The 56937-nt window shown below is 63.1% G+C and carries 53 protein-coding genes, 1 tRNA gene and 7 pseudogenes (2 of these 61 running past the window's edge); 27 read left to right on the forward strand and 34 right to left on the reverse strand.

Going from position 1 to position 56937, the window contains the following annotated elements; all coding sequences use genetic code 11:
- From XH87_RS26500 to XH87_RS26510, 3 genes are all read right to left on the reverse strand, one after another.
- On the reverse strand, positions 1–634 hold the 5' portion of the coding sequence (locus XH87_RS26500; RefSeq protein ID WP_035711611.1) for an ABC transporter permease. Its footprint begins 326 nt before the window's first position; the window shows 634 of its 960 coding nt (coding positions 1–634); it begins with the start codon at positions 632–634; its stop codon lies off the left edge, out of view.
- A 29-nt stretch (positions 635–663) separates the two neighbouring features.
- On the reverse strand, positions 664–2454 hold the full coding sequence (locus tag XH87_RS26505; RefSeq protein WP_271589492.1) for a peptide ABC transporter substrate-binding protein: 1791 nt from the start codon (positions 2452–2454) through the stop codon (positions 664–666).
- A gap of 262 nt (positions 2455–2716) precedes the next feature.
- Positions 2717–4135, reverse strand: a complete 1419-nt coding sequence (locus XH87_RS26510) for a M20 family metallopeptidase (RefSeq protein WP_271589493.1) — start codon at positions 4133–4135, stop codon at positions 2717–2719.
- A 277-nt stretch (positions 4136–4412) separates the two neighbouring features.
- On the opposite strand from XH87_RS26510, the gene XH87_RS26515 reads away from it, so the two are divergent.
- The 3 genes from XH87_RS26515 (at position 4413) to XH87_RS26525 (ending at position 6767) form a co-directional block, all read left to right on the forward strand.
- Complete coding sequence (locus XH87_RS26515; protein WP_271589494.1) at positions 4413–5384, forward strand: S1C family serine protease; 972 nt, start codon at positions 4413–4415, stop codon at positions 5382–5384.
- A gap of 24 nt (positions 5385–5408) precedes the next feature.
- Positions 5409–6479, forward strand: coding sequence for a phospholipase (locus XH87_RS26520; protein WP_271589495.1), 1071 nt, complete (start codon positions 5409–5411; stop codon positions 6477–6479).
- Positions 6480–6560: 81 nt separating this feature from the next.
- Entirely contained in the window at positions 6561–6767 is a 207-nt protein-coding gene (locus XH87_RS26525; RefSeq protein WP_027573305.1) for a hypothetical protein, read from the forward strand.
- An 80-nt stretch (positions 6768–6847) separates the two neighbouring features.
- On the opposite strand, the gene XH87_RS26530 is transcribed toward XH87_RS26525, so the two are convergent.
- The 5 genes from XH87_RS26530 to XH87_RS26550 form a co-directional block, all read right to left on the reverse strand.
- Positions 6848–7510, reverse strand: a complete 663-nt coding sequence (locus XH87_RS26530) for a DsbA family protein (RefSeq protein WP_271589496.1) — start codon at positions 7508–7510, stop codon at positions 6848–6850.
- Positions 7511–7597: 87 nt separating this feature from the next.
- Positions 7598–8320, reverse strand: coding sequence for an LrgB family protein (locus XH87_RS26535; RefSeq protein WP_035711628.1), 723 nt, complete (start codon positions 8318–8320; stop codon positions 7598–7600).
- Complete coding sequence (locus XH87_RS26540) at positions 8317–8700, reverse strand: CidA/LrgA family protein (protein WP_271589497.1); 384 nt, start codon at positions 8698–8700, stop codon at positions 8317–8319. Before XH87_RS26540 ends, XH87_RS26535 begins: the two co-directional genes overlap by 4 nt.
- 44 nt (positions 8701–8744) lie before the next feature.
- Complete coding sequence (locus XH87_RS26545) at positions 8745–9221, reverse strand: PaaI family thioesterase (protein WP_271589498.1); 477 nt, start codon at positions 9219–9221, stop codon at positions 8745–8747.
- 3 nt (positions 9222–9224) lie between these two features.
- Positions 9225–9653, reverse strand: a complete 429-nt coding sequence (locus XH87_RS26550; RefSeq protein WP_271589499.1) for an acyl-CoA thioesterase — start codon at positions 9651–9653, stop codon at positions 9225–9227.
- A 108-nt stretch (positions 9654–9761) separates the two neighbouring features.
- Between XH87_RS26550 and XH87_RS26555 the strand changes: the two genes are divergently transcribed.
- Entirely contained in the window at positions 9762–10310 is a 549-nt protein-coding gene (locus XH87_RS26555; RefSeq protein ID WP_271589500.1) for a TetR/AcrR family transcriptional regulator, read from the forward strand.
- Between the two features lie 124 nt (positions 10311–10434).
- Here the strand turns inward: XH87_RS26555 and XH87_RS26560 are convergent, their stop codons facing one another.
- Positions 10435–10917, reverse strand: a complete 483-nt coding sequence (locus XH87_RS26560) for a hypothetical protein (RefSeq protein ID WP_271589501.1) — start codon at positions 10915–10917, stop codon at positions 10435–10437.
- 201 nt (positions 10918–11118) lie between these two features.
- Between XH87_RS26560 and XH87_RS26565 the strand changes: the two genes are divergently transcribed.
- Positions 11119–11403: a PsiF family protein gene (locus tag XH87_RS26565; protein ID WP_271589502.1), complete on the forward strand. Its 285-nt coding sequence runs from the start codon at positions 11119–11121 to the stop codon at positions 11401–11403.
- An 88-nt stretch (positions 11404–11491) separates the two neighbouring features.
- Complete coding sequence (locus XH87_RS26570; RefSeq protein ID WP_271589503.1) at positions 11492–12577, forward strand: AbrB family transcriptional regulator; 1086 nt, start codon at positions 11492–11494, stop codon at positions 12575–12577.
- 3 nt (positions 12578–12580) lie between these two features.
- Here the strand turns inward: XH87_RS26570 and XH87_RS26575 are convergent, their stop codons facing one another.
- Positions 12581–13120, reverse strand: coding sequence for a disulfide bond formation protein B (locus XH87_RS26575; RefSeq protein WP_271589504.1), 540 nt, complete (start codon positions 13118–13120; stop codon positions 12581–12583).
- 153 nt (positions 13121–13273) lie between these two features.
- On the opposite strand from XH87_RS26575, the gene XH87_RS26580 reads away from it, so the two are divergent.
- A tRNA-Leu gene (locus XH87_RS26580) sits at positions 13274–13358 on the forward strand.
- A gap of 89 nt (positions 13359–13447) precedes the next feature.
- A complete protein-coding gene (locus tag XH87_RS26585; protein ID WP_271589505.1) occupies positions 13448–14950 on the forward strand; it encodes a tyrosine-type recombinase/integrase in 1503 nt (500 codons plus the stop codon).
- A gap of 479 nt (positions 14951–15429) precedes the next feature.
- Here XH87_RS26585 and XH87_RS26590 read toward each other — a convergent pair.
- A pseudogene (locus XH87_RS26590) lies at positions 15430–15792 on the reverse strand (methyl-accepting chemotaxis protein); the annotation flags it as partial.
- Between XH87_RS26590 and XH87_RS26595 the strand changes: the two are divergent.
- Positions 15749–15961 (forward strand): zinc-binding dehydrogenase, encoded by a 213-nt coding sequence (locus tag XH87_RS26595; protein ID WP_271589506.1) that lies wholly within the window; start codon positions 15749–15751, stop codon positions 15959–15961. The pseudogene XH87_RS26590 and the gene XH87_RS26595 sit on opposite strands and share 44 nt — an antisense overlap.
- A 607-nt stretch (positions 15962–16568) precedes the next feature.
- Entirely contained in the window at positions 16569–17081 is a 513-nt protein-coding gene (locus tag XH87_RS26600; protein WP_271589507.1) for a DUF1236 domain-containing protein, read from the forward strand.
- Between the two features lie 113 nt (positions 17082–17194).
- On the opposite strand, the gene XH87_RS26605 is transcribed toward XH87_RS26600, so the two are convergent.
- From XH87_RS26605 to XH87_RS26615, 3 genes are all read right to left on the reverse strand, one after another.
- Complete coding sequence (locus XH87_RS26605) at positions 17195–19330, reverse strand: pyrroloquinoline quinone-dependent dehydrogenase (protein ID WP_271589508.1); 2136 nt, start codon at positions 19328–19330, stop codon at positions 17195–17197.
- Positions 19327–19695: a hypothetical protein gene (locus XH87_RS26610; protein WP_202948121.1), complete on the reverse strand. Its 369-nt coding sequence runs from the start codon at positions 19693–19695 to the stop codon at positions 19327–19329. The genes XH87_RS26605 and XH87_RS26610 overlap by 4 nt, the downstream gene beginning before the upstream one ends.
- A gap of 273 nt (positions 19696–19968) precedes the next feature.
- Positions 19969–20211 (reverse strand): hypothetical protein, encoded by a 243-nt coding sequence (locus tag XH87_RS26615; RefSeq protein ID WP_271589509.1) that lies wholly within the window; start codon positions 20209–20211, stop codon positions 19969–19971.
- A gap of 115 nt (positions 20212–20326) precedes the next feature.
- Between XH87_RS26615 and XH87_RS26620 the strand changes: the two genes are divergently transcribed.
- The 4 genes from XH87_RS26620 to XH87_RS26635 all read left to right on the forward strand — a co-directional run bounded on the left by XH87_RS26620 (position 20327) and on the right by XH87_RS26635 (position 22719).
- A complete protein-coding gene (locus tag XH87_RS26620; RefSeq protein ID WP_035701081.1) occupies positions 20327–20530 on the forward strand; it encodes a CsbD family protein in 204 nt (67 codons plus the stop codon).
- A 153-nt stretch (positions 20531–20683) separates the two neighbouring features.
- Complete coding sequence (locus XH87_RS26625) at positions 20684–20905, forward strand: hypothetical protein (protein ID WP_271589510.1); 222 nt, start codon at positions 20684–20686, stop codon at positions 20903–20905.
- Between the two features lie 64 nt (positions 20906–20969).
- Positions 20970–21356, forward strand: a complete 387-nt coding sequence (locus XH87_RS26630) for a hypothetical protein (protein WP_271589757.1) — start codon at positions 20970–20972, stop codon at positions 21354–21356.
- 118 nt (positions 21357–21474) lie between these two features.
- Positions 21475–22719, forward strand: a complete 1245-nt coding sequence (locus XH87_RS26635) for a DUF4142 domain-containing protein (RefSeq protein ID WP_271589511.1) — start codon at positions 21475–21477, stop codon at positions 22717–22719.
- 166 nt (positions 22720–22885) lie between these two features.
- Here the strand turns inward: XH87_RS26635 and XH87_RS26640 are convergent, their stop codons facing one another.
- Positions 22886–23611: a Crp/Fnr family transcriptional regulator gene (locus XH87_RS26640; protein WP_271589512.1), complete on the reverse strand. Its 726-nt coding sequence runs from the start codon at positions 23609–23611 to the stop codon at positions 22886–22888.
- Between the two features lie 340 nt (positions 23612–23951).
- On the opposite strand from XH87_RS26640, the gene XH87_RS26645 reads away from it, so the two are divergent.
- The 3 genes from XH87_RS26645 (at position 23952) to XH87_RS26655 (ending at position 26147) form a co-directional block, all read left to right on the forward strand.
- A complete protein-coding gene (locus XH87_RS26645) occupies positions 23952–24329 on the forward strand; it encodes a hypothetical protein (protein WP_271589513.1) in 378 nt (125 codons plus the stop codon).
- A gap of 78 nt (positions 24330–24407) precedes the next feature.
- Complete coding sequence (locus tag XH87_RS26650; RefSeq protein ID WP_271589514.1) at positions 24408–25625, forward strand: cation:proton antiporter; 1218 nt, start codon at positions 24408–24410, stop codon at positions 25623–25625.
- A 108-nt stretch (positions 25626–25733) separates the two neighbouring features.
- Positions 25734–26147 (forward strand): hypothetical protein, encoded by a 414-nt coding sequence (locus XH87_RS26655; protein ID WP_271589515.1) that lies wholly within the window; start codon positions 25734–25736, stop codon positions 26145–26147.
- Between the two features lie 111 nt (positions 26148–26258).
- On the opposite strand, the gene XH87_RS26660 is transcribed toward XH87_RS26655, so the two are convergent.
- From XH87_RS26660 to hpnI, 4 genes are all read right to left on the reverse strand, one after another.
- The gene (locus tag XH87_RS26660; protein WP_271589516.1) at positions 26259–26945 is read right to left on the reverse strand and encodes a peptidoglycan-binding domain-containing protein; all 687 of its coding nucleotides are present in this window, start codon (positions 26943–26945) and stop codon (positions 26259–26261) included.
- A gap of 419 nt (positions 26946–27364) precedes the next feature.
- Positions 27365–27655, reverse strand: a complete 291-nt coding sequence (locus XH87_RS26665) for a hypothetical protein (protein ID WP_271589517.1) — start codon at positions 27653–27655, stop codon at positions 27365–27367.
- Positions 27656–27948: 293 nt separating this feature from the next.
- Entirely contained in the window at positions 27949–28092 is a 144-nt protein-coding gene (locus tag XH87_RS26670) for a hypothetical protein (protein WP_157460834.1), read from the reverse strand.
- Positions 28093–28244: 152 nt separating this feature from the next.
- Positions 28245–29516: a bacteriohopanetetrol glucosamine biosynthesis glycosyltransferase HpnI gene (gene hpnI, locus XH87_RS26675; RefSeq protein ID WP_333909197.1), complete on the reverse strand. Its 1272-nt coding sequence runs from the start codon at positions 29514–29516 to the stop codon at positions 28245–28247.
- A gap of 200 nt (positions 29517–29716) precedes the next feature.
- On the opposite strand from hpnI, the gene XH87_RS26680 reads away from it, so the two are divergent.
- Entirely contained in the window at positions 29717–30436 is a 720-nt protein-coding gene (locus XH87_RS26680) for a phosphorylase family protein (protein ID WP_271589519.1), read from the forward strand.
- Complete coding sequence (gene hpnA / locus XH87_RS26685; protein WP_333909198.1) at positions 30364–31473, forward strand: hopanoid-associated sugar epimerase; 1110 nt, start codon at positions 30364–30366, stop codon at positions 31471–31473. Before XH87_RS26680 ends, hpnA begins: the two co-directional genes overlap by 73 nt.
- On the opposite strand, the gene XH87_RS26690 is transcribed toward hpnA, so the two are convergent.
- From XH87_RS26690 to XH87_RS26720, 7 genes are all read right to left on the reverse strand, one after another.
- A complete protein-coding gene (locus XH87_RS26690) occupies positions 31438–32082 on the reverse strand; it encodes a hypothetical protein (protein ID WP_271589520.1) in 645 nt (214 codons plus the stop codon). The genes hpnA and XH87_RS26690 overlap by 36 nt on opposite strands.
- Positions 32082–33404: a class I SAM-dependent methyltransferase gene (locus XH87_RS26695; protein WP_271589521.1), complete on the reverse strand. Its 1323-nt coding sequence runs from the start codon at positions 33402–33404 to the stop codon at positions 32082–32084. Before XH87_RS26695 ends, XH87_RS26690 begins: the two co-directional genes overlap by 1 nt.
- Positions 33401–34513, reverse strand: coding sequence for an AI-2E family transporter (locus XH87_RS26700; RefSeq protein ID WP_271589522.1), 1113 nt, complete (start codon positions 34511–34513; stop codon positions 33401–33403). Before XH87_RS26700 ends, XH87_RS26695 begins: the two co-directional genes overlap by 4 nt.
- Positions 34510–35529 carry a glycosyltransferase gene (locus XH87_RS26705; RefSeq protein ID WP_271589523.1) on the reverse strand — a complete coding sequence of 340 codons (1020 nt, stop codon included), beginning with the start codon at positions 35527–35529 and terminating at the stop codon, positions 34510–34512. The genes XH87_RS26700 and XH87_RS26705 overlap by 4 nt, the downstream gene beginning before the upstream one ends.
- 192 nt (positions 35530–35721) lie before the next feature.
- Entirely contained in the window at positions 35722–36753 is a 1032-nt protein-coding gene (locus tag XH87_RS26710) for an AI-2E family transporter (RefSeq protein WP_271589524.1), read from the reverse strand.
- A gap of 84 nt (positions 36754–36837) precedes the next feature.
- Entirely contained in the window at positions 36838–37644 is an 807-nt protein-coding gene (gene trhA / locus XH87_RS26715; RefSeq protein WP_271589525.1) for a PAQR family membrane homeostasis protein TrhA, read from the reverse strand.
- Positions 37645–37707: 63 nt separating this feature from the next.
- Positions 37708–40320, reverse strand: a complete 2613-nt coding sequence (locus XH87_RS26720; RefSeq protein ID WP_271589526.1) for an MMPL family transporter — start codon at positions 40318–40320, stop codon at positions 37708–37710.
- Positions 40321–40527: 207 nt separating this feature from the next.
- On the opposite strand from XH87_RS26720, the gene hpnK reads away from it, so the two are divergent.
- Positions 40528–41433, forward strand: coding sequence for a hopanoid biosynthesis-associated protein HpnK (hpnK, locus tag XH87_RS26725; protein WP_271589527.1), 906 nt, complete (start codon positions 40528–40530; stop codon positions 41431–41433).
- On the opposite strand, the gene XH87_RS26730 is transcribed toward hpnK, so the two are convergent.
- The gene (locus tag XH87_RS26730) at positions 41426–42103 is read right to left on the reverse strand and encodes a ZIP family metal transporter (RefSeq protein WP_271589528.1); all 678 of its coding nucleotides are present in this window, start codon (positions 42101–42103) and stop codon (positions 41426–41428) included. The two genes, hpnK and XH87_RS26730, sit on opposite strands and share 8 nt — an antisense overlap.
- Before the next feature lie 321 nt (positions 42104–42424).
- Between XH87_RS26730 and XH87_RS26735 the strand changes: the two are divergent.
- Positions 42425–42596 (forward strand): annotated as a pseudogene (locus XH87_RS26735) (DUF1328 domain-containing protein).
- 40 nt (positions 42597–42636) lie between these two features.
- Here the strand turns inward: XH87_RS26735 and cax are convergent.
- The gene (cax, locus tag XH87_RS26740) at positions 42637–43680 is read right to left on the reverse strand and encodes a calcium/proton exchanger (RefSeq protein WP_271589529.1); all 1044 of its coding nucleotides are present in this window, start codon (positions 43678–43680) and stop codon (positions 42637–42639) included.
- 421 nt (positions 43681–44101) lie between these two features.
- On the opposite strand from cax, the gene XH87_RS26745 reads away from it, so the two are divergent.
- A complete protein-coding gene (locus tag XH87_RS26745; RefSeq protein WP_271589530.1) occupies positions 44102–44812 on the forward strand; it encodes a PRC-barrel domain-containing protein in 711 nt (236 codons plus the stop codon).
- A 217-nt stretch (positions 44813–45029) separates the two neighbouring features.
- Here the strand turns inward: XH87_RS26745 and XH87_RS26750 are convergent.
- From XH87_RS26750 to XH87_RS26770, 5 genes and pseudogenes are all read right to left on the reverse strand, one after another.
- Positions 45030–45349 (reverse strand): annotated as a pseudogene (locus XH87_RS26750) (DUF736 domain-containing protein).
- A gap of 727 nt (positions 45350–46076) precedes the next feature.
- Positions 46077–46999, reverse strand: a pseudogene (locus XH87_RS26755) (DUF2493 domain-containing protein).
- Positions 47000–47328: 329 nt separating this feature from the next.
- Positions 47329–47964, reverse strand: a pseudogene (locus tag XH87_RS26760) (DUF7146 domain-containing protein); the annotation flags it as partial.
- Between the two features lie 658 nt (positions 47965–48622).
- Positions 48623–48793, reverse strand: a complete 171-nt coding sequence (locus tag XH87_RS26765) for a hypothetical protein (protein ID WP_271589531.1) — start codon at positions 48791–48793, stop codon at positions 48623–48625.
- Positions 48794–48837: 44 nt separating this feature from the next.
- Positions 48838–49239, reverse strand: coding sequence for a response regulator (locus XH87_RS26770; protein WP_442868305.1), 402 nt, complete (start codon positions 49237–49239; stop codon positions 48838–48840).
- A 97-nt stretch (positions 49240–49336) separates the two neighbouring features.
- Between XH87_RS26770 and XH87_RS26775 the strand changes: the two genes are divergently transcribed.
- From XH87_RS26775 to XH87_RS26790, 4 genes are all read left to right on the forward strand, one after another.
- Positions 49337–50332 carry a chemotaxis protein CheB gene (locus tag XH87_RS26775; protein WP_271589533.1) on the forward strand — a complete coding sequence of 332 codons (996 nt, stop codon included), beginning with the start codon at positions 49337–49339 and terminating at the stop codon, positions 50330–50332.
- Positions 50333–50344: 12 nt separating this feature from the next.
- On the forward strand, positions 50345–50626 hold the full coding sequence (locus XH87_RS26780) for a hypothetical protein (RefSeq protein ID WP_271589534.1): 282 nt from the start codon (positions 50345–50347) through the stop codon (positions 50624–50626).
- Between the two features lie 133 nt (positions 50627–50759).
- Entirely contained in the window at positions 50760–53933 is a 3174-nt protein-coding gene (locus tag XH87_RS26785) for a CheR family methyltransferase (protein WP_271589535.1), read from the forward strand.
- A complete protein-coding gene (locus tag XH87_RS26790; protein ID WP_271589536.1) occupies positions 53933–54679 on the forward strand; it encodes a Crp/Fnr family transcriptional regulator in 747 nt (248 codons plus the stop codon). The genes XH87_RS26785 and XH87_RS26790 overlap by 1 nt, the downstream gene beginning before the upstream one ends.
- 624 nt (positions 54680–55303) lie before the next feature.
- Here XH87_RS26790 and XH87_RS26795 read toward each other — a convergent pair.
- A pseudogene (locus XH87_RS26795) lies at positions 55304–55476 on the reverse strand (DUF3606 domain-containing protein); the annotation flags it as partial.
- Positions 55477–55774: 298 nt separating this feature from the next.
- Between XH87_RS26795 and istA the strand changes: the two are divergent.
- Positions 55775–56937, forward strand: a pseudogene (istA, locus tag XH87_RS26800) (IS21 family transposase); its annotated part runs 328 nt beyond the window's last position; the annotation flags it as partial.

Raw genomic sequence — 56937 nt, forward strand, 5'->3', positions numbered from 1 at the left:
CGTCGAGCATTGCCGAGCGCACGAAGCGCGTCATCGACGCCGCCTGGAACAGGCCGAGCACCGCCACCGGCATGATCGCCTGACGGATCATCTCCAGGACCCAGCGGATGCCCGTTGCATTGATGTCGGTGGTGTAGACGAAGGGCAGCCAGTCCAGCGTGACCGAGAAGATCAGGATGAACAGGATGCCGGTGAAGAAGGTCGGCAGCGAAAAGCCAACGAAGGCGAGCGTGTTGGCGACCTGGTCGAATACAGAATAGGGCTTGGTCGCGGCATAGACGCCGACGGGAATCGCGACCAGCAGCGCCAGGATCTGGGCCGACCCGATCACGTAGAGCGTGGTCGGAAGGCGCTGGAGGATGAGCTTATCGACGTCCATCCGGCTGACGAACGAAAAACCCCAGTCGCCGTGCATCATGGCCGACAGCCAGTGCAGGTAACGAAGATAGATCGGATCATCCAGGCCGAATTTGGCCCGAAGTGCGGCTTGCACTTCGGGCGGCACGTTCGGATTGGTCGCCAGTTCGGAGAATGGGTCGCCGGGAGCCAGCGCCAGCACGAAGAACAGCACTGCCGAGATGCCGAGCAGACTCGGAATCGCGATCAGCAGGCGACGCAGGACATACTGACTCATCAGGGAGAGATCCTCTCAGCGGCAGTCTCTCACGCCTCCCGATACCAATCCTGGATGTTGTCCGTCTCGTTCGCCCAGCCGCTCAGCGCCGGCCGCAACGTGTTGGCTGCGGCTTCCACCTTCAGGCGATGCATCACCGGAATGAACACGGTGTCCTGCCAAAGCAGATCGTTGCACTTGATGTAGAGCGCGGCCCGCTTGACGGGATCGGTCTCGGTCTCGGCCGCTGCAATGGCGGCATCATAGTCCTTGTTGACGTAACGCGGGAAATTCTGGCCCTGCCACTTGTTCTCCTTCGTCGCCACGTTGGCGGAGATGTAGCGGCGCATGTGCAGGGCCGGATCCGGCTGCGTCATCGGGATCTGGAACTCCTCGATGTCGGCATAGAACTTGGGATAGGTGTCCGGGTTGGCAACGTCCGACGAGAAGAACACCGAGGCAACGACCGACTTGAGCTCCACATCGATGCCCGCCTTCTGGCAGGCCTGCTTGACGATCGCCTGGGTCTTCTGGCGCGGACCATTGGTCGAGGTCTGGTACAGAAGCTTGAACTTCTTTCCATCTTTCTCGCGGATGCCGTCCGATCCGACCTTCCATCCGGCCTCGTCGAGCATCTTCGACGCCTTCTCGACGTTGAACTCCCACGAGGTGTTCTTGGAAACGAATTTTTCGGGACCGTTGAGGTAGTTGGCGGTGGTGCGGCCTGCACGACCGTAGATCGCCTTCTTGACGGACTCGCGGTCGACCAGCATGGAAAGCGCCTTGCGCACCTTCGGGTCCGAGAGGATCGGGTGCTTGGTTTTCATCGAGGACCGCTCGCCGTCGACCTCGGTGTTCGGATCGGTGAAGTTGATCGCAATGAACTCGATGTCGCCGCCGGTCGCATAGAGCGTCTTGCCCTTGCCGCCCTTCTCCAGACGCAGCAGCACGTCGTCTTCGACCTGCATGTTCCAGGCGAAATCGAATTCACCGGTCTGGATCACCGCCCGCGCCGCGGAGACGGCATCGCCGCCGCCCTTCATCTCGATCGTGTCGAAATGCGGACGGTTCGGCATATGGTAGTCGGGATTGAGCTGGCCGCGGACGACATCGCCCGGCTTGAACTCCACGAATTTATACGGGCCGGTGCCCACCGGGGCCAGATTGTTCGGCGCCTCGCGGGACTTCGAGCCCTTGTAGTCCGAGAACAGATGCTTCGGGAGAACACAGCCATAGGCGCCGACGAAGGCATTTGCCCAGAACGGCGTGGGGGTCTTGAACAGGATCCGAATCGAAAGATCGTTCACCTTCTCGACCGTGATCTCACCATAGGTGCTGATGCTGACGGCGGCCGTGGCGGGGTCGCTGGCGTATTGCCAGGTGAATACGAAGTCGTCGGCCGTGAGCGGTTTGCCGTCGTGCCATTTGACTCCCGGCTTGATTTTCCAAGTCACCGACTTGGCATCGGCGGCGAGACCGCCGTTTGCAACCGAGGGAATTTCTGCGGCGAGAATCGGATTGAGATTGCCGTCGGCGTCCCAGCTGGCGAGCGGCTCGTAGAACAGCCGCGACCCGTCCTGGTCCTTGGTGCCGGTGGCGAAATGCGGATTGAGCAGCGTCGGCCCCTGCCACCACAACAGCTTGAGAGGGCCGCCGCCTCCGCGCTTGGTTGGCTTATAGACCGCGGGACTCTGCGCCATGGCGACGCCGCCGAGCGCGAGGATCTGGTTGGCCAGGGGAGCGGTGAGACCGACCGCGGCCATGCGTTTGATGAAGGCGCGGCGATCCATTCGCCCGTCCTTCACCTGGCCGATCATCGAACGTAGTTCTTTATCCAGCATGGTTGTCCCCCGTCTGGTTTCCCATCGTGATGAAGACGGCCGACAAAGACGGCCGCCCATTTGGCTGGCAGTAGATGGCACACCGAATGGGGGGCGCGTCAACTGGGACCGTATGTATGCAAACGGTCTTCTGGCTGTCTGTTGGGCAAAATTGCGTTCCGCAGCCCATCCGCTCGGCAATCCAGCATCAAAACATGCCCGATTGCACGCTGCACTGCGGAAAATTTGTTCGCCGCATCAGACGAAGTATCGAGGTGAAATTCTACGCCACGGACATGTCGAGCGGCGGCGCGACGTGATCCGGCAGCGGACAGACGTAAGGCGTCTTGGCCGTCCGCCTTTGAAGGTCCGCCTTGGCAGCCTTGATCAGTTCCGGTTCCGTCAACGCCTTGATGCCGAGACCGGCCATCGCCTTGGCCGCCTGCACCATGGCCTTGTGGGCGTGCGGGCTCTTGCCTTGCGCGACCACCTGCCAGGTGTGGAAGGGCGTGCCGATTGCAACCGTCGGCGCGTGAACCTGCACGGTCGGCACCACCCAGCTCACGTCGCCGACATCGGTCGAGCCGACCAGCGGGTTGCGCTTGGCATCGAGCGGTACCAAGAAGTCGGCCAGCGGCCGATCGGTCGGCTCCATGCCGATCGCATAATAGACCGACGAGATGTCCTTGTCGCTCAGCGTCGCACGGATCTGGCTTGCAAAGCTCTTGTCCGCATCGTCGAAATGCGGCGGTCCGAGCTCTTCCATCACCTGGTGCAGCGCCTGTTCCAGCGGCGCGTTCGGCAGGATGTTGGAGACCGCGGAGATGATCTTCATCTCGACCTTGGTCTCGGTCATCAACGCGGCGCCCTGAGCGATCTTGGACACGCGCTCGACCAGCTCGTTCATGCCGGGAAGATCACGGGCGCGGATCGAATAGCGCACGCGCGCGTGGGCCTGCACCACGTTGGGGGCGATGCCGCCGGTGTCGAGCAGCGCGTAATGCACGCGCGCGTCGCTCGGCATGTGCTCGCGCATGTAGTTCACGCCGACGTTCATCAATTCCACCGCGTCGAGTGCGGAGCGACCGAGATGCGGCGAGGCAGCCGCATGCGAGGTACGGCCGGTGAAGATGAAATCCGCGCGCGTGTTGGCGAGCGACGGCGTCACCGCGACTTCCCAGAAGCTGTGCGGATGCCAGGTGATGGCGATGTCGGCGTCCTCGAACGCGCCGGAGCGCACCATGAAGGCCTTTGCCGCGCCGCCTTCCTCCGCTGGGCAGCCGTAGTAGCGTACGCGGCCGGGCACCTTGGTCTCGGCGAGCCAGTCCTTCACAGCGGTCGCGGCGAGCAGCGCGGCGGAACCGAGCAGATTGTGACCGCAGCCATGGCCATGGCCGCCGGTCTCGATCGGGCGATGCTCGGCGACACCCGCCTCCTGGCTGAGGCCGGGCAGCGCGTCATATTCCCCCATGAAGGCGATGACCGGACTGCCCTCGCCCCATTCCCCCATCACCGCGGTCGGGATGCCGGCAACGTTCTCGGTGATACGGAATCCCTGATGGCGCAGCTCGGCGAGATGCTCGGCCGCGGACCGCGCCTCGGTGTAGCAGACCTCGGGCATGCCCCAGACCCTGTCGCTGAGGTCGATGAAACGTGTCTTGATCGTGTCGACGCCACGCCAGATGTCGCTGCGGTTGTCCATGCTTCGGTCCGTGATCCCTGGTCAAACGAAGCGGGAATGGTTAGCAGCTTCGGCATGCGGCGCCTAGCATCCGGCCGGACAGCAGCCATGCGGCCGGTGCCGGATCGCGCGGGCCCGCCTTCTGTGCACGAGGCGCCTTTCGAAGATTTCACGCGGCGTTCTCAGGAATAGTTGGGAACGAGGCTTTCAAGACGGCCTGCTCCGGCCTAAATTATGTGTGCTTCGCGCTTCGTTCCGCTGGCCATGCCGGAGCGATGCTCTCAGCCAGGAGAACTCCATGCCCGCTCTGACCGAATGGAGAGTGCCGCCGGCGAACCAGCCGCGGGCGAGCGACTACGGCTTCGATCTCGACCGCGCGCTCGGCTCCGTCGTCGGCCTCCACGCCATCGTCCCGCCGGACGCCTTCAGCGCCGAGACGCTTGGCACCGAGCGCGCCGGTAATGGCGTCGTGATCGACGACGGGCTGGTGCTCACGATAGGTTATCTCATCACTGAGGCAGAGTCGGTCTGGCTGCACCGGGCCGACGGACGCGTCGTGGAGGGTCATGCACTCGGCTTCGATTCCGAAACCGGGTTCGGGCTGGTGCAGGCGCTCGGGCAGCTCGACGTCCCGCCGCTGTCGCTCGGCTCGTCGGCGGCGACCCGGATCGGCGACCGCGTCGTGGTCGGCGGCGCCGGCGGGCGTACGCGATCGGTCGCGAGCCAGATCGTGGCCAAGCAGGAATTCGCCGGCTACTGGGAATATCTGCTGGATGAGGCCGTGTTCACCTGTCCCGCTCATCCGAACTGGGGCGGCACGGCGCTGCTCAACGAGCGCGGAGAGTTGATCGGCATCGGCTCGCTCCAGCTCGAGCGCGAACGTGACGGCAAGGCCGAGCACGTCAACATGATCGTGCCCATCGACCTCTTGAAGCCGATCCTTGAGGACTTGCGCAAGTTCGGCCGCGTCAACAAGCCGGCACGGCCCTGGCTCGGGCTCTACTCCACCGAGATCGATAACCGCGTGGTGGTGATCGGAATCTCCGCCAACGGCCCGGCCGCCCGCGCCGAGCTCAAGACCGGCGATGTCATCCTCGCCGTGGACGGCGACAAGGTCACGAGCCAAACCGCCTTCTACAGGAAGATGTGGGCGCTCGGCGCCGCCGGCGTCGATGTGCCGCTCACCGTGCATCACGAAGGCGTCACCTTCGACGTCACGGTGACCTCGACCGATCGCTTCAAGCTCCTGAAGGCGCCGAAGCTGCACTGATCCCAAGGCTTGAGGACGCGGGCGATGACCGAGGCCGTGGTGGACGACATCGTGGCCGTGCTGCCGCCGCTGCTCAATGCGCTGGAAGCGCTCGGCTTCTTCCAGCGGCATCTGCACCCGCCGGCCTTCGCCTCGGTCATGAACGCGATCGGCGTGCCTGACGAGGCGCTGCAAGCGGCACGAGCCGCGATCGGCGATTGGCCAGAACAGTTCACCGGCCTGCGCGAGCGGCTCGATCGCGCCTGCGACGAGACCCTCGCCGCCTTTGCCGGCATCCGCGAGGTCGAGCGCGGCAATGGCGATCTCGTCGCCGTCTTCCGGGCCATGCGCCATGTCCCGCGCGCGCAGGAGGCGCTCTATCCGCTGGCGGTGCAGTTTCCACCCGTGAGCAGCTTCTTTCTCAACGCCGCCAATCGCGAGAATCACGATCTGCTGTCGCGACTGGACGTCGGCGCGAGCGAGCACGCCGGCATCTTCCACGATCACAATGAGCCCGGCAGCCGCGGCGGCTTCTCGGTCTATGTACCGGAATATTACATGCCCGACCGGGCAATGCCGCTGGTGATGGCGCTGCATGGCGGCAGCGGCAACGGACGCGGTTTTCTGTGGAGCTGGCTGCGTGACGCGCGCAGTCTCGGCGCGATCCTTGTGGCGCCGACCGCGACCGGCCCGACCTGGGCGCTGATGGGCAACGACACCGACACGCCGAACCTCTTGCGTATCCTCGATACGGTGCGCGACCGCTGGAGCATCGATGCCTCGCGCATGCTGCTGACCGGCATGAGCGACGGCGGCACCTTCTGCTACGTCACCGGGCTCGACGGCGCCTCGCCCTTCACCCACCTCGCGCCCGTTGCTGCGACCTTCCATCCGCTGATGGCGGAAATGGCGGACCCGAGGCGCCTGCAAGGCCTGCCGTTCTTCATGACTCACGGCAAGCTCGACTGGATGTTTCCGGTGCAGACCGCACGGCAGACGCAGGCGGCGCTCGCCGCCGCCGGCGCCAAAGTCACCTATCGCGAGATCGACGACCTCAGCCACACCTATCCGCGCGAGATCAATGCGGAATTGCTGCAATGGCTGAATGGAGAATGAGCGACCTCTCCTTAGATGCGCCGCATGGCCGCGGAACCATCACTTCGGGCCGACGTTGTTGCCGGTCACCGGAGGTTCGCCATGCAGACTTTTTTCGGAATGATCCTGGGCGCATTGCTGCTTGCGGGCGGCGTTTACGTCTATGATTCCATGCAGACGTCGTCGGTCGCCAATGGCGAGGTCGCGATCACCAATCGCACCATCGTGAACTGGGACGTCGCTAAGGCCGACTGGGATGCGCTGCGCGATCGCGCGCACAAGGACTGGGTCCGGATCTCGTCCAAGTAATATCGCCCGACCACATGAAAAATGCGCCGTCGCGGGTCCGCGGCGGCGCATTTTGTTGCGCGCAATGGAGGCCGCCCGCGTCAGTTCATCTTGGCCTTGCGGGCGTCGGCGATGACCTGCTCGAACTCGGTCATGCTGAGCACGCCAGGCACACGGTACTTGCCGACGATGAAGGCCGGAGTGCCACGGAAACCGAAAGCTTCAGCCTGCTCGTTGTTGCGCTTGAGGATGGCGTCGATGTCCCTGGCGCGGCCCGTCAGATCGCGCTTAAGCCGCTCCATGTCGACTCCGGCACCCGCGAGCAGCTCGTTGATGCGCGGATCGGTCAGGCGCGAGCTGACGCCCATCATGGCGTCATGAGCCTGATGGTACTTGCCCTGGAATTTCGCCGCCAGCGCGGTCCGCGCCGCCGTGACCGAAACCGGCCCGAGGATCGGCCAGTCCTTCATCACCAGCCGCACCTTGCCGTCGTCCTGGACGACCTGGCGCAGCTCAGGCTCGAGCTTGCGGCAATAGGGGCAATTGTAGTCGGACCATTCGACGATCGTGATATTGCCGTCGGGATTGCCTGCGACGGGCGTGTCGGGGTCACGCAGCACCTTGGCTTCGGTCAACACCTCGTCGTCGGTCGCCGCACACGCCGAGGCGCCCCCGCCCACCGCGAGAGCGCCCGCTCCGATCAGCGTCAGCGCCGCACGTCGCGTCGGCACAAGGCCTTTGTTCCTGAATCCAGATCCAGCCATATCTCGTCCCGCTTCGGTCCCATCTCCATCGATACGGTTCGAGACCAGGAATTGTTACAACTCATATAGAGTGTCGCGGCGGCGATGTCATCGCACCAGCAGCGTGACCGCCAAGGGGACCAGGAACGAGGTCACCAAGGCGTTCAGACTCATGGCGATGCCGGAGAAGACGCCGGCAATCTCGTCGACCTGGAACGCGCGCGCGGTGCCGATGCCGTGCGCGGCAAGGCCGGCGGCAAAGCCGCGGGCGCGGTAATCGGTGACGCCGGTGCGGTTCATCAGCGGCGTCACGATGATGGCGCCCATGATACCGGTGAGGATCACCGCGACCGCCGTCAGCGAGGGGTCGGCGTGCAGGGATTCGGCGATACCCATGGCAACGCCGGCCGTGACCGATTTCGGGGCCAGCGACAGCACCACGTCCCGCGGCAGCCCGGCGAGCTCGGCCAGCACCACCACCGACACCACGGCCGTGACCGAGCCCGCGACCAGCGCCACCAGCATCGGCACGATCGATGAAACGACGCGCTTGCGGTTCTCATAGAGCGGCACGGCGAGCGCGACGGTCGCCGGCCCCAGCAGGAAGTGCACGAACTGCGCGCCGGCGAAGTAGGTCGTGTAGGACGTTCCGGTCAACAGCAGGAAGGCGCCGATGATCCACATCGCATGCAGCACGGGATTGGCCAGCGGATGGCGCCGCATCGCCAGGGAGACCGCATCCGTGGTTGCATAGACCAGCAGCGTCACGGTCAGCCAGAGCAGCGGTGACTGCGAGAGATAGACCCAGAGCGAGAACGGATTGTCCTTCATCGCGCGTCCTGTTGCTTCAACAGGCGGCTGACGAGGCGAAAGGTCAGCACGGTCGCGAGCAGCGTGACGACCACCGACAGCGCGAGCACGAGGATGATGGCGATGCCGTGAGATGCGAGCAGATCGAGCTTCTGCACGACGCCAACGCCGGCCGGTACGAATAGCAATGAGAGATGGGCCAGCAGGCCCTTGCTCGCCGTCTCGACACCATCATTGCGCAGCGGCCCGCGCGCGATCGGCGCAAAGCGGTCGCGCATCATCAGCAGGACCAAGAGCAGCAGGAGGCCCAGCACCGGTCCCGGCAACGGCAGGCCGAGACCGCGCACGACGGCTTCGCCGATCAATTGGCAGAGCAGGATGAGGCCGACACTCGCAGGCATGACCATCGCATCAAGAGATGCACCGGCACGCTTGTCAATCGCCGCTATGCGTCGGACGCGCGGGGCACGTGCGCGGCCGCAATGCGTGGCAGCATCGCCATCAAGGTCCCGGTCATGGTCGCGATCAGCGAGGTCTTGCCGTCGTGCTCGGCAAACGCCTTGGCCTCGCAAAAGGTCAACGTGCGGCCGGGCTTGACGACTTCGGCCCTGAAGACGAAGCGCTCGCCCCTGGCCGGCGCAAGCAGCGTGGTCTTGAACTCGACGGTGAGGATGTCGGCCTCACGCGGCATCAAGGTAAAGGCGGCGACGCCGCAGGCATTGTCCAGGCCTGCGGTCACGATGCCGGCGTGGACGAAGCCGTTCTGCTGCGTGAAGGCGGCCGCATACGGCATCGCCAGTTCGACCTGGCCCGGCGCCAGATCGACGATCGACAGGCCCAGCGTGCGCATCGCCGGTTGGGCGGCGAACATCGCGGTCGCGGCCGTGCGGTACTCGGGGTTTTTCGGCTCGAACGGGGCCATCGCTCATGCCTCCGCCGGCTCGAAAAGGTGCTTCACGACGATCTCTCTGATTGCATCGGCGAACGGTGCGGACTTCCGCAATTGGCGGTCCATGTGCACGCCGGTGATCTCGCAGGTCGCTGCGAGTTCGCCGGTCTCGGCATTCGTCATGTCGTGGCGGAAGCGAATCGACATGTCGCCGATCTCGAGCAGATGGCTGCGGATCTCGACGATGTCGCCGGCCAGCAGCTCGCGCCTGTAGGTAATGTTCTGCTGCACGGCGGCCATGCCGCGACCCGAGCTGCGCAGGTAACTCGGCGTCAGGCCGAGGCGGGCGAACAGATTCCAGTTGGCCTCGTCGAACTTGCCGACATACCACATGATGTTCATGTGCCCGACATGGTCGCATTGCCACGGATAGACCGTGCCGCGATAGGTCACCTCCTGCGCCACCGCCTTTCCTCCCGCATTTTTCGTCTTTGATGCTCGATACGGTAGCGTATCAAACCCGTGTCGCGTTAGCAATACGGTACCGTATCAAGAACGGGTGAGGCTTCCTTCATGAACAACGGCAAGCGCGATGTCTGGGTCGAGGCGGGATTTGCCGAGCTCGCCCGCGCGGGGGTGGAGGGGGTGCGGGTCGAGGTGCTCGCCAAGAACCTCGGCGTCACCAAGGGCGGCTTCTACCGCCGCTTTGCCGACCGAGCCGCACTGCTCGTTGCTATGCTGGAAGGCTGGCGCGAGGGACGCGTCGCCGCAATCGTGCAGCAGACAAGTCTCGACGGACGAGAGCCCCGCGAGCGGCTGAGAGCGGTGATCCAGCTCTATTCCGAACGCCTCAATCCGGAAGGCATGGCAATCGAACTCGCGATCCGGCAATGGGCCCGCTCGGACGGGAACGCCGCGGCGGCGGTGGCGAGCGTGGACGCGGCGCGGCTCAAGCACGTCGCCGAGCTCTATCGCGCGACCGGCCTTGCGGCCGAGCAGGCCGAGGCGCAGGCCTTCCTGTTCTACTGCTTCATCTTCGGCCAGAGCCTGTTGTTCGTCGAGAGCGGTCCGCGCAAGCGGGCGCAACTCGTGGCGAAATCGGCCGAGAAGCTGCTCGACTGAGCATGATCCGGACCCGAAGGGCCGCGTGAGCGCAAAGTATGCAGCGGATTTCCGGAAGATCATGCTCGAACAATTCAAGCGAAATGGCCGGAGCGCTGCTCCGGCCATCGCATCGATTCGAAGCTCAGGCCGCGCCCTTCAGCTTCTTGGTGCATTCGCTGTAATAGCCGCCGCCCTTCTGAATCCACTTCAAGCCGCCATTGCCGTTGGTGGCCTTATTGGCATTGTACTGGTCGACGCAGGTGTGGAGGCGCGCCTTGCCGGGGGTCTCCTTGGCGTATTTCGGATCGACCGCGTTCGGATAAATCGCGGGTCCGGTCGGCAGCGTCGGCGCCGCAGCGGGGGCAGCCTCCTTTTTCGCCTGCTTCGGCTCGGCAGGAGCGGCGGGCGCAGCCGGAGCAGCTGCGGCGGCGGGCGTCGCATCGGCACCGCACTGGGCCTTGCGGAAGTCGTTCCACTTCATGGTCCCGAGCGAGCCGTCCTTCTTGGCGGCCTGATATTTCGCGCTGCACTCCTGCGCGGTCAGTGCCTGCGCCGGCGCGCTCGCCAGCAATGCCGCGACACCGGACGCTGCAATCGCGCACAACAATCTTGTCTGAATGGTCATCCCTTGGTCTCCTCCTTGGTCTTCCCGGACGGAAGTGAAACGAGGATTGCTATCGTAGCGTGTCGGCCGCCTGCGACAAGGATGCGATGACTATCGGCGCGAAAATATAGTGATCCCACGGCTCAACTCATTCATGTCGCGTTCAGCAACGCGAGCCGACCTTCCCAGCCCTTCGCCATTCTCCCAAGCAGAGTGCAACACATGACCTTCACGTCTCGCCTCGCTGTCGTCGCCCTCGCCTCCCTGCTCGCTACCGGCACCGCCTTCGCGCAGACCGCCGCGCCGGCGACCAAGGGCGATACCAAGGCCGATGCGGCTGCCACCACCGACAGGAAAGCACCGAAGGAGCGTTCGGCCGAGTCGCTCGAATGCTCCAAGCAGGCCGACGCCAAGGGCTTGCATGGCAAGGAGCGCAAGAAATTCCGCTCCGAATGCATCAAGACGGCGAAGGCCGGCAGCGCCGCTCCCGCCGCCGATAAGAAGTAAGTCCGTCACGATCTGCCTGAGAGGCGCGCGCATTGCGGCATGACCAGCCTGCAATTGTGCGCCTCCCGCCGATTTGCGATAAGGTGGTGTGAAGCAAATCACCGCCTCCCTGCCGTTCGAATGGCCGAGCCGTGCCAAGATCTTGAGCACGGTGGAGACGCTCGTCATCGGCACCGCCGGCGGCCTCGTGTTTCTCGTCGCCGGCCTTCCCGGCGGACTGATCTCGGGCTCGATGATCGCGGTCGGGATCGCCGCAATCGCCGGCCGGCAGCTGTCGCTGCCGCCGGTCCTGACCCAGACCGTGCTGGTGCTGCTCGGCATTTCGCTGGGCTCGGTCGTCTCGCGCCATTTGCTCCAGCAGGTCGGCGCCTATCCGCTCACCATCGGGCTGCTCGCGCTCGCCACCTTCTGCTCGACGTTCGGCTCGAGCTACTACCTCCAGCGCATTCATGGCTGGGACCGCACTTCGGCTTTCCTCGCCGGCAGCCCCGGCGCGCTGTCGCAGATCACTATCCTGGCGGTCGAGCGCGGCGCCGACCTGCCGGGCATCGCGGTGGTGCAGACCATGCGCGTCATCATCCTGACCGCCGCGCTGCCGATGGTGCTGGCCATCGCGGGCGTCGCCCCCTCTGCCGCGCCGTCGCTGACGACGACAATTGCCTCGCCGCTCGACCTCGTGGAGTTGGTCGCGGCCTCGCTGGCCACGGCGCTGTTCCTGCGACTGATCAAGTTTCCGGCGAGCTGGATGTTCGGTGCCATGATCGCATCCAGCGTGCTGCATGGCGCCGGCTGGGTCGAGGGCGGCCTGCCGGACTGGGGGCGCGGCGTGGCGCTTGTCGGTATCGGCGCCCTGATCGGCAGCCGTTTCGCGCGAATGCGAATCAAGACGCTCGCCGGCCACCTCAGCGCGGCCCTGGGCTCGTTTGCCGTGGCCATCGCCGTCTCCGCCATCTTCGTCGGCATCGTGGCGCTGACCACGCAGGTGAAGTTCTCCGACGTCGTCGTCGCCTTTGCGCCGGGCGCGATGGATGCGATGCTGGCGCTGGCCTTGACGCTGCACATCGACCCGATCTTCGTCGGCGCCCATCACCTGTCGCGTTTCGTCTTCGTGACGATCGCGACGCCGGGCATCGTGCATCTGTTCGGACGGACGCAGGACGATGTGGATGATTGAGCTTCAGCGCTTCGCCGTCCGCCCAAATCCCCACGCGGCGATCGCGGCCATCAGCAGCGAGATCAGCAAATTGTAGCCGGCAAGCGACAGGCCGAGGAAGCGCCACTGCACCTCGTCGCAGCGCACCACCTTCACGGTGTCGAGCTTCGACAGCAGATCAGCGGCGCTGCCGAGATTGACGACGGGACCGGAGCAATCGGTCGGCCCTTTCCAGAAACCCCATTCGACGCCGGAATGGTAGGCGCCGAGTCCGGCATTGGCGAGCGTCGCCAGCGCCAGGATCGCGAGCCCCGCCAGCAGCAGCGGCCGCGGTGCGCCGCTTCGAGCCGCAATCGCCGTCAGCGCACCGAGCGGAATCGCGAGGTAATAGGCATAGCGCTGCTCCAGGCAGAGCGGACAGGGCAGGATCTCCAGCACGAGCTGGAAGAACCAGGCGCCAGCGATCGTGACCGCGGCGATCAGCGTGACCAGCAGCGAGGCAGTCAGCGCGGGGCTCGCACTGGCCTGCTTGAACGCAGGTATCGCGGCACTCTGGGTGGTCACGGCAGCCTCTTTCCGGTGGGTCGTAGCCTTAGCCCTAGCCCCGGCCCATGCGGCTGTCGAGAACGGCCGGGATCACTTTGGCGCGGGTTGACCCCGTCCTGTCCATGGCTATAGTCCGCCGGCTTCGCGACGCCGCCTCAAGGCCGACCGAGGGCCCCTGTGGCGGAACTGGTAGACGCGCTCGACTCAAAATCGAGTTCCGCAAGGAGTGCTGGTTCGATTCCGGCCAGGGGCACCAACTAGGCTGTTCAAGCCCGTTCTAAAGCGTCGCAACGGTCCGCGCAATGCTCGGAAATCCTTGAAAAATAGGCCCTTCTGCGTACATTCTTGTTCGTCACCGTTTGTTCTCCTCCGATCTCAGCCGGCCGATTTGCTGGTATTTTTGCTGGTATCGTGCTGGCATCGGGAGAACAAACGTTCACGGCGACTTTCGCTATTCCGAATGAAGGAATTGAGCAGATGGCCGGCAAGAACGATGGCGTGTTCGCCAATCCCAAGCAGATCAGGACCGACGTCGACTGTCGCGCCGCCCGACCGAAATTCGACAATGGCGCGTGGAGTCCCGCCAAGATTTCCGACGTGACCGGCGGCTGGCCCTATCTCTTCGTCACGCCGGACGTGAGCAGGCCCGGCAACGCTGCCTCCAAGCTCTGGCGGATGGACTACCGTTTCCACGGCCGCCAGAAAACTTACTCCATCGGACCTTACGGCAACGGCAAGGATGGCACGTTCTCGCTCGCCGACGCGCGGCGCGAGCGCGACAAGGCCAAAGACCTGCTGAAGGACGGCAAGGACCCGAGCACCGAGAAGCAGCTCGATAAGCACAGGCAGGCGGCTGCCCGGCCTTTCGGGCAATGGGCCGACGAGTGGCTTGCGAAGAAGAAGGTGGAGAAGGTCAAACGCGGCAGGATCGTCGCGGTGCGCGATCCCAAGACCATCGAGGTGCTTGAGCTGCGCGTCGGCTACGTCAAGGCTCGCTTCGGCAAGCTATGCAGGCAGGACATCAAGCGTCCGGACGTGCTCGCTTTCATGCGTTCATACGAAGCCGAGGGAAAGCTGGAAACTCGCGACCGCGTGCGCAGTATCGGCGAGCAAATCTGCGACTATGCCGACGTCGAAGGCGACGGCTACAATCCATTCCGCAACTTGAATGGGCAGATGATTGCCAACATTTCGACTTCCCGTCCCGGCGTCACCGAACCACGTGATGTGACGCGCGTCTTCAAGCTCATTAGCGCACCGTGGACGAGAGCGAGATTTGGTGACGTTGTTGGCCTTGCCTTGCGCTTCGATGCACTGACCATTCCCCGCCCCGGCATGGTCAATGAAATGGAATGGAGCGAGGTCGATTGGGATACAGAACGTTGGACTGTTCCGGCCGCCAAGATGAAGACCGGTTGGGACCATGTCGTGCCATTGTCACGGCAAGCACTTGCAATCCTGCGCAGCGTTCAGAAGCTGACCGGCCATCGCCGGTACGCGTTTTCTTGCTCGAAGGACGCGCCGCTTTCAAACAACACGCTCAACAAGCGCTTGCGGCTGCTTGGCATTGACACCAAGACTGATCATTGTGCGCATGGATTCCGGACCACCTTCTCGACCTTGTCTCACCACGAAGAGATCAAGGCCGCCAAGGCATGGGATGGCGATGTCGTCGAGCTGCAGCTTGCGCACCTCGATAACTCTACTGTGGAAGGCCTCTACAAGAGGCACGGACCGCTTGCGCTGATCGGTTCGCGCACGAAGCTGATGCAGCATTGGGCTGATCGGATCGACTACTGGCTCGATCCCAAGAAGGTAACGCCGATCAGGGGAGGCGCGCTTGCCTAAAGGCGACCATTCCGGGTCGCCTGCATCGATATTGCAAGAACCGGTGGTTGCGGGGAGGCGCAACCACCGATACCGACATTCGGTTCAAGTTGCGATCTGACCGAGCCTCCCGCCTCTCGAACGCAGTGGCCATCATCTAAGCTATTGATCTCACCAATAGAAATGGGCGTTTCCGTCACGCTTTGTTCACGGTCGTTTCGCCAATTCGTTGCGACGTTCTTGAGACCGCGACCCGTTGGGGCGGGATGGCACCTGCAACCGGGCATTCCTATGGAGCACAAGATAAAACTGTCAACCTCGACAGGGAAAAAGAAACATATCTCTTAAAAATGGCGACCCAACGCATCAAAACATCCAATGGTCGCGTGATCATCACGTAACTTCCCACCCAACCGCCATGTGAAAGGCGGAGTTGCCTCGCGTTGGGCGCGGACGTCTCAAGTGCCCACGAGCGATGCGCCGCTGGCAGGAACGTCCGGTCAGGTGGCTCGCATTTTGGTCAGGAATTGGTCTACCGCCGTACGCAGCATATCCGACTGATTCTCCAACCCGCGCGCGTTAGTGAGAACGTCGCCGGCTGCTGTACCGGTGGCGGCCGCTGCGGTGCTGACGCTGCCTATATGGCCTCTGATTTCGCTGGAACCCGCGGCAACGGACTGGATGTTGCGCGCAATTTCGCTTGTCGCAGCACTCTGCTCCTCGACCGCGGAGGAAATGCTCAGCGTGATGTCACTCATCCTGGCGATCGTTTGCGTAATTCCGTTAATGGCGAGAACTGCGTCGTTTGTAGTTGCCTGCATGGTCTCGATCTGCGCGGAGATCTCCTCCGTTGCCTTTGGGCCGTCGGTCGTGTACCAGCGCAGCTCGACGAGCTTGTTTCGGCTGCTGAGCGAAGGGCGATTAAAGCCGGCGGTGGGCAAGGTTTTCGAATTCGAAGACTTCCGTGAAGCCTTCAAGACGCTCGCCGGCGGCCAAGCCTTGGGCAAAGTGGTCGTGAGAGTGGGCCGGTAGATGTCCACGGCAAGAACAGCGCCTGCAAAGCTTCTGCGCGCATCGCAGCCGAAGGAGGGCGCGGAACTGACGGGTTTCCACGCCTGGCGGAGGAGGTCGGCACTGCTGCCCAGCGGGAGTACAAAATCGCAGGAAATCGTAATTTGGCGTACAAAATCGTACGATTGGTAGCGGGGGAGCGACTTGAACCCCCGACCGTCTTTCGCTTTGAAGCTCCGCATTCGAAAAGCCGGCTGCGCAAGCTTCGATGCTGGGCAAAAATTCTTCTGAAAGGGCATAGGCGTGCCCGCGGCGAGAACCGTCCTGTTTTATTTTTGGGAGGGTAGTCCCCTGTGAGCTCGCGGCCGCGCGCGGACGAAGGGCGCTGCTAGGTTTCGTCTCGTCTGTAAGTTTCCGGCTTCGTCGACGGGCCGGTGCCGGGGCCGAGCAGCCCGGCCAAACCGTGTCCGCGACCGAGCCTGAGATCTCCAAGCGAAGAATTCACGAAAAAACGTCACCTATCACTGCTAGCCGAGGAACGCGAGGCAAGCAGGCAACATTAGTGATGCAAAAGGCTCAGGACACGTCCATGTCAGATCGGAATGATAGGCTGCGAGGATCAGGCAGATTGTTCGCTGGCGCGGCCGGCGTCGCTATCGTTTTGGCGATCGGCGTCACGATTTGGCCGTTCCTGACAGAAGACCAGCTGGGTACGCCACCCGGCGGAGCGAACCCGGCCACTCGTTCGGATACCACGGCCTCTCGGGGAGCGCCTGCGCAGAACGCTGCGCAGAGCACCGTCGGCAGGACCGACCCCGCCGGCCTGGAAGATTCAGCTGGGGGACGTGCTCGCGCGATCAAGCAGAGCTCGCACGCCCTGACGCTTGATCCTCGACAACGGTCGCAAATCAGGAACGTGATTGCCGATCAGCAGGATGCGCCGAAGATCGAGAAGGCGCCGTTCGAGATGATGATCGGAGCTGCAGTTCCCGAACAAGTCGCAACGAAAGACATTCCGGTCGATCTCACAAAGATCATGGATGGCTATTGGGGAGATCAGTACTTGCTGGTCCAGAACGATCTGGTGATCGTTGACCAGCACAGCCGGCGCGTTGTGGCAATCGTACCGTCGGCTCTCTGAATCGCTTGCGCCGTGCCGATCGTGCTTCTTCGTACAGGACCATGATGATGCGGTCTGCCGCTCGCGGGACAGCGGTTCATGATGTTGGTTGCCCCGAACGATGCACCCCCGCCCTACGGTAAGGCATAAACGACGACCTGATCGCCGACTTGGTCCTTGAGGATCGTGTTGCCTCCCGCGATGAAGGCGACGTATTCACGGCCCTTGTACTCGTATACCGCGGGATTGGCGACCGCAGGCGCCTGCACGATGTCGGACCAAAGCTCCTTGCCATCGGTGAGGGAGTAGGCCCGCACCTTGGCATCCATCGAGGCTCCGATGAAGATCACTCCTCCGGCCGTCACCACGGGGCCACCGATCGTGACCGAGCCCATGGATTCCGGCATGTAGAAGCCCCACTTCTGCGAAGCGCCGACGGGACGGCGCCACTTGATGTCGCCGGTCCTCATGTCGATGGCGGCGATCTCGCCGAACGGCGGTTTCCAGCATGGCATGCCGAGCCAGTTCAGCGCGTTGTCGAGTGACATGCCGTAGGGGGCGCCCTCTTGCGGGTAGAAGCCTTGCTCGTTGCCCGACCCGCCGGTGTGCTGCTCGTACTCCTTGCGAGGGTATAGCTTGATGTACTGCACCACGTGCGAGAAGTTGACGATGGCCGTCTTGCTCTGCGGATCGTACGCCACGCCTCCCCACTGCACGCCTCCGGCGGAGTCGGGGTACGCGAAAGTGCCCTCACCCTGGCGAGTCGGCGGGGTGTACATGCCTTTGTAGTCGAGACTGTCCCACAGCCGCGAGCATTCGCCCAACCCGAGGACATCGGCGACGCTCCAGATGGGAGGCTTTTTCGATTGGTCGAGCAGCGGCGCCGGCTTGGTGGGAAACGGCTGCGTCGGCGCGTAGACTTCGCCCTTGATCGAGCCATCGCCGCCGGGGACCGGGCGCTCTTCGATCGGCCAGACGTCCTTGCCGGTGCGGCGGTCGACGACGAAGAGAAACCCCATCTTGGTGGCCTGCATCAGCGCCGGGATCTGCTTCCCATTGACGGTGATATCCATCAGGGTCGGAGCGGAGTTGATGTCGTAGTCCCAGATGTCGTGATGCACCCACTGGCGAGACCAAACGACCTCGCCGGTCTCGAGGTTGAGCGCGGTTGTGGAGGTCGCCAGCGGGATCGGCTCCGTACGGTTGCCGCCCCAGTAGTTCGGAGACGGGCTGGAGACCGGGAGATAGACCAATCCGAGTCCCTCGTCGACCGACATTGCCGTCCACACATTCGCGGTGCCGGTGCGGGCCGCAATCTGCGGCGGGAGCGCGGAAAAAGCCCACTGGCGCTTGCCGGTCTGCGGATCGAGCGAGAATACGATGCCGGGCGGGGCCTCGGCATAGGCCCAGTCCTTGCCGGCCCATCCCAGGATGACGTGATTGCCGGCCACCGTGGGCGGCTGGAGCAACGACAGCGGGTACTTGTCGTTGACGTGGTTCCACTGGTTGACGTCGAGTACGCCACCTTTCGCAAAATCGCGACAGAACTGCCCGGTGTCGGCGTCCATGGCGAAGAGTTGCGCGTCCATGGTGCCGAGATAAACGATCTTCTGGCATGGTCGGTTGGCGACCGGATGCGCTGCCTCCCAGTACGCGATCCCACGGTTCTTCAATGCTGGCTGAGTCAATGCTTTGAGCGTCGATTTGGAGTCGAAGGTCCATTTGACCTTGCCGGTGCCTGGATCCAACGCGATGACGCGATAAAACGGCGTGCCGATGTAGAGCGTGTCGTTGGCGAAGATCGGCGTTGCGGACCAGACGGTGGTGGGCAGCTTGCCCGATCCATCCGAAACGTCACCGGTGTGAAACTCCCAAACCTTCGCCAGCGACTGGACGTTGTCGGCCGTGATCTCGGTCAGGGGAGAATACTTCTGTGCATTGAGCTGGCCGTGAAAGGTGTTCCAGACGGGATGGGCGGGAACGAGCGGGATCGGCTTCGGCTCGGGCAAACGGCCGGACGGCTGCTGAGCGCCTGCTTCCACGGCTGCCGACGCGCCGTTGGCCGTGGGTGAAGATTCGCGACTATTGGTGTTGCCCGGTCGCTCCGGCCCGGCGCCTGAAGGCTTTTGTTGCTCTGGGCTTGGAATTCCCCCGGAGGTGGCTGCAGGATTGTCGGTGTCGTTCTGTGCGGCGGCTGGCGGCAGCGCAACGGCGAGGGCAAGCGCGAGCGCCGCAAAGGGGGCAGATCTGAGGATTGGACGGCTGGTCATGCCGCGGCTCTCCTTGGTCGCGATGGGGCGGCAAGCGCCACGACCAGCCCGACGAGGACGACCACCATTGCCGCCGACAACCACCACGCATGCAGGAAGCATGCGGCGGTCACCGTGCAGAGCGCACCAATCAGCCCGAGCGTCCAGAACACTCCGAACAGCATCCCGCGTCCGCTAAACCAGAGGACCAAGGCGTCGACGACCAGCGCCAGGCTGGAGCCGATGACGAGCAACGCACCCGGCGTCCCGGTTATCCCGGTCAAGGGGACGAGATAATAATAGAGCGCTAGCAGCGCGCCCGCGGCGGCTGCGACCAGCACGATGAAGGGGCCTAGCGGCCTGCGTTCAGGGGAGGTCAGGTGCAAGTTTCATGTCTCCAAGCTTCATAGCCCGCGAGCGCGGCAGTGGCTGTGATGCAACGGACGCGAGCGAAGAATGTTCGTTCAGGGATATGGACTGAAGGCGACCCGGGGATAGCGGTCAAAGATGCCAGCAACATTGTTCCTGAACATCGCTTTGAGCGTTTCCTGCAAGCCTTTGTGCATTTCGGGAGGCCAATGCGAGCTTGCGCTGTTCGTTCCAATGCGTGGCTTGCATCGTTCGTAGTATGTCGTAAAGGCCCTCACTCAAGGCCAACATCACGGTTCGTGCGGTGACGCACCATTCAGAGGTCGAAGCATCGGCCGCATCTGCATGCGCGCCGATGCGTCTGGATCGTCCACGCCATAATCGATGGATTGCTTGCGCGATCGCAGAAGACGATGCGCCAGCAGGACATGTGCGGCCAGGCGGTCGCGATAGATCATGATCAATGCGCGACGGTACGCTTCCGCGCGGACTGTCGGCCGCGCGATAACATGCGGACCGGCATCGATCTCCAATCGGCGCACATCGCGAGGACGATGGAATTCAGCAGGCGGCCTGATTTGGAACGAGACTAGCGACACGGCATTGCAGCCCAAGAGGGGCGCCGCCAAAACGAGAATGGAGACCGCAATGGATTGGGATCGTATCCAAGGAAACTGGGAGCAGATGAAGGGCAAGGTCAAGGAGCAATGGGGCGACCTTACAGACGACGATCTTGATGTCATCTCCGGCAAGCAAGATCAGCTCGAGGGACGTCTTCAGGAGAGATACGGCTACGCGAAGGATCGGGCCAGACAGGAAGTCGACGATTGGTCCAACAAGCTGAAATCCTAGTTGGGCGTCGCCGCCAAGGCTTGGCAGCCATCGCGTTGCAGAGGACCGAAATGCGGGCGTTCTAAGAACGTTTGCTCGACGAAAAACGGGATAGGAACCCATCCGTAACAGCTGGATTTCAAGGGTTCGGCAAAACCTCCAAGGGAGCTCAACATGGCAACGCAAATCGTAATGGATTCGACTGGTGACGCCCGCTATCAGTTCGCTCCGGATGAGGCCCGGGAAACGTCCGAGGCCGAACGACGTTTCCGGCAACTCACGTCGACCGGGTTCACGGCCGCAGCGCGGACCGCTACAGGCGACCTGCGATTTGTCCGCTCGTTCGATCCCACAGTGCATGAGACGCTCTTCTTTCCGCGGCTTGTGGGTGGCTAATGTGAAGCTCTTCAGCTTGCGTCATGTCTTCCGGGAGTTCCGGCATGTCTCCCGGGAGCCGGGGCTGGTTGCGGCACGCGATCTGTACAGGAGCTCGCAACGCGAGCGAACGCCTGAGGCGCGGGGCCGAAAGCTATTGAGAGAGTGGCTTTCGCCGGCGCAGCGCGAGACCTTCGATGCTTACGGCTATGTCGATGTGCTCGGGAGCGAAAGCGGCCAAAGGTACCGCATTTATTACGGCAGCATATCGAACATTCGCGAGCTGAACGAGAAGGATGATCCGGTTGCCGGGCTCTGCTTCGCGCCAGCTGCGGCCTTGCCGCCGGGTGACGTCATGCTCGCGCAAAAGATCGTTCTGGAAAACGACGAATCGCGGGCGCTCGCAATCGCCAATCGGTTTCATTCAACGTCTCCGCCGATTCAGGTCAGAAACGCGCATCGCGCGCGCTGACGATTCACCGGAACGTGCGCCAGCGTACTGTCCGGATTGAAAACATAACCTGCGGCCGGCGTTTGTGATCTGGAGGCGCGTTAAGCTCATGCGCCAGGACTTCATGGAGGATTCTCGCATGAGAACAATTGCTCTTGCTCTATCAGGGTTGATGATCGTCACGTTCCCAGCCGCGGCGCAGAATGGTGGCAAGTCGGCCGGCGGTGCCGCCGGCGGCGCGATGCAGGCACCGAGCGTCCCGCAATCGCAGGGCGCTCAGAAGTTCGTCGACGAGGCCGCCAACATAAACATGATGGAGATCGAAGCGGCGCGTGCGGCGGAAAACACCGCAAAACGGCCCGCCTACAAGGAATTCGCGTCGATGATCGAAACAGATCACAAGAATCTGGGGAATAACCTGAAGCGGATCGTATCGGAGATGGCGGGGGTGGAGATTCCTGCTCGACTCGATCAACAGCATCGGGAGAAGCTCGCGCAGCTTCAGCAGCTGAACGGCACGAAATTCGAGCAGAGCTACCGCCAAAGTCAGATTGACGGGCACCAGCGTGCGATTCGGATCTTTCAGGACTTTGCCAACGGGAACGGAGGAAACGCAGATCTGAGATCATGGGCTCAAGCGTCCTTGCCCGTCCTGCAAAAACATCTGCAGAGTGCGCAAAATCTTCCGGTCGCGAACGATCAGGTTGGCGCCGTGGGTGCAGGCGCTAGTGGTGCCACCGGGAGCGCGGATCGGAATAATGCCGACCATGGCAATGTGACCGTCGGCAAGGCGAATTCTGCCAACCAGAGCGACGCCCAGGGGCTCGTCAACGAGGCGGCCCAGATGGTGAAGACCATGCAGGACGATCCGGAGCTTGCCAAGGCTTTGAAGAAGGCAAAAGGGCTCTATCTGGTCCCGGACTTCGGACGTGGCGCGGCGATCGTCGGCGTGCGGGGTGGAGCGGGACTGGTGACCGTACGGGAGAACGGCAAGTGGAGTGATCCCGCCTTCTATGACTTCGGCGCGATCAGTTTCGGACCACAGGTCGGCGGATCCGGCGGTCAGGTCGCGTTCCTGTTGATGAGCCAGGGCGCGGTCGACGCATTCAAGAGCGGAAACAAGTTCTCTCTGAATGCCGACGCCGGTCTCTCGATCGTCAACTATTCCGCCAACGGTCAGGCATCCTGGGGCAAGGGCGATATCGTGATGTGGAGTAACACGTCCGGGGCCTATGTCGGCGCGACCATCAGCGTCACCGACATAAATTGGGACGACGACAACAACCGTCAATACTACGGTCGAGACGTCGACATGACCAAGATCTTGAACGGCAGCGTCAGCAATGCTGCTGCTCGTCCTCTGAAGGCGTCATTGCCCGGATAGGTGTCCCCTTCAAGGGAAGAAGCCCCGCGCGTGACCCGGTCTGGATCGGCCGGGTCACCAACGTTTGAAGCGCGAGGAGCTGGCAACGCAGCGAGAAGCGGTGACGCTGGTTTGAGATACTCGCAGATGGATGACGTTGATCCCCTGTGCCGATCGATACGACGGCTCAGGCCATGATCCCCTGCGACAGATGCGCGGGAAACCAGGATAGCTGACGATCATATTCCCGATCCATGATTCTGAAGCAATTGCAACAGAGATCAATTAGGCGGCGATGGTCCAGGATCACGACAAGACCGCGATCCGTTCTGACAATCGCCTGGCGTTCCAGATGGTCGAGGCAGTCTGTAATGCTCGCGCGTCGGACGCACAGCAACTGCGCCAGGATTCCGTGCGTCAGAGGAATGTCGTCACGTTCCAGGCCACGGCGGGCCATCAATAGCCAACGCGCCAGGCGTTGCTCCAGCCGATGCGCCGCATTGCACGCGCCGGCCTGGGACGTTTGCACCAGGACGGCGGCCAGATGTGCGTTCAATAGGCGTTGCAGGCTGGGAAGATGGGGCAACATTGGTCGGAACGCGTCGATTGCGATCCGGAACGCAGCGCCGCCCACCTGGACGGTTCTTCGATAGAGCGGTTCGGCGTGCTGGGCCAGCATCAGCGGTGCACCGACCATGCCCTCGGCCCCCACGAGCCAGACTTCCATGAACTTCTCAGGCCCAATCTTCGCCGCGATCGAAACCAGGCCGTGCTCGACGAAGTAAACGTGCGTCATGGGGAGCTGGTAATGGTGAATGACCTGGCGCGGCACGAGCGTGACCAGTTCGGACGCAGACAACAATTGCTGCAACTCGGCAGGAGGCATTCGTTTGAGGAGAGCATTGCTGACCATTTGAGCGACCTGTTGACGCACGACTCGATTGTCGATCCGGGAAAGCGGTCGAAGTGCCCGTGAAGCCGGCCCGACCGGCCCCGCCGCCTAGGTGACCGCCAACTTCTGGGTGGTGCCATCGTTCCTAGCGCGGTCATTCCGCAACAGCGGCGGCCCATCCCAACCGCCGAGGAGCGGCAGGACAATTGACAGATTCGCCGTGTGCCCGGAACGAACGGCAACTTGGAAGAGACGCGCCGCAATTGCAGTACGAGGACGTACCAAGGGACCTTATGCGTTGAACCTTCGTCCATCGCGTCGGTTCAAGCTCCGCATCACCTTTCAAACCAGGAGAAGTGAAATGTCTGGACGGCTCGTCGCGTGTTCGCTCTTGATCCTCGCTGCGCTTCAGGCTCCCGCCCTCGCGCAGGGCAGCAGCTCTCAGTCTGCATCACCGAACAATCAAGCGAACAATCAGTCATCTCAGCCCTTGCCGCGGGAGATCAAGCAGAAGCTGCAGAAGCAGGGCTTCAGTGACATCAATGTGGTGCCAGGATCTTTCATCGTCAGCGCCAAGGACAGCAACAAGGATCCGGTGATGATGGTTATCGGGCCGCACTCGCTGACCATGTTCACGGAGATCAGCACACAGGGCCAGACCACCGGAAGCGCCTCCGGTGGTTCGGGAAGTTCGACCAGCGGCGCCAGCAATGCGCAGGGCGGCCAGAACAACAAATAGTCTGGTCGTCGTCGAAGACCGATCGGGCGCGGATCGCACCCCAGCTGTGATCCGCGCCGCTTCGTGCTTGGAGTTCTCATGGCGACAGCCCTCGTATTCCTCGGTGTTGGAGGATTGGTGATCGTGTCGGCATGGATGCCGCTCTTTCTCACATCCGTGCCGGTATCGCTCGCCATGGTCGCCATCGCCGGTGGCTTCGTCTGCGGTTTGCTGGGGGTGCCCGCCAACTTCTTGAGTTTGGCCGAGCTGGAACCCCTGGTGTTGTGCGCCATGCTGCTGGCCGTCCTGGGCGCTGGCCTGAAACTTGATCGGCGATTTTCCTCTAAGGGGTGGGGCAGCACGTGGCGGCTGCTGGGGGCGGTGATGCCGCTTTCGATCGGTGCGATCGCGCTTCTGGCGCACGTCCTGCTGGGAATGCCGCTGGGCCTGTCCATCCTGCTCGGAGCGGCGCTCGCACCGACCGACCCGGTGTTGGCCTCGGAGTATGCCGCGGGGCCGCCTGGCTCAGGTGAGGAGAGCGAAACGCGCTTTGCTCTGACGTCGGAAGCCGGTCTCAATGACGGCGCCGCCTACCCATTTGTGATACTGGGCCTTCTCATGACGAGGGGGCAGATCAGCGATTTAGGGGGCCTGTGGCACTGGTTGGTGCGAGACGCGGCCTGGAACGTGGCGGCAGGCGCAACCGTCGGCGTCGGACTCGGATGGATGCTGGTCAAGATCAATGCCCGTCTCCCCGGCAGTCACCGCCTGTCGACGTCCAACAGCGGGCTGGTGGCGGTGGGCCTCGCGTTCGCCACCTATGGGGTTGCCCTGCTCGTCGACGGAAACGGCTTCGTCGCGGTGTTCTGTGAAGCGGTAACGATGCGCAATCTGGTGGATGTCGTTGCTTACAGCCGGCGGCTGAATCACGCTGCCGATCAGTTCGAGAATCTCGGGATGGTGCTCGTTATGACTGCGTTAGGTCTCGCAATTGCGAGCGGCCTTCTGCACGGCGTGGGCTGGCGAGAGACCGCCTTCGCGATCCTGGTGTTGCTGATCGTGCGCCCATTCGCAGTCGCGGTGGGAATGCTGGGCTCGCCGCAAGACCGTGTAACGCGCGCTGCGCTCGGCTTCTTCGGAATCCGGGGCGTTGCATCCATCTACTACGCGGCGCACGTCGGCCCGGAGCTCGGGCAAGCCGACGCTCAACAGGTCTATGCGCTGATCGGGCTCGTGGTGTTCGCCTCGGTGGTATTGTACGGCACGACTGCACGCCTCGCCGCAGGCTGGCTGCGCGGCCATTCCTGCAGCCGCTGAGCAACGCCGGCAAGAGCGCGATCAGGCACGCCATGACCGGAAGCCAAAGAGGTCGGTCACGGCGGCTGGGCGGATCACGGCCGGCTCAGTGCACCAGGTGCGCGATCCTTGCTCAAGCTGGAGCCGTCGCCCTGGCCGGCATTAGCGCTGGCGGGCATGCGACTCTTTGACCCGGATGCTGCGTTACCGGTCGTGGCTGGGGAGATGGTTTGTGAATCCGCCGTGGCCGAGTTGCCGGGCTTGCTGCCTGAGCCTGGTGCAGAAGAGTTCACCGCGCTCTTCGAGCCATCTGCGGATGTCGCGGCGGTCTCCGCTGTGGGGCTGGGTGCGGCGCTGGAGCTTTTCGTAGAAGTCTGGCTCGGCGCCGCACTGCTTGAAGACGTCGTTCCGGTGTCGGATCCCTTGTCGGCCGTCGACGAGTTCTCGCGGTTGCAGCCGACGAGCACGGTGCTGGCCGATAGCATCGCTGCAAGTAGGAGTGTCCTGCTCATCATGTCATCCTCTCGGACAGGCGGGGTCTGAAATGCGCCGTAGATGCATCAAAACGGGGGCTACGCAGAAGGAAGTCGTAGTCTTGACCTGTGGCTTCGAGAGCCGCGCTGAACTGCGCAGCTCTCGATCCACGATGGGCGGCTACTCGTTCGATCCGCCATTGGTATTGTCCGTGGCGCCGCCATTGGCCGGGGCATTCGCGCCACCGCCGGCATTGACCTGGTCATTTCCTGCTGCATTGCCAGCGTTGTTGTTCATCGTGTTGCCGGCTCCGCCACCGTTGTTCGTGAGCGAGGAATTGCGGCGTTGGCCACCTGCGCTGCCGACGGTCTGCCCGCCGCTCGGGGCCTCGTTCGTAATGCGCTGCGACGGAAGCGGGGCACCACCGATGTTGGATGCGTTCTTACCACCTCGAGGCGGCGGCGCGCCGTTGTTGTTGGCCAAGGCCTGGTTGCCGTTTCCGAGCGGATTGCCAATGAGGTTGTTCCAGAGCCCGAGAGCTGCGATCGACGAGAGATTGAGATTGCCGGTCGGCTCGAGTCCATGCGCTTGCTGGAAGTTCAGCAGCGCGTCCGCTGTAGCCTGATTCCAGACACCGTTCACCTGGCCGGCCGCGTAGCCGAGACGGTTCATGGCCTGCTGCACCTGGCGCACCGCGGATGGCGAGATCGTCAAGATGGCGCCAGCTCCGGAAGCGTTCTCGTTGCTGACGCGCTGGCTCGCCGTGCTGCGGCCATTTGCGCCGTTGGCGTTGTCGTTGTTGTTGGCTGAACCACCGCTACTTTGTGCAACCGCAGCTGGGGCAGCGAGCAAAGTTGCGGCGAACACTGCGGCAGCGTACTGCGTCCTCTTCATTTCATGACTCCATTTCTGTTGGTTGACGCCGACGCAGAAACGGCGACGACGATGTTGTGGCAAAACCCGCGCGAAGGCATCGTTCCAATGCGGAAGTCCGTGCGGCCGTGGAGGTCTGAACGCTTCCGTACCCGCTTGAGCTCGGGACGAACGGCATGCAGCAGGTCGTGGCGACTTTGCTCTATTCGACGGCTGAATTGCAGACGTCTCGCGCGCGGGCGCAACGCCTGCGCATCAAATCGACATGGACACAGTGAGCGAGGCCGCCTTCAAGAGGATGCTTGCGCGCATGGTCTGCAATTTGAGGAACGGCACCGCCGAGCCAGAGTTGGGACGGAAAGGAATTTCGTGATCAGGATCGAGGAAGACATGACGAGACAAATTCCCCAGCGTCAACCGAGTTCGAATGCATGGCCCGTCTTCGTGGTGACCGCAATCGCAGTCGCTGCGATAGGATGGTGGTTGTGGAGCATCAATACACCGAGCCGCAGCGCAAGCACGGCGCCGAGCTCGCAGGCCTCTTCTTCGGTTTCGGCTGCACCGTCAGTCACGCCGGTCCCACCAAGCAAGCAGGCGGCAAACCCTTCGTCATCCGAGACGACCGGCAAGGCCGACAAAGAGCCTTCGACTTCGACGGCAACCGGGCAGGCCAGTGGCGGAACGTCGTCGACGCGTCCGGACACTGCGATTCCGGTCCAGCGCTCCAATATCCGGAGCGGCGATCTCAACGCGAGAGCGAACCATGTTGCGACCGACGCCGGTGCGACGGTCGGTGCGAGCCGAGGCGGCGTAGGACTCAGCGGATCGCCTTTGCCGGAGCCGGCGGCCGGCGGGAACGTATCCGCCGCCGACCAGAATCGGCTGGCTCCGGGAGCCGCCGGTTCCGGTGCAAGCGGCGCGCTGAGTCGTTAGCGATGGCGGCTTCTCACGAAGCCGGCTCGGCTGCCGTAGAGCCTGGGCTCGAGCGGTCGGTGCTTCAGGCCGGATCGGATATCAGAGTGAGGTCGCGCAATGCTGCCGGCTGTGCCGGCCCAATCATGCTCAAGGCAGCCAAGCCGCCGAGCAGGACGAGAACGCCGGTCACGACCATGATTGCAAAGCAGCGTTCGACTCTGTCCATGATGATGCGCCCTCCAACTGGCGGTCCGAGCGCCAGATAAGAGCCGTTGGCGGTGCATTGTAAATCGCCGAAATGATCGGTCGGTACGCCGCCGCGCTCGCTTTCTGAGGCAAGAAGGTCGCGGCCCCGCCGCCCGCCAGCGGGCGCCGCCCTCAACCCGCGTCGTCGAGAGTGCCGTCTTCCAGGATTCGGTAGCGCTGCCCGCGCCAGGCGATGTTGGCGCCGAAGAAGCCAGCCACGAACACGGCCGACATGATCGCATCGTGGATGACATGGGTCATGATGTGCAGCCGTTCCTTGCCCCTGATCTGTAGCGTTCGGGCGACCGTTGCGGTCAAGGCGATCCGGCTGGCGAGCGCGATCGCAACGAGCAGTAACGGATAGGCGCTTCCGAACAGGCCGGCGAAGACCGAAAGCATGATCGGCTGCATGAAGATGAGCCCGCCATAACCCACCGGGTCCAGCGCGCGGATCGTGCGATGGATGCGCAGTTGGTGGTGCCAATAGACAGAGAAATTCGGCTCGAAGCAGACATGACCGACGGCCCAGGGGGGAATGACGACCTTGAGCCCGAGCGACCTTACGGCTTGGCCGATTGCAAAGTCGTCGGCCAACTCGTCGCGAAAGGCGCGAAATCCGCCGATTCGCCGCAGCACGTCGCGCCGCAATGCGATTGCCGCGCCGAAACACGGCGAGGCCGCGCCGCAGACCAGTGCGACGATGACGTTCGGAAGGAAGGTCGAGTTGATGCTCAATGCGGATAGCCGGCCCCATAAGCCACGGGCCGCAATGCCGTAGTAGAGGCAGGTGACGGCGCCGGTGGTTTCACGATCGAGCTCGGCGGTAGCAAGTCTCAGGAAGTCGGGCCCGACGACGATGTCGCTGTCGGACAGAACGATCGTATCGTATGTTATTGCGCAATCCATGTTGGCGAGGTTTCCTACCTTGCGATTGATGCCCTGAGACCGTTCGTCGACGACGAGATCGATGTGCAGGTCCGGATGCAGGCGTTTGAGCAATCGAACCACGTGGATGGCGGGATCCTGGGCGCTCTGGACGCCGGCGACCAGCTGAACCGGTCCCGTATGATCCTGCCGGCAGAGATCCTGGAGGCGTTTGAACAGACCAGGTTCGGAGCCATGGATCGGTTTGAGCACTGTGACTGCTCGGGGCGCCGACCGCTCGGGTGACCGCTCGGGAGCATGAGCGAAGAACCAGAGAACGGCACCGGCAGCGAAACAGTTGTAGAGGATGCCGAGGCTGGCACCGGCAAGACATAGATCGGCGATGATATGGAGGCTAGGTGCTATCATGATCGAATGACGTTGCTCTAGGCAGGAGAAGGGGCGAGCGACCGTGAGGAGGCTCCGAGCCTGCGTTCCGGGTCGGTCCGTTGCAGGCACTTGATGCGAATGAATGTGCATGCCGGACTGTTCCTAAGTTGGAGTCGACGACGAACCGACTTCCCGCCGTTTCGGGTAGGCCGAGAGTCAGCTGGTGAGGAGGAGACTCATTGTTGTGCAATGCTGCGAGCAACCATGAGGTCCGTGTCTGCGTTTGACCTCCGACGGACCATTGGGCTCGTTTGGCAAGGTGTGTGCGTGGTCAACAGAGACCGAATCCCATGAAGGTCATGCGAAGCTCGGAGGTGCCTGCGCCCGCCGCCATCTGCGTGGCGTTGGAGCTCGAGGCGAAAATTGCCGGTCGGCACTTTGCGCCGGACGATCGAACCGAGCCCTCGGAGCGAAGCTTGATGCGGCTCGCAAATCTGCGCGCGCCGGGCTGCAAAGGGCTCGTGAGCCTTGGGCTTGCCGGTGGGCTATGTGATGACCTCAGCGTGGGTGACGTCGTCGTCGCCTCGGAAATCGTCGCCAACGGGCAACGGTTCGCGACTGACGATGAATGGGCAGGTCGTCTGCTCTCGGATATGCCGTCGGCGATCTACGGTCCGGTTACAGGGTCGGATGTCGCCGTCACGAGCGCTGCGGCGCGATACGATCTTGCTCGGCGGTCGGGCGCTCTCGCCGTCGATATGGAATCGCATGCGATTGCGCGTATGGCCGCGGTGAACGGGATACCGTTTCTTGCTGTTCGCGTCGTCATGGATGGCGTTCAGCGACGCGTACCTGAGGCCGCGGTCAGCTGCATCTCTTCGAGCGGGCAGACGAGCCTTCTCCGTCTCGGGCAACTGGTGATGCGACGTCCGCGGGACGCCTCGGCCGTGTTTCTCCTGTGTTCGGATTGGCCGCGAGCCAGGCACTCTCTGGACGCATGTTGTCGGGCGATTGCTGCTCGCGAGGCGGCCAACGAACAGAGTTCGGTGATGAGGGCCGGATGTCCCTGAGCACAGCCGATGTCCTTCTGACCGGCGCCAGCGGCTTCATCGGCTCTGCGGTGCTGCGCGAAGCCGTGCGGCAAGGATTTCGAGTCCGGGCACTGGTCCGAAGGGACAGCAATTGCGCCGACCTCTCCTGCGCCGGCGTCCACTTCATCCATGGCGATCTCCTGGATCCGGCCTCGCTGCGAAAGGCCTGTGACGGATGCCGCTATTTGTTTCACGTCGCGGCGGACTACAGGCTGTCCCTGCACCACGGTGCGAAGCTCCTGGCAACGAACGTGGCTGGTACCGATCATCTGATGTCGGAGGCCTTGCGAGCGGGAATCGAGCGCATCGTCTACACCAGCAGCGTCGCCACTTTGCGCTATGAAAACGGCAGCGAACCGGTTGCGGACGAACCCGACAGTCTGCCGCTCGCCTTGGCTGTCGGCCCCTACAAGCGCAGCAAGATCCTGGCGGAGAGGCTGGTTCTCGAAAGGGTACGCGAGCGGAAATTGCCCGCCGTGATCGTCAATCCGTCTGCGCCGATCGGCCCGCGTGATAGTCGTCCGACGCCCACCGGTCGTATCCTGGTTGCCGCAGCAACGGGCCGCATGCCGGCGTTCGTCGACACCGGATTGAACCTCGTCCATGTCGAGGACGTGGCTCGGGGGCACCTGGCGGCGTTGCGCCGGGGTCGGATCGGCGAACGCTATGTGCTGGGTGGCCAGAACGTGGCGTTGTCGGACTTGCTGGCAGAGATCGCGTCGCAGCTAGGCCGCCGCTTTCGCGCTGTGCGCTTGCCTTGGTACGCCGCCGTACCGGCTGCGTTGACCGGCGAGGCCAGTGCTTATCTGACCGGAAGGGAGCCGTTGGCGACCTGGACGGGCGTGCAGCTCGCGCGGCACCGAATGTATTTCAACACCCGTAAGGCCGAGCGTGAGCTTGGCTATGCCGCGAGGCCCTACCAGCTCGGCGTCGAGGACGCCCTAAGGTGGTTCGCAGAAAATGGCTTCTTTGTGCAGCGCTCAGGCGGACGCGGGAGGGTGGCGGTCGGTTCGTGACCGGGGAGAGGTATGGTCGGACCTCTGGCCAAACCGCCCGATCAGAGTTTCCCGCGTCATATACGCGTGCAGGCGGGTACGCCGCATGGTGTTGCCGCGCAGCGCCCTCGGGTTGTGTGACCATACCAGCAAAGTGATCAACATATTCTCCCCGATCTGGTGCAGGCGATCGCCGGCCGTCCTGCGCGACCTTGCCTGCTCGAGCGGCTTGGCGAAACCAAAGCGTCCCGAGAGTTCGATCATCAGCGGAGTGGTCGCGTCGGACCCGAAAGCGAGGGTTGCACTGATCGCGGCGACGTCCGCTAGATCGCTGCGGCTCGTGACGAACGCTGCCAGTTCGCGCAGTGAAAGGTCGATCTCGCGCGAGAGCCGCCGTGCCCAGGCCAAATTGGCTCCGCTGGCAGGAAGCGGGGGGACGTGCTCGTTCCAGACGTGAAGCGCGAGCATCGGAGCACCAGGAGGCAGACACGTTCCATCGGGCAGCTTAAGCGCGCCAGGATTGCTCGCCCGCTGGATCCGGAACAGGCAACCTTCCGACGAGCTGTACTCGAAGATGTGCTGACGAGCGCGGAGCGACCGATCGATCGCGGCCATCAACTTGCTCAACATCACGGTTTCTCCAGTGACGTCGATGAGAGCAGCTCCGCGGCACCCGAACCGGTGCTTGCCGGCTCGGACGTCGACGGAAGCGGCGCCATGACGGGCGTTGAAGCGGGGAGGTACTGGTGATCCCGCGTCCACGGACGCCGCACCGAGCCGTCGGCCAAGGGCTTGAACGCTTGCACCTGTGCGATGGATAACCAACCGCGCTCGAATGCGCAGGCCATGCCGGCGAGGAAAACCCGCCAGATACGGACGACCTCCGGTCGAGCCGTGGCGTAGGCGTCAGGCAGCCGCGCTTCGAGCCGCCGGCTCCAGTGCTGCAGCGTCAGTGCGTAGTGCGGACGAAGATCCTCGGCATCGGCGAATTCGAGGCCGGCCGCGGAGAGTTCGACGAGGACGCGCGACAAGTGCGGCACGGCGCCGCCGAGAAAAACGTGCCGGTCGATGAACTCGCCGCCCGGCGGTCCGCGCGGACGGCCGGCGGCGTCGGTCGAAACGATCCCGTGGTTCAAGAATACTCCGCCGGGCCGCAGCAGCCTGTGCACCGTCTGGAAATAGGTCGGGAGATTGTCGAGCCCGACGTGCTCATACATGCCGACCGAAACGATCCGGTCGAAGAGCTTGGCGTCGTCGAGATCGCGATAGTGGCGGAGCTGAATGTCGATCCGGTCCGACAGTCCGGCGGAGGCGACGGCTTCCTGTGCAGCAGCATGTTGCGGCTCGCTCAAGGTGACCCCGACGACCCGTACCTCATAGCGCCCCGCCGCCCATATGGCCAAGCCGCCCCACCCGCAGCCGAGGTCGAGCAGCCGATCTCCGGGTCGCAGCAGCAGCTTGCGGCAGATGTGATCGAGCTTTTGCTCCTGTGCAAGCGCGATGTCCTCTCGCCCGGTGCGGAAATAGGCGCAGGAATAGATCATCTGTCGATCCAGCCAGAGCCGATAGAAATCATTGCCGACGTCGTAATGGTGACGAATGTTGGCCCGATCGCGCGATCGCTTCCGAAGCAGACGGGTCAATGCCGGTAGGCGGGCGGCGCGAACGACCGGCGAATACCGTCCGAGCCGTTCTGCAAGGGCAATTCCGGCATCGACGACGTTCCCGATCGGTCCGTCCACCGAGATGTCGCCGGCGACGTAGCAATCGGCCGCGCGCGAGAAGTCGCCGACGATGAGAGCTTTCAACGCGACGGCCGAGTGGAACGTGATCGTGACGTTCGGGCGCGTCGACGAGAAGACCGTGCCGTCGGGAAAGATCAGCCGAATCGCAGGAAGTTCGTTGCCGAACCTGCCTTCGAGGCGCTCGAGGAGATGGTGGACGAGGCTCATCGTGTTTCCTGCGCGTAATTTCGTTTCCGCCTCGTCTGCTCGGGCGCTTCGTCGTACAGCGTGGCCAGAGTGGTGCGGATCACGAGCGCAATCGGCACGGCCGTGATCACGCCGACGATGCCAAAAAGCGCTCCACCTGCGAGGAAGCAGAAGATGATGAGGGTGGGATGCACACGCCCAGCAGCGCCGAGCAGGATCGGTCCCATCAACTGGTCGATCACGAGCCGAAGCGCCGCGAGATAAACGCCATAGGCGAGGATCGCGCCGAGGCTCGAATCATGTTGCAGGGCGACGAGGCCGGCGATTGTGGCGGCGGCGATCGGGCCCACGACCGGAATGGCTTCCAGAAGCCCCGTCAACAAGGCGAGAAAGATCGCATGCGGAACGCCGAGCGCCAGACCGAGACCGACGTAGGCGAGGACCGCCGCCAGGCACACGACAGCGATGACACCGACGAAATAGCGGCGCAGCACGGGATCGAGCGTGATCAGGAGATGATCCGTCACGAGCTTGCGGTGCCCGGGGGGAACGAGCCGAAGCAGGCCGTGTACTATCACGTCGCCGCTGACCATGAAGAAGAACAGGAGGACCAACGTGAGCATCAGCCCGAACCCGGCACCGAGGGTGGTGCCGGCCAGCACGGCGATCAGGCGCGGGGTTGAAAGAACATCCCGCAGAGCTGCAGTTGCTTGGCGGGCAAGATCCTGGGCAGACATCTGTTGGCCCAGGACAGTCACACTTTCGGCTCCGACCGCGCCTCGGACGACGTGCTCGATCGTGCCCTGCAGGTTGCCGAGCACGATGGCGACTTCGCGGGCGAAGGGCGGAACGCCGACCCAGCCGAACAGCGCCCCGAACCCGACGATGACAAGGAAGGCCGCCGTCGCGACCAACGCTCGCGGCAAGCGGGTTGCCGCTGCGGCGCTCCCGATCACGGGCCAGCATATGTAACTCACGACGGCGGCGCAGACGAACGGAAGCAGGACCAGCTGAAGCTCATACAGGGCAAGGATGGCCAGCGCCACGATGAAGAGGATCGCATTCGTCGACAGCTTTTCGACATGCTCGTGATCCCTTGCGGTGCTGATCGGGGGCTGGGTTCGGGTCACGGATAGGTCCGTCCCTTCCAGACGATGCGTCCCCGGCGATGACGGCGGACGCTCTCGATCGCGAGCCATGCGCCGATCGAATATCCGAGCGGAAACAGCAGACCATACCAGAACGGGATGCGCAGGTAGACCGCGCCGGCGACGTGAAGGCCGACGAGTGCTGCGGTTCCTGCTGCAGCAGGCACAGCAGCGAGGCAGCTCGAGGTGATCCCGTCGGCACATCGTGCTGCCAAGAGCACAGGCAGCAGGACGCTGGTCAGGGATGCAAGCACGACGGCGCCAGCGGTGATCACGGCGGCGGTGGAGCCCCCGAGCATCTCGACCAGATTCTTCGAAAGGCCGGACCACAGGTCCGCCCAGCCCCGGTACATGCGCGCGGTCAATGCGGTCCGTCCGTCGGCCAGCAGCACCCGCCCCCCGCCCTGCTTGATCAGGTGAGCCAAAGCGGTATCCTCGCAGATCGCGTCGCGAACGGCGGCGTGGCCGTTCACGGCCGCATAGGCCGATTTCCGAACGAGCATGAACTGGCCACTGACAGTGACGCCCGGGGTGCCTGGACCTTGCAAGGATGCGAGGTCCTGGCTGAAGGCCAACAGATAGAATCCGCACGGGATCAGCAGGCGCTCCGGAAAGCTTACCAGTTCCTGACGGGGCGCAAGCGACAGCAGATCGAGCCCTTGATCCTCTGCGTTGCGAACCGCTCTGGTCAGGAGGGACGGCTCGGCCCGAACGTCAGCGTCGATAAAACACAGCCATTCTGCGTCGGCCGGAGCGAACTGCACGCCGGTCCAGCAGGCCTGCGGCTTTCCGACCCATCCGTTGCGAAGCGGTGGATTGCTCACCGGCCGGATCAACGGCGACCGGGCTGCGAACGATGTGGCGATCGCTAGGGTCTCATCGAGAGAGTTGTCGTCGACGACCACGACCGTGAGACGATGTCTAGGATAATTCTGCGCCACCAGCGCCCGGAGACAAGCGGCAAGGTTGCATGCTTCGTTGCGGGCCGGGATGATCACGCAGATGTCGGGAAAATCGTCCTGAGGCGAGCGCAAATATCCGAGCGAAGGCAGCAAGCCGCGCTGGCGGCTGGCGTGCACGATCAGCCAAATAGCACAGATGAGCCATGCAATCGATATCGCCAGATCCATCGCGGGCCTCGGCCGTCACACCCGAACCGCTTAATGGGCGGGCGTGGGATAGGTTCCTGTTTACGGCGCGGGTTCGCCCGGCAAGCTCGTGGGTTGTCCCAGCACTTCGCGGAGATAGAGCTTCTTGACCACCACAAAGGCGATCACGGTCATCGGCGCGGCGAAGATGATTCCGATATCCCCGAAGATCATGCTGACGACCACGATGCTGAGGATGAGGACGGCCGGTGGCAGGAAGATCAACTGTCGCTGAATGATCGGTACGATGACGTTCCCCTCGATCTGATGGATGATCAGATACGCCACGATGGTCCAGATTGCGGTGTAGAGGCCTGAATTCATGGCCACCAGGATCGCAGGAACGGACGCGATCAGCGGACCGAGATATGGGACGAATTCGCAGACGCCGGCGATGGCGCCGAGCGCGATGGGTGAGGGCAGGCCGATCAGCCAGACCGCCCCGGCGGACAGAGCTCCGATGAGGAACATCTGGATTCCCTGCCCGAGCAGCCACAGGCGCAATGCTCGGCCGATGTCGTCGAGCGTCTCCTCTGCATCCCGCCGGCTGCCCGGATTGAAAAGGGCCGCCAATCCCTTGCGGTAGAGATTCGGCTGCACCGCCAGATAAACTCCGGCAGCGACCGTGAAGACGATCTGCTCCAGAACCTGCATGCTCTGGCTGGCGAGGTTGCCGGCGAGGCTTGTCACCGAGATGCTCCCCGTTCCGGCATGCGCGAGAACCAGCCGGCCCAGCTCCGAGTGCTCCAGACTCTCGCGAATGGAGGATGTCGCGGCTTCGGCGCGGTTCACCACGTCCTGTATCTCGGAGACCAGTTGCGTGCCGAACAGGTAGACCGTTCCGCCGGTGATGCAGAGAATGAGCAGACCGGAAACCGTGAGGGCAAGGCCGTGCGGCAGTCCGAGCCACCTCGTGAACGGCTCGCTGACGAGCTGGAGGAGCATCGCCACCAGAACTGCACCGACGAGAACGAGGAGGAAGTCTCGCAGGTACCACAGCAAGGGCGGCAGCGCCGCGATCATCACCACGATCGCGGCGCGTTTGGCAAACTCGCCGGCCGACATCTGCGTCATCTGCTCCGTATCCCGACTAACGAAATGGGTGCTCCGCTGTTTCGCCTGGCCCCGCTCTAGGATTGACCAAATGCGCGTGTTTCGTCAGGCGTGGTCGTTGGCGATCCTGAGGATCGCCAGATAGTGGAGGACAATTCCGGCCAGGACGAAGCAGTGCCAGATCGCGTTCTGGAAACGCAGCCGTCGCCAGAGATGAAAGACGATACCGACGCTGAACGAAACGCCGCCAGCGATCATCAACCGGCTGACGGAGGCGGGAAGCGCAGCTGCTTGTCCATTGCATAGGGTGAGGCCACACCACCCCATCAGCAGATAGGCGACGATCGACAGCCCATCGTAGCGGCCAGGCACGAACAGCTTGAGCGCGACACCTGCTGCCGTGGCGCTCCAGACGCTGACGAGAAATATCAGCCTGACGTCGGGCTGCTCCGCCTTCACGATGAACGGCATGTAAGTGCCGGCGATCAGAAGATAGATGGCGGCATGGTCGAAGCGGCGCAGCAACCACTTGGTGGGACTGATCGGCCAGAGATTGAAGGCTGCCGAAGTGCCAAGGGCCGTCAGCAGCCCGATGAGATAGATCGTGACGGCAGCCCGCTGCTGCATGTCCTGCAGACGCACCAGAGCCGTGAGCAGCGGCAGGACCGCCGAAAGCCCGAAACAGAGACCTAGGCCATGAATGAGGAGGTCGGCGCGGATCTCGAGCGGGCTGTACGGCCAGTCGATCGGCGCAGCCGGTTCGGTGGTCGGCCGACGGCGCGGTGCGGCACGGAGGCCATGAGCTTTGAGTGTGGCGGTTGTAACACGCATGAAGATCGGCCAGGGGGCAGGTGTTGTCATCGCAGGTGATGCGCTTACGCAGGACGCGGCAGCGATCGCGCCCGTTTCCAATCGACCGTTCCAGCGGTCGTTCCTAGGCCAGGACTGGACTTGGACCGGTCGCGGACCGTGTCTTCATTCGGCCGGTGGCGCCTCGGGACTTTCGTGTGCGAACGGCTTGACGTCCCTCGGAGGGCCCATCAGCACCGGCTGAAACAACACGGCGGCCGTCATGGTGCAGAGAAGCGACAGGGCCATCAGTTTGCCCATGCTCGACATACCCGGATATCTGGAGGCCCACATGCTTCCGAACGCAACCGCATTGGTCAGGGCGCTGAACACGACCGCTTGCGTCAGGGCAGATTGCAACAAGCCGGTCTTTCCGGCTCGCCAAGCCATGATGTAGTAGATCTTGAATGCAACCCCCACGCCGAGGAGGAGAGGAAGCGCGACGATGTTCGCAAAGTTCAGCGGCAGCCCCCATATCACCATGATCTCGAGCGCAAGAAGACCTGCGACGAGCAGGGGAATGAGAGTCAGGAGCACGTCGCCGATCCTCCGCAACGCGACGTAGAGCAGAACGGTAATCGCCAGTAGCGCCAGGATGCCGGCCTGGACGAACGCGCTGGTTACGGTGCGGCTCGACTCGTAGTAGCTGATCGCCGCCCCGCTTGCGTCGGGAGCAACACCGAGCACGGCCCGCGCGAAGGCGCGCAGGACGTCGACGTTGTTGGCGTTTCCTTTCGGCACGATCTGCACACGCGCCCGGCCGTCCGGAAGCACCCAATCCCGCTTCAGGTCTTGCGGCAGCGTCTCGCGCGTCACGCGATCGGCCGACAAGCCGGATCGGAGCGCCTCGAGGTCGTAAGTCAATGGGCGGATGAATGCGAGTTCGGCGCGGTCCCGCGCCGCAGGATCGGCGCGGGCCAGGCGCTGGATGAGCCCGGCGAATTCGCGCGTTGCGCCTGCCCCTGAGTCTTCGGCATGGTCGGCAGCTTCATTGAGCACTTTGGCGGCTGCATTGAGGGCCGCGACGTTCTCCTCATCGGTCGGTGGTTGCAGCTTGCCTGCAGGCCGCAGCGCGGGTCCGAGAACCGCGTTTGCCCGGTGCAGGACGGCAAGTTTCTCGTCCTGGTTCGCCGGGATGAAGCTGGAGAGGGTCAATGTTCGCTCGACCTGCGGCAGCGCTGAAAGCCGCTTCGCTTCTTGATCGGCCTCAGCGACGCTGCCGACGAGCAGTTCGGCTCCCAGACTGGCCGCCAGCGGGTCCTGCTGCAACCGTCGATAGGTGACGACCGCAGGCGAAGAGGGATCTTGCAGGTTGACCGGATTGAAGTCGAACCGGAGCTGAAGCAGGAGCGGAATGCCCGCGAGGATGGCGATGGCCGTCAGCGCAAGGACGACGGCCCGGTGACGTTGCAGAAAGGACTCGATCGGCGCGAGCCAGGGAAAGCCGATCGGCGCCGGCTCCCCCTGGGGAGCCAGCAGCATGAGCGCCGCCGGCACCATCGTGATGCTGAATGCAAACGCGAGAATCATGCCGAATCCGGCGATCAGTCCGAGTTCGGAGAGACCGCGGTAGTTGGTCGGCAGAAAGGCGAAGAAGGCGACCGTCGTTGCAGCGGCGGCCAATGCGAGAGGATCGCCGGCCTTGTGTGCTGCGCTCCTGAGCGCCTTTCGGAGGTCGCCGATGTCATGGCGTTCGGCACGGTAGCGTACGCTGAGCTGAATGCCGAAATCGGCGCCGAGACCGACGAACAGCACGAAGAATGCGATCGAGATCAGATTGAACGAGCCGACCATGAGCAGGCCGAGAGCGGCGGTTGCCGCAAGACCGACCGCAAGACTGAACAGAACGGCAGCGATCAGCTTCCACGACCGGAGGGCGAGCCAGAGCACGACGACCACGCCGAGGGCCGCGGCCAGCGTGTCGCGAACGGCGCTTTCGCGGATGACCGAGAACTGCTCGTCGTTCATAGGAACCTGTCCGGTCAGCGCGACGGTCGCATCATAATCTCGTCTCAGCGCAAAGTCATGCGCGGTACTCCTGATGGCCTCTGTCGCGCCGCGGCCGGGCTGCAATTGATCGAAGTTGAGAACGGGAGCGACCTCGATGAAGTGTCGCTTTTGGCTGAGCGGCAGATCATGGCCTTTCAGCAGAGCTTGCCACGAAAAGGCGGCGGGTCGCCCGGCCAGCACATCTTCCAGGGTTCTGCTCGCCTGCGACAGCGGCCAAGACAGGGAAGCGAGATCGACCTCGCCTGACCTAACGACGGAGGTCAGCACGGTGAGGACGCCCCGCAAAGAGGGGTCCGAAGCCAGGCCGCTCAGAAGAGGTTTGGCCCTGGTGAGGCCGCCAGCCAGTTGCTTGAGATCGGCTTCCGAGCTGTACAGCAGCCCGTTGCCCTCGAGGGTCAAGCCGGCGTCCGGCCTGTTCAACTGGCGGACATAGGCGCGATCGTCACGAAGCGCGCCGGCCAGGCGGTCGGCGGCCAGCGTTGCGCCCTCTGCCGTACTTCCTTCGACGACCACGGTGATTCCACGCTGCGGGAACGCCCGCTCGAGTTCGCGTTGGCGCTGGTGCCACGGCAGGTCCTGTGCGAGCAGGACGTCGACGTCGGTGTTGATCCGGAAGTGCAGGGCGGCGAACACAGTGCAGCCGGTCATGAGCACGATTCCGAACGCAAGCGTCGTCCATTTGTGCTGCGCGCAGACATCGACGATCCGCACGATGAGGCTGTTGATCATGGCGGCGAACGCTTCGCATGAGGGGCCGAGTGAAGGCCGCGGGGCCGTGGTCGATCAAACGTCGTCGTACGCGCAAGTTCCTGCAGTTTCGAAGACCGTCGAGAAAAGGTGGGTTTGGTACGGTTCCGGTCCTTCAGACGGTGTGTCGACCAAGGAACGAAATGCAACCTGGTGTGCTTGCTCCGACAGGCCCACCCGGATCGAGCCATGTTGCATCGCCTCGTGATCAATGCCGACGATTTCGGGCTCGCGCCCGAGATCAACGAAGCGGTCGAGAGCGCTCACCGGAGCGGTGCGCTGAGCGCCGCCAGCCTGATGGTCGGTGGGGCAGCGGCCGCGGACGCCGTTGCCCGCGCACATCGCCTGCCAGGGCTGAATGTCGGACTGCATCTCACTCTGCTCGAGGGTGAAGCCGTTTCGGCCAAGGACCGAGTTCCTGGTCTGCTCGCTGCGGACGGGCGGCTGAGGGCCGATCAAGTGGGGCTCGCGCTCGCTCTCGGACTCGACCCGGCGATACGGCGGCAACTGCGCGCCGAGATGGAAGCGCAATTCGAAGCCTTCGTCCGGACCGGGCTAACGCTCGATCACGTGAACGCACACAAGCACTTTCACCTTCATCCCATGATCCTGTCGGACCTGCTCGAAATCGCACGGCGATTTGCCGTTCCGGCGATCCGGATTCCCGTCGAGCCGCGAAGGCAGCTGCGCAAGGTCGAGAAGATCTCCGCCGGTCTGTCGAATCTTGCTTTGCAGGCTCATGCAAAGGTCCTGAGGGGTGTGGTTCGGCGAGCCGGATTTATCGCGCCGGATGCGGTGTTCGGACTTGCCTGGTCGGGCGCCTTCACGCGCGACCGGCTGTTGGGCCTCCTCAGTCACCTTCCCGCGGGAATCGTGGAGATCTACCTCCATCCTGCAACGAGCGACAAGTTTCCCGGCTGTGCGAAGGGGTATCGCTACTGCGATGAGCTTGCGGCCCTGAGCTCTCCGGGGATCATTGCCGGGCTTCGTCGCATCGAAGCGAGAATCGGAGGCTATGCAAGCCTTCGACGTGCCGAGCCGGTCGGCGTGCAGGGCGCAGCGATGGCCGGCGCGCGGGCTGATCCGGTCAGCTGAGCCTTTCCGTGAGAATGATCAGTCCGATGAAGCCGACGAAGAACATGGCCGTCGTCCAGAGGCGGTCCTCGACCTCGTGGGCCTCGACCAGCAGTTCCTCGACCGCAAGATAGAGCAGTGCAACGAGGCCGAAGGAGAATGCGGCCGTTCGAAGCGCGTTCGGGCTGTGCGATATCGGCAGCGCCAGGAGCGATCCTGCCGGGACCATGCATGACACGCCGAAGGTGGCGGCGAGCAGGACCCATTTGCGGACGCCGCCCCGGAACGCGGCGGCGATTCCGACGGCCAGCGACAGGAATTCGATCGAGAGCGCGATCGCGAGCAGCATCCCCTGCTTCTGCCCGGCAGCGAATCCGAGGCCGAGTACGATGCCATCGAGGAGGGCATCGACGGCGGCGGCTCCGATCAGCCCGACCGGGCCCTTGGCACGTTGCTCGGCCACCCGAAGCATGAGCATGACGGCCACGCCGATCGCGGCGCCGATCGCAACGGGCCAGATGGTTCCGCGGCGGATCGCGTCGGGCAACAGCTCGGAAGCGGCAGCAGCGAAGATCACGCCGGCTGCGAGATGCTGGGCGGCGCTTGTGACCTGCTTGCTCGGCTTCCAGAGCACGACGAAGAGGCCGCCAAGCAGCGAGGCGCCGACTGGAATCAGGGCATAGCTCCACATGGGGTGCAAACCTGCATTCGAGGGCGGACGTTCCGACGTATTTGGAGGGAGCGAGCAACGCACGGTCAAACCCAGTGTCGAGCGCGTCCGACCCGGCAACTATTGAACCTCTCGATCGCTACGGGAACGTCAGCAGCGCTGGGAGGGTAGGTTTCGGTCGCGGTGGTGCTCAGGCGTACGCAGCCGCACCTATCGTGCGCTTTGGAAGCGTCTTGATCGGAACGCTCGCAGTTTGCGACGATTGTCGCGGGGTGGTCCGAGAGCGTGGTCGACAGGGACCGGTTGACATACCTCATCCATGGTGAAGCGTGGGAGCGTGGCATGCTGAAATGGGCGTTGATTCTCTTCGTAATATCATCGTAGCCGGATTCTTCGGCTTCAACGGAATCGCTGCTGGTGCATCCACGATTGCCAAATGGCTTTTTTTGCAGCTATCGCGATCTTTGTGGTGTTCGTGCTTCTTGCCTTTCTGGCAGGAGAGTTAATTTTGTAGCCGCGCGGAACCTGGTGCCCGCTTCTCCGCCGTCGCACCTTCAGGAAAAGTAGTACGCCAGCGCCAGAACGACGTAGACGCCGATCAGCAGCAGGCCTTCGAACCAGGTGGTCTCGGCGTCCCTCGTGATGGCGTTGACGATGAACGCAGTGCCGGCGATCGTGAACAGGTCGACGGGATTTTGGAAGACGAGGGTCATCGGCTTGCCGATCAGCCAGGAGAAAATGACCAGGAGCGGCGCGACGACCAACGCGACCTGGATCGCCGATCCGATGCAGAGCGTCATCACGAGACCCATCCGGTCGCGCCGGGCAAACCAGACGGCGGCAAATATGTCCGAACTGGTGCCGACGAGCGCCAGCACGACGACGCCGAGAAAGAGTGGTGTCACGCCCGTCGATTTGGCTGCCTCCGTCAGAGCGCCGGAGACGAATTCGCTCTGCAGGGCCGCAGCCCCAGTGCACGCCAAGAGCACGACTAGGCATATCGTCGCCGACCAGGCCGGTTCGGCCGAAGCGTCCTCGTTGGCCGCGAAGACGTTGCGGTGGGTGATCAGTGTGAAGACGAGGTTTCCCGCATAGAGAATCAGCAACACGACAGACACGGCGAGGCTGAGCAGTTCGTCGGAGGCACCGACGTCATGGATGTGACGAATGCTGCGGCCCGTGTAATCGAACACCGCGGGCAGCAGAAGAGCGATCACCGACAGAACGAGCATGCTCGACAACAGCCCGGCGCGGGCTTGGGTGAAGCGTTGCCGCTCGCGATTGAGCCCGCCGGCGACGATGGCCAGTCCGAGTCCCAGCAAGCAGGTCGCAGCAACGGACCCGGTGATCTGGGCATGGACGACGTCCACCTGGCCGCGCCAGAGAACGAACAAGGCTAGAATGAGTTCGGCCAGGCTTCCCAGGCTGACCGTCAGGAGACCGCCCAAGGCAGGACCGGTATGGGTGGAGAGCTGGTCCGTTGCAACGCGGATCCACTCGGCGAGCACGGCTATCGCAAGGACACCGGATCCGAAGACCCAGATCGGCGAAAGGTGAAATAGGTACTCGCCCAGCGGCGTGAGCAGAACGAACGCCAACGGCGCAATGCGCGCGAGGGCACCGTATCGCGAAAAGATGTCCGTTGCTCTGGAGACGTTGGACTTTGGCAAATTGGCGACTGGCTCCTGGCTGCCCCGCAAAAGGTAGTCACCGGGATTTGCAGCGGGGCACCCGACGGAACGTAGCCGACGGAGCGGCGGGGCGCGAGGCTCCTCGCATTTGGTTCCGGGCAGTTTGCGATGATCAACGAAGCAGGATGCGCAGCGTTCGCTGCGCGGAGGGTTGATCTTGGTACGCAACCGGACAAGGCGGAGGCAATGCGAGGCCGCATGAGTGATGACCTTTGCCGTTTTCCTTGGCACGGCACCGGACCATTCGTCGAGGCCACCTAGAACTCCTGGCATCGGAAGGGATTAAGGGAGCAAAGGCCAGAGTGATCTCGAATGGTAGGAGCATGGAATGAGGGTCAAGAGGATCGCCCGTGCAATTTTCGTAGGTGCAATCTCGAGCTCCGTTCTGTGGGGTGCCGCGTGGGCCGAGACTGCCGCGAAGGTTGCGACGGAACAATCAGCACAATCCCAGCAATTCGCCGCGATGGTGTATGATGGCTACCGTGCCTCCCGCTTGCTCGGAAGCGCGGTGTTCTCTTTGAAGGGCGAATATTTGGGAGCCGTTCGGAACGTGGTCATGGCGGACGACGGACAAATCACGTCGTTGCTGGTCGAGGGATTCAGAACCAAGGACCAGCCGGAGTTCATCTCGCGCATTCCGTTCAAGCGGGTCCTGCGGCCCCTTCACGAAGGCGCCATCGTTGCCGACTTTTCCGATCTGAGGTCGCGAGAGTTCGGCCTCTTTCTCGATCCCGGTCAGGCCGAACCGGAGCCGCACGACTTCACGATCTCGAAGATCATCGGAGACTATGCGCGGTTGCAGGCCGGACAAGGCTACGGGTATGTCTCCGATCTGGTTTTTGACGGCGGCGGCAAGCTCGCGGCCGTCGTGATATCCCGCGAAGCGTCTGCCGGCGGAGGGACGTACGCCTTCCCGTATCCGGGCCAAACGGGACGATGGAGCCCGAAGCTGAGCTATTACGGCCTGCCTTACGTCACGGCAGATCAAGCGAGCAAAGCCGGCTTGCGCTTGGATATGAAGGAGTTTCAGAACTCGTGAAGAGCCAATGCTGCCGCGATGGAAGCCGGCGACGTGCCTTCCCATGCACGCGGGTAGCAAACTGACGTAGTCACGTTTGAGCGCAGAAAAAGTCCTCCCCCTCCTCAACCTGCGTTTGAACGTGGCTGCACCGGAGGAGGTTCCTGGAGCGTCGGGTTCCTCGTTCGACCGCGAAGCGCCTCGCCCGGCGGACCGGACGGGGCTTGGTGGGGCGCTCTTACTCGCCGGTCTTGCGCGGCCGCGACCAGAGCAGGGTGTAGCCTTCACCGCCCTCGTCATCGAACAGGTTCGCGTGATCGGCGCGTTGAACGAGGGGTCGTCGAGCTTGAGCGAGAGGTAGTCGCGGCCTTCCTCGGAACGCTTCGACCAAGCTGCGCCAATCTCCGCGCGACCCACATAGATGCGGTGGCTGGGAGCGTTGTCGTTGGATCGGTTGGTCTCGGCGACGATGCGGACGCCCTTGGCCTTCAGACTCAGGGTCACGATCTCGCCCTGGAATTCGTTGCCGACCTTCTTGAAAGAACCGATGTTAGCCATGTCACTTCTCCTGTTGTGTTTCGACCCCGCAACCACCGCGGCCTCGATGGCGATCTAGGGCCGAGGACGATCGGCGACGCACCCGCTCGGGCCGGAGCGCAGCGGAGGACGTCGTTGTGGCGACTTTCTTGTCTCGCGAGGAATGGGCGAAGCCCAGGGGAAGAAAGTCGCATCAACGGCGTTGCGGCTCAGACGATCGAGGCGAAGCCGGTCTTCGGCCAGATCAAGCCATCAACGAGGCCACGTGCGTCCGCGTGCTGAACCACAATCTCTGGAGAAGCGTGGCTAGCTCGGTTTTGATGAACAAGAGGTCGGAACGATTCAGCGCGGAAGGAGAAACAATCTCCTGCAAAAAGCGGCATCGTCTCCCAAGAGAACGGATCAGGTAACATCGCTCTGCCGCGGCTACGTGGGCCAGACCGAATGCCCGCAGCTTGATCGAGAGTTCCGAGGAGGGACTGCCTCTCCCGCGCTCAAGTTTTGATCATGCCCCGTTCATCGCGCCGATCTACGCGCACCTATCGACGATGAAGGTCGAAAGGGTCGTCCCCTCTGGCCATGCGGCCGTAAGAACTGGTTAGGACGGGTTCTCCACCACCCTACCCGGCTCGAAGGGGCCGGTCTTCGCCAAAACAATCAAGCGCGTCCATGACGTAACGCCAATGCAAACTGCGCCGAGGCAAGCGAAAATTTCACGCCAAGCCAGCGAAGGCACCCCGAACGACGCTCACGCGCCGCCGAACCTCCAGACGGGGATGCCGAGCCGTTTCGCCTTGTCCGCCAGGTTTTCCTGGATTCCCGTGCCCGGGGAAATGCATGACGCCGATCGGCAGGAGTTCAAGCATGGCGTCATTGCGCTTGAAAGGTGCCGCCTTGGCGTGCTTCGTCCAGTCCGGCTTGAATGCGATCTGCGGCACCTTGCGATTGGTTGCCCATTTGGAGGCGATAAGCTCGGCACCTTTGGGCGAGCCGCCATGGAGCAGGACCATGTCGCGATGCTTGGCGTGAACCTTGTCGAGGCGATCCCAGACGAGGTGATGGTCGTTGAAGTCTAGCCCTCCGGTAAGCGCGATCTTCGGCCGAGAGGGCAGCATGACCTCGGTCTCCGCGGCGCTTGGCAGCGATGAAGTCGCGGGAGTCGATCATCGCGGCGGTCAGCGTGCGGTGGTTCACCAGCGAGCCCGATCGCGGACGCCAGAATGAGCCGGTGTGTGTCTCAAACCGCTCGATGGCCTGGTCGCGGAAGAGTTCCAGGCAGTTGCGGCGCTCGATCAACGTGATGCCTTCGGCCGTCATGCGCTCGAGTTCGACCGATCGGACTTCCGAGCCGTTCTGCTCGCGCTGGCTCTTCTGCTGCGCCTGCTCGTTATCGTCGAGTTGGCGTTCGATGCGGTCGACGGCGCGATGGAACAGGTTGACCGTCGACCAGAGCAGATCATCGAGATCGGGTTCGAGCCGCGTGTCGCTCAACGTGGCGACCAGGGCGTCAAAGATATCCGCGACAGCGACAGCGATCATCTTGCCCTCGGGAAGCGGTCGCGGGTCAGGCTGGTCGTCGAAGGGGCGGTAGCCGTAGAGCTGCAATTCGGTGAGGACGTGGTCGATTGGAGAAGAGGCGCGCCGCGGTTCGATGTCATCGTCGTCGGTCATTGGAGGGAACCTTTACCGGATTGGCCGCGCCCATTGCGACCTTCGTGGCGATCACTCAGACGGCGGGCGGAACGGGCCAGAACCCGCAAGGGCCGAAGCGGCAGCGGAGGATGGCGGAGGCCGGCTATTTTGCTTCGCGATGCAAAGCGCGCTGGTTTGATGGCTGTCGTGTCTTCTCATCGTCGGCGCGCGGCGGAAAATAGCCGGGCGTAGCCATTGCCGGCCCGGTCCGCTTGCCGTCCGATCGCCCTCTAGAAGGCCGAGGTCGCGTCCTCTTTCGGCGATGGCCTCGTTATGACCGACCGATCAACATCGATCCAAGCACTGGCCTATTCTGCGGCTAGCGTCGCCGAATGAAGAAAACGGACGACGTCCTCTGGTACGAGTTGAAGCCGCAGCGCTGCTCGGAGGGTCTCGAGACCGAAGATGTGCAGGTCTTCATTGAAATCGCCCAGCCGGGGCGACACTGCAATCGCTTCAATGCCGGCATCTTCCGCGCGCTGGATGAGAGTAGCCTGCGCGGCATCTCCGGCGGCATCGTCATCGCGGGCGATATAGAGCCGACGCAGGCCAGATGGCAGCAACATGGTTGCGAGGTGATTGGCCGAAAGCGCCGCGGCCATAGGCATAGTCGGCAGAACGCAACGCAATGAAGGCATGGTCTCGATGCCCTCGCCGGCCGCGAGCACGTCGTCCACCGCACCGAAGCGAACGGCGTTGCCGAGCAGGTCGCCCATGGCCCGTCGTGGCGTGTCGATCGGAGCTTTGCCGAGACGAATGCGATCAAAGCGGACAGGATCGAGCCAGGTTCGGTGCAGGCCGGTGATTCGTCCCTTGAGGTCCGTGACGCAGGCGATCATTGCAGGCCAAGTTTCGGTCGGCGAATGCTCATCCGCTCGGTAGTAACAACGTGGGTGGAAGCGCAAGCTGCCGCCATGGTGGATGCGGGCTATTCCGCGGCGCTGTCACCTGGGTGCGAACGTCTTCGTAGAGCGCCATCAGGCTGCCATCCGAAATATTGCTGAACATCATCGTCATGTGCGCATCCGGCAGGTTCACTCGGATGGATCATAAGGTCGGCGAGAGCGGGACTGCGTGCCGATCTAGCTGAAAAGGCGGCGGAGTGCCTTGAGGACCTCTTTTTGATCCCTGATGTAATCCGCAACGACACGGCGCGCCTCTTCGGTGTGTTCAAGCCCGGGAGAGGGAGCAAGCTTGTCTGATAACGGTTGACGATCGTTCGGCGTGTCCATGAGGATCCCTTGGACAATGGCGCCGCCTGCAGGGTGCACTTTGGTGGCATGCCCGCATTTACAAGGGTTAAGTTTTGTCAAATTTGTATCGCCGATCGCTAAACCCTTCCGTGATTCACATAGCCTAATGCGCCGCTTTCCCAAAGCGTCACAATCACTTTTGGGAAGGGGGCTACGATGGCGATGGATCGCGTCGAACAGTTTTTCGTGGCTACTGCGCTGACTGGATTTCTGGTCATGCTAGGTGCAATCATATGGATGATGGTGACTTAGCAGACAGGGCGACTTCGGCATTGCGCATCGCCTAGCCATGCCTCGCCATCTCCCTCTGTCTTGCGCTAATCGTGTGGCTGACCTGGAGCCGCCTGCTCTAGTCCACTTCGCTGGCGGGCGAGGTTGTTGCCGTCTTTGCCAACGCGTCGCGCTCGCGTTGCGCCAGTACGATGTGATCGCTGTCGCGCAACAGCCTGAATGCCTCCTGGATCAGCTCGCGCGAAAAGGACAGGAGGTGACCGTCATAGGCTCCCGGAGTGTAGATCATGGAAGCCGATCCTCTATTGACGGTTGGCGCGCGACCACATGTCGTCAAGCCTTGTCGCCGATCAGGCCGGCCAGGCCGCGGATCATCGCCGCGATGTCGAGCGGCTTTGCAAAGAACAAGGCATCACGAAACTCGGGGCCGAGCGTCATCTTGTCATAGCCGCTCGCAAACAGCGTCGGGACGCCGCGGGCCATCAGCCTTTGTGCAGTCGGGTAAATCATCTCGTCGCCGACATTCACATCGAGCACCGCGCCGTCGAGGACGCCGCCGTCATCGACGATGCGCAGCGCGTCATCGATGTGTCCGACTGGACCTGCCACGTCGGCACCGAGCGATCGCAGAGCCCGGCCGATGTCATCGGCAAGAAAGTACTCGTCCTCGACGACGAGGATGCGGCGTCCCGACAATGACTTGGCTTCACGCGACAGAGTTGGCGATGCCACCATCTTGTCTCCGGTGTCCGAAACTTAGGAACATACGGCGAAGGGTCGCCTTGGTCCAAACGAACCTACCCCATCTTGGGTTCCAAAGGACAGGTTCAAAATGAGCAACCGGGACATCATCGTGATCGGGGGCTCGGCTGGCGCGACCGCCCCATTGAAGCAGATTTTGGGGGCCCTGCCGGCCGATGTGCCGGCCGCCATCTTCATCGTCTTGCACATACCAGCACGGGGCGTCGGCATCCTCGCGACGGTTGCGGCCGCAGCCGGCAAGCTCCCGGTGCATCAGGCGCGGAACGGCATGACCTTCGAGCGCGGCCACATCTACCTCGCGGCTCCCGATCACCACCTTCTGCTGTCTGGACATCACATCCAGCTTGGGCGCGGCCCGCGCGAAAACATGGTTCGCCCGGCGATTGACGCCCTGTTCCGCTCAGCCGCCGTGCATCATGGTCCGCGCGTGATCGGCCTTGTGCTCAGCGGCCTGCTGTCGGACGGCGCCGCAGGCCTTCACGCCATCAAGCGCTGTGGAGGCGTGGCGGTGGTTCAGGATCCAGCGGATGCCATCTCCCCCGAGATGCCCCAGCGCGCCATGGAAGCGACCCTGACCGACCTTTGCGTTCCCGGCGCCGGCCTCGGTGACGTGCTGTCCGATCTGGCGCGAGAAGTGCCGGGCGATGCGCTCCCGATTGCTCCCGACATCCGCCTCGAGGTTGAGATTGCCGCCGGCGAGCGGATCGGTTCGCCGAACCTGACGGGGATCGCCGATCCGGCCGCGCTCACCTGTCCTGCCTGCGGAGGGGTGCTCTCGGCCTTGAAGGACACCCATCCCATGCGGTTTCGCTGCCAGGTCGGCCATGCCTATACCGCGGATGCGCTGGCCAGGGAGCAGGAGGGACAGGTCGATGAGGCCATGCGGGTGGCGCTCCGCATCATCGAGGAACGGGCCGAGCTCGTGCGCCGCATGGCGGCAGACGGAAGGCGCGCCGGCCGGCCGGCGGTGGCCGAGATGTACGAGCTGCGTGCGACGGAATATCGCGAATATGCCGATATGATTCGGCGCGCCGTGCTACAATCGCTCGACCCTGCGATACGCTAGGGAGGGTGCCTCATGGCCGTGTCTCCCGCCGAGCGTGCCGAGCAGCTCCATGCCGAGCAGCGGCTGCTCGTGAAGGCCGATACGGATATCGAGCAGGGCTGGCAGCGTGTCCGCAATCAGGAGGATCTGGTTCGGGAGCTCGAGGCCAGCGGCCACGATGCGCGGCAGGCGCAGCGCTTGGTCGAGCTCATGAAGCAGACGCTGGTCGAATGGGAACGGCATCGTAAGCTGATCATCCAGCGGATCAATTTCCTCGAGCGGGAGGTTTCTTCAGGGCCGCCGAAGGCTTCTTGAGTTTTGGAATTGTTGCGATGGGCGTCCGCCAGCGGATGGCGGTTCCCGGCTTTTCGCTGTTGGGGTAGCCTCAATCTCTGCTATTTGCAGGAATCGGGCTGCTTGATCCCGGGTAATGAGAGTTGCGGCAAGCATGGACGAAGTCGAGAAGACGTCGGGCGCGGAAGAACGCCAGGCAAGGGTGCCACTGGTCATCGGCGTGGGTGCCTCGGCCGGTGCGGTCGACAGCATCGAGCGCTTCTTTGCCAAATTGATGCTGGGGGAGGACCAGGCCGTCGTCCTCGTGCTGCAAAATCGCGAGGCGCTCGCCGACGATCGGTTGCATGCGCTCATTCAGCGCGCCGACGGCACCCGGCTCTCCGAGATCAGCGATGGAATGGCAGTCGAAGGCGGGACGATCTATCTCAGTCCGGTCGCGATGATCACCACCGTCCATGGCGGCCGTCTGGCGGTGCGCAAGGCGGAGCAGGGGCCGGGCGAGCGGGCGACCATCGATAGCTTCCTCGTCTCGCTCGCCGAGGAACGCGCCGAGCAATCGATCGGCGTGCTCCTGAGCGGCACCGGTGGCGACGGCACGCTCGGCGCGGCCACGCTGAAGGATCATGGCGGCCTCGCCATTGCGGAGAGCGTCACTAATCATGAGGCCGAGCATCCCATCGACAGCAGCCGGCCGGCAGCCATTGCCGATTACGTGCTGCCACCCGAAGACATTCCCGAGCACATCCAGGTCTATGCGCGCCATTTGCGGCGGCTGAAGGAGAAGCAGGGCTTTGACGAGGTGCTGGCCGCCGCGGCGACGTCGCTGTCACGCATCGCGGACATCCTGCGCAACAAGACCGGCAATGATTTCCACGGCTACAAGCAGAACACGTTTCTGCGTCGCGTCCAGCGTCGCATGCAGGTGGTGCAGATCGAGGACATCGCCGCTTACGTCGACTTCCTTCGCAACGACAAGGACGAGGCCCAGCACCTCTTCAACGATCTTCTGATCGGCGTCACCGAATTCTTCCGCGACAAGCGTGAATTCGAGGTGCTGGAGACGCAGATCATTCCGAAAATCTTCGAGAGCAAGAGCAACGGGCAGCAGGTTCGCGTCTGGGTGCTCGGCTGCGCCACTGGCGAGGAGGCCTACTCGATCGGCATCCTCCTGCGCGAACACGTAGCGAAGCTCGATTCCGCGCCGCAGGTCCAGATCTTTGCCACCGACATCGACGGACGGGCGCTGGCGACCGCGCGCGTCGGCCGCTATCGCACCAATATCGAGCAGGACATGTCGGCTGAACGCCTGGCGCGCTGGTTTGTGCGCGAGGGGGATACTTATTGCGTGGTGAAGGAATTGCGGGAGATGTGCATCTTCTCCCAGCACAACGTCATCAAGGACGCTCCGTTCTCCAAGCTCGACCTCGTCTCCTGCCGCAACCTGCTGATCTATCTCAACGCGGAGCTTCAGAACCGCGTGATTCCGCTGTTTCACTTCGCGCTGTTGCCGGATCGCTTCCTGTTCCTCGGCAATTCCGAGAACGTGACGCGGCATCCTAAATTGTTTGCGCCGGTCGATCGCCGCGCCCGGATCTTCAAGAAACTCGAGACCGGCACGCGGCTGCCGCCGGAGTTTCCGATCTCGACCGCGGCGGGCCGCGCGCCGGTCGAGCTGCCGCCGGTCCGCTCCTTCGGTCCCGACGTCGGACTGGAGCGCCGGGCCCAGCGGATCGCCGAGCGCTATGCGCCGGCCTATGTCATCACCGACGACAATTTCCAGATCCTGCATTTTTCCGGGCGCACCGGACGCTATATCGAGCCAACGGCAGGGGCGGCCTCGCTCGATCTGCTTCAGCTCGTGCACCGCGACCTCAGGCTGGAGCTGCGCACCGCGCTCAGCCGTGCGGCAGAAACCAACGAGCCCGCCCGTGCCGAGCACGTCCAACTCGGCGTCAACGGCCATCGCGTCGTGGTCGACATGACCGTGGAGCCGATCCAGGAGACTGGGGGCGCCCATCGCAATTTCGTCGTGCTGTTCAAGGACGGGCCGGCGCGCGCCGCCAATGCGCCCGACGGCAATCCCGGCGCCGGCGCCCTGGTGCGGACCGAGCATGTCGAGCGGCTCGAAAGCGAATTGCGGGCGACCCGCGAGCGCCTCCAGGCAACGATCGAGGAGCTCGAAAGCACCAATGAGGAGCTGAAATCCTCCAACGAGGAGTACCAGTCGCTGAACGAGGAGCTGCAATCGGCCAATGAAGAACTCGAAACCTCGCGCGAGGAATTGCAGTCGGTCAACGAGGAGCTGACGACGGTCAATGGCGAGCTGGCGCATCGTGTCCAGGAGCTGACGCGGGCGACAAGCGACCTCAAGAACTTCCTCGAGAGCACGCAGATCGCGACCGTGTTCCTCGATAACGATCTCAAGGTGATGAATTTCACGCCCGCGATCACGCAGATCCTGCATCTGGTCGAAACCGACGTCGGCCGTCCGATCGCGCATATCAAGGCGCGCATTGCAATCGAGGAGCTCTATGACGACGTGCGCCGCGTGCTGCGCACGCTGGCCAGCGCCGAGCGTGAACTCACCGCGCCGGACAGCGGCACGCGCTACATCGTCCGCATCCTGCCCTACCGCAGCATCGACAATTTCATCGCCGGCGTCGTCATCACCTTCATCGACGTTACCGCGATCACGCGCGCGGAGGAGCGGCAGCGGCTCCTGCTCGCCGAGCTTCAGCATCGCGTGCGCAACACGCTCGGCGTGGTGCGCTCGATCGCGCGCCGCTCGGCCGAGTCGAGTTCGACGGTTGCTGAATATGCCGCCCATCTCGATGGCCGGCTCAACGCGTTCGCCCGGACGCAGGCACTGGTGACACGGGATCCCGAGGGCGGCGTCGATCTCGAATATCTCGTCGTCGAGGAGCTCTTGGCCTACAACGCCCGCGAGGGCGAGCAGATGCGCGTGTCGGGACCTGCGGTGCGCTTCCAGCCCAAGGCCGCCGAGACCTTTGCGCTCGCAATCCATGAGCTCGCGACCAATGCGCTCAAATATGGTGCGCTGGGCCAACCGGCGGGCCGACTCGAGATTTCCTGGCGTATCGACGAAGCCGCCGCACCGCCGCAATTGCTGTTCGAGTGGCGCGAGCGGGGTGGCCCGCAAGTCACGCCGCCGCCGCGTAAGGGATTTGGCACGGAGCTCCTGGAGCGGACCCTCGCGTTCGAGCTGAAGGGACAGACGACGATCTCGTTCAATGCGCCCGGGATCCACTGCCTGATTGCAATTCCGTTGAGCAAGCGCACCTTTCACACGCCTTCGATGGACGGCTGATGCGTGTTCAGCATACCGAGGGAAGTCTTGCGCAGGCGGTCATCCGCCGCTTCAACGCCCTGCGGCCCTTGTCCGAGGACGCTGTCGCAGCGCTGGAGCAAGCCATTCTGGAAGGCTTGCTGCGTGCCGGGCCGGGCGAGGATATCGCTTCCGAAGGAGATGAGGTCGACGGCGTCCGGCTCGTGCTCTCGGGCTGGCTGTTCCGGCACAAGACGCTGGAGGATGGCCGGCGGCAGATCGTCAATTTCATTCTGCCTGGCGAAGCCTGCGATGCCTATGTTTATCTGCTCTCGACCATGGATCATTCGATTACGACGGCGACGCCTGTGGTCTATGCCGAGATCAAGAAAGCGCGTTTCGAGAAGCTGCTGGCGAGCGAGCGCACGCTGGCCGAAGCATTCATGTGCGAGACGCTGGTGAACTCAGCGATCCAGCGCGAATGGGCGATCAATCTAGGGCGGCGGGTGGCGTTGGAGCGGGTGGCTCACCTGTTCTGCGAGATCTATGAGCGGCTGCGACCGGTCGGTTTCGTCGACGGCAATTCCTGCGCCTTTCCGGTGACCCAGATGGACCTGGCTGACGCAACCGGCCTCTCCGTGGTGCATCTCAACCGCACCATCCAGGAGCTCCGGGCCTCCGGTCTGATCACCCTGCGGGAACGGACGCTAACCGTCAACGACCTCGATGCGCTCAAGAGCGCAGCGTTCTATTCGCCGAGCTATCTGCAGCTCTACCGGCGGGGTTGAGCACCCGCGCAGTTGCGATGCACCATTCGGTAGTCATGCAGATTCCATGATCTCTTTAACTTACTGAAATGCCGGAACCGGCTCAGCGCTCGAAGCTGGGAACAGAAATCCGCCTCCCGGCGGATCCCAATTCAAGCGCAGATCGAAAATGAGCGCGAAACGCATACGAAGGAAACACACCCAATCGCTCCAGGAGCGGCTGCTGTCATCGGCTGAAGCCGCGCGCGAACGCGCACGCCGCTTGCCGCCCGGCAAGGCCCGCGAAACGCTGTTGCAGCGCGCAAGGCACAACGAGCTGACCTCGAGTCTGGCGGATTGGCTCGGCGCACCGGTTGTCCAAAGGAGGGGGTGATGACGATCCAGTGCCTGAAGCTCTCGGGTTTCACAGCTGTTTTGCTCGGCGCTCCCGATAAATTATTCGCGTGTTCCGTCGGCGCACTGGAAGCCATTCGCGTCGCTTGTTCTGGAGGCGGCCTATGAGGCCACCCTGTTGGCTGCTGTCCTTAACAAACAGCGGGGCATATCAAATGTGGTTTTGCTCACACATCTTGGTGGGGGTGCCTTTGGAACGAGGAGGAGTGGATTGACACTGCCATACGGCGAGCTTTGACGACAATGTCGCGTTTTCTCGACGCGCTTGCGGGAGTTGCCGACCTTCTTGACCGCCTTCTTCACGGCCGATGCCGAGTGGCCGTCTTCTTCGCTTCGTACCTGACTTCGTAGTCCTGGCCCTTGGCCACGCGCCCTCGGTCCTGTTTGCGTCCCCGTGCCGTCTTCGTCTTCTTCGCTGCTGCCACTGGCTCCTCCTCTTGCGAATGATGCCTGTGCAACGCCACGGCCCTTGCCGTTCCTCTTGATGTTCTCGTCGAGGAGGATCGACTCACGGGAATCCCCGATATCGGCGATGCGATCGCCGATATCGTCACGAAGCTCCACAAGACGGGCAGTCATCCCAGCCTCGAAAAGCTGCGGAAGGAGATTTGTCATTCGGCCTGCAATATTGACCCCCTGAGCCGGGGGATCGGCGTCCAACATTGACCCCCTACAGATTGATCTGTTGCGCTGCCTGCTTTGGAACGAAGCAGGTGGTGGGGGATGCTGATCGTGGAGACGATTGCCCGGATCCGGCGCGAGCACTTCATCAAGGGCAAGACGATCAAGGAGATCGCCCGTGACCTGAAGGTGTCGCGGAACACGGTCCGGAAGGTGCTGAGGTCGGGAGAGACCTCCTTCGAGTACGAGCGGCAGGTGCAGCCGCGGCCAAAGCTGGGACGATGGGCAGTAGAGCTTGACGGATTGCTGGCGTCGAACGCGGCTAAATCGGCTCGTGAACAGCTGACGTTGATCCGGATCTTCGAGGAGCTGCGCGGCCGGGGGTACGACGGCGGTTACGATGCGGTGCGGCGTTATGCCAGGCGCTGGAGCAAGGAACGCGGGCAATCGACCGCAGCCGCTTATGTCCCGCTGAGTTTTGCCCCAGGCGAAGCCTATCAGTTCGACTGGAGCCACGAGGTCGTCCTGCTGAGCGGCACCACGGTGATGGTGGAGGCTGCCCATGTCCGTCTCTGTCACAGCCGCATGCTGTTCGTGCGGGCCTATCCGCGGGAGACGCAGGAGATGGTGTTCGACGCCCACGACCGGGCGTTCGCCCTGTTCAAAGGCACCTGCACCCGCGGCATCTATGACAACATGAAGACCGCCGTAGAGACGATCTTCGTCGGTAAAGGCCGTCTCTACAATCGCCGCTTCCTGCAGATGTGCAGCCACTATCTGGTCGATCCGGTCGCCTGTACGCCAGCGTCGGGCTGGGAGAAGGGGCAGGTCGAGAACCAGGTCGGGCTGGTCCGGGAACGCTTCTTCACGCCGCGACTGCGGTTCAAAAACCTCGACGAGTTAAACGCCTGGCTGCTCGACAAATGCATCGCCTACGCCAAGGCTCGTCGCCATCCGGAGCTGGCCGATCAGACGATCTGGGACGTGTTCGAAGCCGAACGCCCCAAACTCGTTCCCTATGCCGGCCGCTTCGACGGCTTCCATGCGGTGACGGCATCGGTCTCGAAGACCTGCCTGGTGCGCTTCGACAACAACAAGTACTCGGTCGCAGCCAGCGCAGTCGGACGACCGGTCGAGGTTCAAGCCTATGCCGATCGCATCGTGATCCGTCAGGATGGACGCATCATTGCCGAGCACCCGCGATCCTTTGGCCGCGGCGATACCGTCTACGACCCCTGGCATTATGTGCCGGTGCTCGCCCGCAA

Source organism: Bradyrhizobium sp. CCBAU 53415 (genome assembly GCF_028128735.1).
GTDB lineage: Bacteria > Pseudomonadota > Alphaproteobacteria > Rhizobiales > Xanthobacteraceae > Bradyrhizobium.

Coding starts and splice junctions, on each gene's coding strand:
- hpnA (WP_333909198.1), top strand. CDS start 30,364: ATGTTGTCGGGCGATTGCTGCTCGCGAGGCGGCCAACGAACAGAGTTC.
- XH87_RS26555 (WP_271589500.1), top strand. CDS start 9,762: ATGAACAACGGCAAGCGCGATGTCTGGGTCGAGGCGGGATTTGCCGAG.
- hpnI (WP_333909197.1), bottom strand. CDS start 29,516: ATGCACATTCATTCGCATCAAGTGCCTGCAACGGACCGACCCGGAACG.
- XH87_RS26770 (WP_442868305.1), bottom strand. CDS start 49,239: ATGGTGGCATCGCCAACTCTGTCGCGTGAAGCCAAGTCATTGTCGGGA.
- XH87_RS26690 (WP_271589520.1), bottom strand. CDS start 32,082: ATGTTGAGCAAGTTGATGGCCGCGATCGATCGGTCGCTCCGCGCTCGT.
- XH87_RS26745 (WP_271589530.1), top strand. CDS start 44,102: ATGAGGGTCAAGAGGATCGCCCGTGCAATTTTCGTAGGTGCAATCTCG.
- XH87_RS26625 (WP_271589510.1), top strand. CDS start 20,684: ATGGCAACGCAAATCGTAATGGATTCGACTGGTGACGCCCGCTATCAG.
- XH87_RS26790 (WP_271589536.1), top strand. CDS start 53,933: ATGCGTGTTCAGCATACCGAGGGAAGTCTTGCGCAGGCGGTCATCCGC.
- XH87_RS26505 (WP_271589492.1), bottom strand. CDS start 2,454: ATGCTGGATAAAGAACTACGTTCGATGATCGGCCAGGTGAAGGACGGG.
- hpnK (WP_271589527.1), top strand. CDS start 40,528: ATGTTGCATCGCCTCGTGATCAATGCCGACGATTTCGGGCTCGCGCCC.
- XH87_RS26645 (WP_271589513.1), top strand. CDS start 23,952: ATGTCTGGACGGCTCGTCGCGTGTTCGCTCTTGATCCTCGCTGCGCTT.
- XH87_RS26730 (WP_271589528.1), bottom strand. CDS start 42,103: ATGTGGAGCTATGCCCTGATTCCAGTCGGCGCCTCGCTGCTTGGCGGC.
- XH87_RS26785 (WP_271589535.1), top strand. CDS start 50,760: ATGGACGAAGTCGAGAAGACGTCGGGCGCGGAAGAACGCCAGGCAAGG.
- XH87_RS26720 (WP_271589526.1), bottom strand. CDS start 40,320: ATGATCAACAGCCTCATCGTGCGGATCGTCGATGTCTGCGCGCAGCAC.
- XH87_RS26695 (WP_271589521.1), bottom strand. CDS start 33,404: ATGAGCCTCGTCCACCATCTCCTCGAGCGCCTCGAAGGCAGGTTCGGC.
- XH87_RS26670 (WP_157460834.1), bottom strand. CDS start 28,092: ATGGACAGAGTCGAACGCTGCTTTGCAATCATGGTCGTGACCGGCGTT.
- XH87_RS26515 (WP_271589494.1), top strand. CDS start 4,413: ATGCCCGCTCTGACCGAATGGAGAGTGCCGCCGGCGAACCAGCCGCGG.
- XH87_RS26650 (WP_271589514.1), top strand. CDS start 24,408: ATGGCGACAGCCCTCGTATTCCTCGGTGTTGGAGGATTGGTGATCGTG.
- XH87_RS26780 (WP_271589534.1), top strand. CDS start 50,345: ATGGCCGTGTCTCCCGCCGAGCGTGCCGAGCAGCTCCATGCCGAGCAG.
- XH87_RS26510 (WP_271589493.1), bottom strand. CDS start 4,135: ATGGACAACCGCAGCGACATCTGGCGTGGCGTCGACACGATCAAGACA.
- XH87_RS26640 (WP_271589512.1), bottom strand. CDS start 23,611: ATGGTCAGCAATGCTCTCCTCAAACGAATGCCTCCTGCCGAGTTGCAG.
- XH87_RS26710 (WP_271589524.1), bottom strand. CDS start 36,753: ATGACGCAGATGTCGGCCGGCGAGTTTGCCAAACGCGCCGCGATCGTG.
- XH87_RS26520 (WP_271589495.1), top strand. CDS start 5,409: ATGACCGAGGCCGTGGTGGACGACATCGTGGCCGTGCTGCCGCCGCTG.
- XH87_RS26525 (WP_027573305.1), top strand. CDS start 6,561: ATGCAGACTTTTTTCGGAATGATCCTGGGCGCATTGCTGCTTGCGGGC.
- XH87_RS26565 (WP_271589502.1), top strand. CDS start 11,119: ATGACCTTCACGTCTCGCCTCGCTGTCGTCGCCCTCGCCTCCCTGCTC.
- XH87_RS26595 (WP_271589506.1), top strand. CDS start 15,749: ATGGTCTCGATCTGCGCGGAGATCTCCTCCGTTGCCTTTGGGCCGTCG.
- XH87_RS26635 (WP_271589511.1), top strand. CDS start 21,475: ATGAGAACAATTGCTCTTGCTCTATCAGGGTTGATGATCGTCACGTTC.
- XH87_RS26535 (WP_035711628.1), bottom strand. CDS start 8,320: ATGAAGGACAATCCGTTCTCGCTCTGGGTCTATCTCTCGCAGTCACCG.
- XH87_RS26680 (WP_271589519.1), top strand. CDS start 29,717: ATGAAGGTCATGCGAAGCTCGGAGGTGCCTGCGCCCGCCGCCATCTGC.
- XH87_RS26530 (WP_271589496.1), bottom strand. CDS start 7,510: ATGGCTGGATCTGGATTCAGGAACAAAGGCCTTGTGCCGACGCGACGT.
- XH87_RS26605 (WP_271589508.1), bottom strand. CDS start 19,330: ATGACCAGCCGTCCAATCCTCAGATCTGCCCCCTTTGCGGCGCTCGCG.
- XH87_RS26620 (WP_035701081.1), top strand. CDS start 20,327: ATGGATTGGGATCGTATCCAAGGAAACTGGGAGCAGATGAAGGGCAAG.
- XH87_RS26545 (WP_271589498.1), bottom strand. CDS start 9,221: ATGGCCCCGTTCGAGCCGAAAAACCCCGAGTACCGCACGGCCGCGACC.
- XH87_RS26540 (WP_271589497.1), bottom strand. CDS start 8,700: ATGCCTGCGAGTGTCGGCCTCATCCTGCTCTGCCAATTGATCGGCGAA.
- XH87_RS26765 (WP_271589531.1), bottom strand. CDS start 48,793: ATGATCTACACTCCGGGAGCCTATGACGGTCACCTCCTGTCCTTTTCG.
- XH87_RS26560 (WP_271589501.1), bottom strand. CDS start 10,917: ATGACCATTCAGACAAGATTGTTGTGCGCGATTGCAGCGTCCGGTGTC.
- XH87_RS26775 (WP_271589533.1), top strand. CDS start 49,337: ATGAGCAACCGGGACATCATCGTGATCGGGGGCTCGGCTGGCGCGACC.